The sequence below is a fragment of the Hyphomonadaceae bacterium BL14 genome, assembly GCA_027627705.1.
In the GTDB taxonomy this organism is placed as follows: domain Bacteria; phylum Pseudomonadota; class Alphaproteobacteria; order Caulobacterales; family Maricaulaceae; genus Oceanicaulis.
Window position 1 is genome coordinate 2,940,207 of record CP091242.1, and the last position, 56,636, is coordinate 2,996,842.

General features: G+C 63.3%; 52 protein-coding genes, 1 tRNA gene and 1 riboswitch (2 of these 54 cut by a window edge). Of the genes, 19 read left to right on the plus strand and 34 right to left on the minus strand.

Translation table 11 applies throughout. The features are described 5' to 3' along the window. From L2D00_14245 to L2D00_14255, 3 genes are all read right to left on the minus strand, one after another. Positions 1–397, minus strand: the 5' end (the start) of a protein-coding gene (locus L2D00_14245; protein WBQ12993.1) for an OmpA family protein. 701 nt of this gene lie to the left of the window's left edge; the window shows 397 of its 1,098 coding nt (coding positions 1–397); its start codon is at positions 395–397; its stop codon lies beyond the left edge, outside the window. A gap of 140 nt (positions 398–537) precedes the next feature. Continuing rightward, entirely contained in the window at positions 538–690 is a 153-nt protein-coding gene (locus tag L2D00_14250) for a hypothetical protein (protein ID WBQ12994.1), read from the minus strand. A gap of 146 nt (positions 691–836) precedes the next feature. Next, complete coding sequence (locus tag L2D00_14255) at positions 837–1,421, minus strand: hypothetical protein (protein ID WBQ12995.1); 585 nt, start codon at positions 1,419–1,421, stop codon at positions 837–839. Between the two features lie 162 nt (positions 1,422–1,583). Between L2D00_14255 and L2D00_14260 the strand changes: the two genes are divergently transcribed. Beyond that, positions 1,584–2,936: an MFS transporter gene (locus L2D00_14260; GenBank protein WBQ12996.1), complete on the plus strand. Its 1,353-nt coding sequence runs from the start codon at positions 1,584–1,586 to the stop codon at positions 2,934–2,936. Between the two features lie 66 nt (positions 2,937–3,002). Here the strand turns inward: L2D00_14260 and L2D00_14265 are convergent, their stop codons facing one another. Genes L2D00_14265 through L2D00_14285 form a run of 5 tightly spaced genes read right to left on the minus strand, consistent with a single transcriptional unit; the run spans position 3,003 to position 6,326 of the window. Next, a complete protein-coding gene (locus L2D00_14265; GenBank protein WBQ12997.1) occupies positions 3,003–3,590 on the minus strand; it encodes a VOC family protein in 588 nt (195 codons plus the stop codon). A 21-nt stretch (positions 3,591–3,611) separates the two neighbouring features. Beyond that, complete coding sequence (locus L2D00_14270) at positions 3,612–4,253, minus strand: chromophore lyase CpcT/CpeT (protein WBQ12998.1); 642 nt, start codon at positions 4,251–4,253, stop codon at positions 3,612–3,614. A 13-nt stretch (positions 4,254–4,266) separates the two neighbouring features. After that, positions 4,267–5,163, minus strand: coding sequence for a polysaccharide deacetylase family protein (locus tag L2D00_14275; GenBank protein WBQ12999.1), 897 nt, complete (start codon positions 5,161–5,163; stop codon positions 4,267–4,269). Further along, positions 5,163–5,999, minus strand: a complete 837-nt coding sequence (locus tag L2D00_14280) for an SDR family oxidoreductase (GenBank protein WBQ13000.1) — start codon at positions 5,997–5,999, stop codon at positions 5,163–5,165. The genes L2D00_14275 and L2D00_14280 overlap by 1 nt, the downstream gene beginning before the upstream one ends. Before the next feature lie 12 nt (positions 6,000–6,011). Beyond that, entirely contained in the window at positions 6,012–6,326 is a 315-nt protein-coding gene (locus L2D00_14285; GenBank protein WBQ13001.1) for an REDY-like protein HapK, read from the minus strand. 176 nt (positions 6,327–6,502) lie between these two features. Between L2D00_14285 and L2D00_14290 the strand changes: the two genes are divergently transcribed. Together L2D00_14290 and L2D00_14295 are read left to right on the plus strand one after the other, a co-directional pair. Beyond that, complete coding sequence (locus tag L2D00_14290; GenBank protein ID WBQ13002.1) at positions 6,503–7,738, plus strand: class I SAM-dependent methyltransferase; 1,236 nt, start codon at positions 6,503–6,505, stop codon at positions 7,736–7,738. Then, entirely contained in the window at positions 7,738–8,094 is a 357-nt protein-coding gene (locus tag L2D00_14295) for a hypothetical protein (protein WBQ13003.1), read from the plus strand. The genes L2D00_14290 and L2D00_14295 overlap by 1 nt, the downstream gene beginning before the upstream one ends. Positions 8,095–8,421: 327 nt before the next feature. Here the strand turns inward: L2D00_14295 and L2D00_14300 are convergent, their stop codons facing one another. Next, on the minus strand, positions 8,422–9,543 hold the full coding sequence (locus L2D00_14300; GenBank protein ID WBQ13004.1) for a hypothetical protein: 1,122 nt from the start codon (positions 9,541–9,543) through the stop codon (positions 8,422–8,424). Positions 9,544–9,627: 84 nt separating this feature from the next. Here L2D00_14300 and L2D00_14305 point away from each other — a divergent pair, with 84 nt between their 5' ends. Next, on the plus strand, positions 9,628–10,095 hold the full coding sequence (locus L2D00_14305; protein WBQ13005.1) for a cupin domain-containing protein: 468 nt from the start codon (positions 9,628–9,630) through the stop codon (positions 10,093–10,095). Between the two features lie 3 nt (positions 10,096–10,098). Here the strand turns inward: L2D00_14305 and L2D00_14310 are convergent, their stop codons facing one another. Together L2D00_14310 and phbB are read right to left on the minus strand one after the other, a co-directional pair. Continuing rightward, on the minus strand, positions 10,099–10,830 hold the full coding sequence (locus L2D00_14310) for a DUF4908 domain-containing protein (protein WBQ13006.1): 732 nt from the start codon (positions 10,828–10,830) through the stop codon (positions 10,099–10,101). Between the two features lie 61 nt (positions 10,831–10,891). After that, the gene (gene phbB, locus L2D00_14315) at positions 10,892–11,617 is read right to left on the minus strand and encodes an acetoacetyl-CoA reductase (protein WBQ13007.1); all 726 of its coding nucleotides are present in this window, start codon (positions 11,615–11,617) and stop codon (positions 10,892–10,894) included. A gap of 208 nt (positions 11,618–11,825) precedes the next feature. Between phbB and phaR the strand changes: the two genes are divergently transcribed. Together phaR and L2D00_14325 are read left to right on the plus strand one after the other, a co-directional pair. Then, positions 11,826–12,404, plus strand: coding sequence for a polyhydroxyalkanoate synthesis repressor PhaR (gene phaR / locus L2D00_14320; GenBank protein ID WBQ13008.1), 579 nt, complete (start codon positions 11,826–11,828; stop codon positions 12,402–12,404). Between the two features lie 106 nt (positions 12,405–12,510). Next, positions 12,511–12,831, plus strand: a complete 321-nt coding sequence (locus L2D00_14325; protein ID WBQ13009.1) for a hypothetical protein — start codon at positions 12,511–12,513, stop codon at positions 12,829–12,831. Positions 12,832–12,968: 137 nt separating this feature from the next. Here L2D00_14325 and L2D00_14330 read toward each other — a convergent pair whose 3' ends face one another. Then, the gene (locus tag L2D00_14330; protein ID WBQ13010.1) at positions 12,969–13,547 is read right to left on the minus strand and encodes a hypothetical protein; all 579 of its coding nucleotides are present in this window, start codon (positions 13,545–13,547) and stop codon (positions 12,969–12,971) included. 57 nt (positions 13,548–13,604) lie between these two features. After that, on the minus strand, positions 13,605–14,339 hold the full coding sequence (locus L2D00_14335) for a glycosyltransferase family 2 protein (GenBank protein ID WBQ13011.1): 735 nt from the start codon (positions 14,337–14,339) through the stop codon (positions 13,605–13,607). A gap of 114 nt (positions 14,340–14,453) precedes the next feature. Here L2D00_14335 and L2D00_14340 point away from each other — a divergent pair, with 114 nt between their 5' ends. Together L2D00_14340 and L2D00_14345 are read left to right on the plus strand one after the other, a co-directional pair. Next, entirely contained in the window at positions 14,454–16,223 is a 1,770-nt protein-coding gene (locus L2D00_14340) for a glycosyltransferase family 39 protein (GenBank protein ID WBQ13012.1), read from the plus strand. A 10-nt stretch (positions 16,224–16,233) separates the two neighbouring features. After that, positions 16,234–17,193, plus strand: coding sequence for a hydroxymethylglutaryl-CoA lyase (locus L2D00_14345; GenBank protein ID WBQ13013.1), 960 nt, complete (start codon positions 16,234–16,236; stop codon positions 17,191–17,193). Between the two features lie 4 nt (positions 17,194–17,197). Here the strand turns inward: L2D00_14345 and L2D00_14350 are convergent, their stop codons facing one another. The 4 genes from L2D00_14350 to cysS form a co-directional block, all read right to left on the minus strand. Further along, positions 17,198–18,223, minus strand: coding sequence for a glycosyltransferase family 2 protein (locus L2D00_14350; protein WBQ13014.1), 1,026 nt, complete (start codon positions 18,221–18,223; stop codon positions 17,198–17,200). Next, positions 18,220–18,684 carry a membrane protein insertion efficiency factor YidD gene (gene yidD, locus L2D00_14355; GenBank protein WBQ14516.1) on the minus strand — a complete coding sequence of 155 codons (465 nt, stop codon included), beginning with the start codon at positions 18,682–18,684 and terminating at the stop codon, positions 18,220–18,222. The genes L2D00_14350 and yidD overlap by 4 nt, the downstream gene beginning before the upstream one ends. Next, positions 18,614–19,048, minus strand: coding sequence for an iron-sulfur cluster assembly scaffold protein (locus L2D00_14360; GenBank protein WBQ13015.1), 435 nt, complete (start codon positions 19,046–19,048; stop codon positions 18,614–18,616). The genes yidD and L2D00_14360 overlap by 71 nt, the downstream gene beginning before the upstream one ends. Before the next feature lie 100 nt (positions 19,049–19,148). Further along, the gene (gene cysS / locus L2D00_14365; protein ID WBQ13016.1) at positions 19,149–20,537 is read right to left on the minus strand and encodes a cysteine--tRNA ligase; all 1,389 of its coding nucleotides are present in this window, start codon (positions 20,535–20,537) and stop codon (positions 19,149–19,151) included. A gap of 289 nt (positions 20,538–20,826) precedes the next feature. Here cysS and folE point away from each other — a divergent pair, with 289 nt between their 5' ends. Next, on the plus strand, positions 20,827–21,453 hold the full coding sequence (gene folE / locus L2D00_14370) for a GTP cyclohydrolase I FolE (protein ID WBQ13017.1): 627 nt from the start codon (positions 20,827–20,829) through the stop codon (positions 21,451–21,453). Between the two features lie 76 nt (positions 21,454–21,529). On the opposite strand, the gene L2D00_14375 is transcribed toward folE, so the two are convergent. Continuing rightward, positions 21,530–22,750 carry a substrate-binding domain-containing protein gene (locus tag L2D00_14375; protein WBQ13018.1) on the minus strand — a complete coding sequence of 407 codons (1,221 nt, stop codon included), beginning with the start codon at positions 22,748–22,750 and terminating at the stop codon, positions 21,530–21,532. Positions 22,751–23,047: 297 nt separating this feature from the next. Here L2D00_14375 and L2D00_14380 point away from each other — a divergent pair, with 297 nt between their 5' ends. Further along, the gene (locus tag L2D00_14380) at positions 23,048–24,319 is read left to right on the plus strand and encodes a type III PLP-dependent enzyme (GenBank protein ID WBQ13019.1); all 1,272 of its coding nucleotides are present in this window, start codon (positions 23,048–23,050) and stop codon (positions 24,317–24,319) included. Next, positions 24,319–25,365: a deoxyhypusine synthase gene (locus tag L2D00_14385; protein ID WBQ13020.1), complete on the plus strand. Its 1,047-nt coding sequence runs from the start codon at positions 24,319–24,321 to the stop codon at positions 25,363–25,365. Before L2D00_14380 ends, L2D00_14385 begins: the two co-directional genes overlap by 1 nt. Before the next feature lie 93 nt (positions 25,366–25,458). On the opposite strand, the gene L2D00_14390 is transcribed toward L2D00_14385, so the two are convergent. Beyond that, positions 25,459–26,964, minus strand: a complete 1,506-nt coding sequence (locus L2D00_14390; protein ID WBQ13021.1) for a L,D-transpeptidase family protein — start codon at positions 26,962–26,964, stop codon at positions 25,459–25,461. 78 nt (positions 26,965–27,042) lie between these two features. Next, positions 27,043–28,035 (minus strand): hypothetical protein, encoded by a 993-nt coding sequence (locus L2D00_14395; protein ID WBQ13022.1) that lies wholly within the window; start codon positions 28,033–28,035, stop codon positions 27,043–27,045. A gap of 145 nt (positions 28,036–28,180) precedes the next feature. Between L2D00_14395 and L2D00_14400 the strand changes: the two genes are divergently transcribed. From L2D00_14400 to L2D00_14410, 3 genes are all read left to right on the plus strand, one after another. Beyond that, positions 28,181–30,295, plus strand: coding sequence for a TonB-dependent hemoglobin/transferrin/lactoferrin family receptor (locus L2D00_14400; GenBank protein WBQ13023.1), 2,115 nt, complete (start codon positions 28,181–28,183; stop codon positions 30,293–30,295). A gap of 150 nt (positions 30,296–30,445) precedes the next feature. Beyond that, entirely contained in the window at positions 30,446–31,459 is a 1,014-nt protein-coding gene (locus L2D00_14405) for a lipid A deacylase LpxR family protein (protein ID WBQ13024.1), read from the plus strand. Between the two features lie 155 nt (positions 31,460–31,614). Further along, positions 31,615–32,661, plus strand: coding sequence for a ribonucleotide-diphosphate reductase subunit beta (locus L2D00_14410; GenBank protein ID WBQ13025.1), 1,047 nt, complete (start codon positions 31,615–31,617; stop codon positions 32,659–32,661). A gap of 85 nt (positions 32,662–32,746) precedes the next feature. On the opposite strand, the gene nth is transcribed toward L2D00_14410, so the two are convergent. From nth to ileS, 3 genes are all read right to left on the minus strand, one after another. Next, positions 32,747–33,439, minus strand: coding sequence for an endonuclease III (gene nth / locus L2D00_14415; GenBank protein WBQ13026.1), 693 nt, complete (start codon positions 33,437–33,439; stop codon positions 32,747–32,749). Beyond that, positions 33,436–36,129 carry a leucine--tRNA ligase gene (leuS, locus tag L2D00_14420; protein ID WBQ13027.1) on the minus strand — a complete coding sequence of 898 codons (2,694 nt, stop codon included), beginning with the start codon at positions 36,127–36,129 and terminating at the stop codon, positions 33,436–33,438. The genes nth and leuS overlap by 4 nt, the downstream gene beginning before the upstream one ends. 71 nt (positions 36,130–36,200) lie before the next feature. Beyond that, a complete protein-coding gene (gene ileS / locus L2D00_14425; GenBank protein WBQ13028.1) occupies positions 36,201–39,350 on the minus strand; it encodes an isoleucine--tRNA ligase in 3,150 nt (1,049 codons plus the stop codon). 208 nt (positions 39,351–39,558) lie between these two features. Here ileS and L2D00_14430 point away from each other — a divergent pair, with 208 nt between their 5' ends. After that, the gene (locus L2D00_14430; GenBank protein WBQ13029.1) at positions 39,559–40,383 is read left to right on the plus strand and encodes an alpha/beta fold hydrolase; all 825 of its coding nucleotides are present in this window, start codon (positions 39,559–39,561) and stop codon (positions 40,381–40,383) included. On the opposite strand, the gene L2D00_14435 is transcribed toward L2D00_14430, so the two are convergent. Further along, complete coding sequence (locus L2D00_14435; protein WBQ13030.1) at positions 40,380–41,480, minus strand: FAD-binding oxidoreductase; 1,101 nt, start codon at positions 41,478–41,480, stop codon at positions 40,380–40,382. The genes L2D00_14430 and L2D00_14435 overlap by 4 nt on opposite strands. A gap of 156 nt (positions 41,481–41,636) precedes the next feature. Here L2D00_14435 and L2D00_14440 point away from each other — a divergent pair, with 156 nt between their 5' ends. After that, positions 41,637–42,524, plus strand: coding sequence for a bile acid:sodium symporter family protein (locus L2D00_14440; GenBank protein ID WBQ13031.1), 888 nt, complete (start codon positions 41,637–41,639; stop codon positions 42,522–42,524). A gap of 3 nt (positions 42,525–42,527) precedes the next feature. On the opposite strand, the gene L2D00_14445 is transcribed toward L2D00_14440, so the two are convergent. After that, a complete protein-coding gene (locus L2D00_14445; GenBank protein WBQ13032.1) occupies positions 42,528–43,205 on the minus strand; it encodes a haloacid dehalogenase-like hydrolase in 678 nt (225 codons plus the stop codon). An 8-nt stretch (positions 43,206–43,213) separates the two neighbouring features. After that, on the minus strand, positions 43,214–43,882 hold the full coding sequence (gene msrA / locus L2D00_14450) for a peptide-methionine (S)-S-oxide reductase MsrA (GenBank protein ID WBQ13033.1): 669 nt from the start codon (positions 43,880–43,882) through the stop codon (positions 43,214–43,216). A 188-nt stretch (positions 43,883–44,070) separates the two neighbouring features. Here msrA and L2D00_14455 point away from each other — a divergent pair. Beyond that, positions 44,071–44,160, plus strand: a tRNA-Ser gene (locus tag L2D00_14455). A 253-nt stretch (positions 44,161–44,413) separates the two neighbouring features. Here L2D00_14455 and L2D00_14460 read toward each other — a convergent pair. From L2D00_14460 to L2D00_14470, 3 genes are all read right to left on the minus strand, one after another. After that, positions 44,414–44,908 (minus strand): hypothetical protein, encoded by a 495-nt coding sequence (locus L2D00_14460; GenBank protein ID WBQ13034.1) that lies wholly within the window; start codon positions 44,906–44,908, stop codon positions 44,414–44,416. A 98-nt stretch (positions 44,909–45,006) separates the two neighbouring features. Next, on the minus strand, positions 45,007–46,161 hold the full coding sequence (gene metK, locus L2D00_14465) for a methionine adenosyltransferase (GenBank protein ID WBQ13035.1): 1,155 nt from the start codon (positions 46,159–46,161) through the stop codon (positions 45,007–45,009). A gap of 104 nt (positions 46,162–46,265) precedes the next feature. Next, positions 46,266–46,694, minus strand: coding sequence for a DUF3293 domain-containing protein (locus tag L2D00_14470; GenBank protein WBQ13036.1), 429 nt, complete (start codon positions 46,692–46,694; stop codon positions 46,266–46,268). Between the two features lie 29 nt (positions 46,695–46,723). Next, positions 46,724–46,830, minus strand: a riboswitch (SAM riboswitch). Between the two features lie 300 nt (positions 46,831–47,130). Between L2D00_14470 and L2D00_14475 the strand changes: the two genes are divergently transcribed. Next, positions 47,131–47,349, plus strand: a complete 219-nt coding sequence (locus tag L2D00_14475; GenBank protein WBQ13037.1) for a hypothetical protein — start codon at positions 47,131–47,133, stop codon at positions 47,347–47,349. A gap of 173 nt (positions 47,350–47,522) precedes the next feature. Here the strand turns inward: L2D00_14475 and L2D00_14480 are convergent, their stop codons facing one another. The 4 genes from L2D00_14480 to L2D00_14495 are packed head-to-tail and all read right to left on the minus strand — an operon-like array spanning position 47,523 to position 54,819. Further along, positions 47,523–49,610: an AIPR family protein gene (locus L2D00_14480; protein WBQ13038.1), complete on the minus strand. Its 2,088-nt coding sequence runs from the start codon at positions 49,608–49,610 to the stop codon at positions 47,523–47,525. Beyond that, on the minus strand, positions 49,603–50,589 hold the full coding sequence (locus tag L2D00_14485; protein ID WBQ13039.1) for a PD-(D/E)XK motif protein: 987 nt from the start codon (positions 50,587–50,589) through the stop codon (positions 49,603–49,605). Before L2D00_14485 ends, L2D00_14480 begins: the two co-directional genes overlap by 8 nt. Beyond that, on the minus strand, positions 50,573–53,350 hold the full coding sequence (locus tag L2D00_14490) for a Z1 domain-containing protein (protein WBQ13040.1): 2,778 nt from the start codon (positions 53,348–53,350) through the stop codon (positions 50,573–50,575). The genes L2D00_14485 and L2D00_14490 overlap by 17 nt, the downstream gene beginning before the upstream one ends. Further along, a complete protein-coding gene (locus L2D00_14495) occupies positions 53,347–54,819 on the minus strand; it encodes an ATP-binding protein (protein WBQ13041.1) in 1,473 nt (490 codons plus the stop codon). The genes L2D00_14490 and L2D00_14495 overlap by 4 nt, the downstream gene beginning before the upstream one ends. A 466-nt stretch (positions 54,820–55,285) precedes the next feature. Between L2D00_14495 and L2D00_14500 the strand changes: the two genes are divergently transcribed. Beyond that, entirely contained in the window at positions 55,286–56,635 is a 1,350-nt protein-coding gene (locus tag L2D00_14500) for an MvaI/BcnI restriction endonuclease family protein (GenBank protein ID WBQ13042.1), read from the plus strand. Here the strand turns inward: L2D00_14500 and L2D00_14505 are convergent. Beyond that, on the minus strand, positions 56,618–56,636 hold the 3' end of the coding sequence (locus L2D00_14505; GenBank protein WBQ13043.1) for a very short patch repair endonuclease. Its footprint extends 446 nt past the window's final position; only the last 19 of its 465 coding nucleotides appear in the window; its start codon lies beyond the right edge, outside the window; the stop codon is at positions 56,618–56,620. The genes L2D00_14500 and L2D00_14505 overlap by 18 nt on opposite strands.

Sequence of the window (56,636 nt, forward strand, 5' to 3'; positions counted from 1 at the left end):
GCGCGAAGCCGATGCCCACGCCCAGATAGGGGCGGAAGCTGGGGGCGATGTCGAAGTCATAAAGGATGTTCGCCATGGCGGTCCAGGCATGGAACGAGGAGCGGCTGTCCTCATGATTGCCGACCGAACCGGTATTGTTGTAGCGGTGGGCGAGCTCGCCCTCGACCCGCCAGTTGCCGGCGGTGGCGTAGCCGAGCGACAGCTTCTGACGCCAGTCACTTTCGCCGCGGATCGTCCCGCCATTCGGACCGCCGCCCAGGGCGCCGGTCACTTCGGTGTCTTCCGGCGTGCCATAGCCAATGGTGCCGCCCAGATACCAGCCCTCATCAGCCGACGCCATTGACGGCGCGCCGAGAACCAGTCCGAGAGCCGCAGCAGACAGCAAAATCGTCTTCATGCGTCAGTTCCTCTTCAAAGTTAGATTTGAGCCGCCTTATTTGACCACGATTGTGACAGGATTAGGAGTACGGCACCCGTTGGCCGACAACTTTGATGGCGTGTGGCCTTCTGGCAACATAGGTGTTTTCCGGTGCTTGTTCAGCCCTCGGTTTCGATCCGGAGCGTCTCGTCCCCGATATTCATTTCGAACGTCTCGGTCTGGCTGTCGCGCCAGATGGCGTACCCGACTGCGCCAATGACAACGAGCGCGACCGCGAGGATCACATACGTGGCCGATTTTGAGAGTTTCATGCATGCCCCTTTCCGTATTTCTTCGCCAAAATCCGAAGTCTTATGGCCCCTGCCACGTAGCGAATCGTGTCCGGGACTTGGCCCCGCTGCCCAAGCGGGTTCACTCGGGCAAACGCACGCCCTGGCCCGCGCGTCGCAAACCAGCTTCAATCTGTCCAACCCCAAGGGGCGGGTGGTGGTTCCACGGTGGCAGTCAAATTAAATTCGACGTGGAAGGCGCGCTCCGTGCCCACGCGGCGCACATGGTAGACAAAGCGCTCTCCGGGATGGACCTCCATCAGCCAGACATTCTGCCAGCTGGTGGGCAGGCGCGCCGTGGTCACATGGTCGCCGGGGAAGATCTGGCCGAAGTCCGAGCCGGGGCTGACCGTCGCGCCGCCATATTGCGTGGCGTCTTCTTCGGTTCCGTCCGGGTGGCGGTGGTCGTGACGCAGTTCGATGGTGCCGTTCTCATGGCGCGTCAGCACCCAGGTGCGCGACAAATCCTCCCCGGCGATGAAGGGGATGCGGATACGGTCCGGTTCGCAACTGCGCACATGCATGACAAGGCGTTGGTCTGACAGGCTGTCATCTCCGTCCGGCGCGCGCATGAGTCGACCTTCAAAAGCCTGTCCGCACAGGACTTCCAAACGCTCCCACCAAGAGTCTGCCGGGCTGGTCTCAGCGATGGCGGCCGGCGCGGCGAGAATGACTGCGCCCAACGCAGCGGCAAGGCGGGGGAACCGGATCATGGACGTCTCCTTTGTCTGTTTCGTGGCTGCAGCCTGCCCGGCGCGGTCAGAAACTTCAAACACGCCGACGAAAAATGGTTCCCTCCGGGCGTGCGTGCACTAACCTCATATTCTGGTGACCGGCCCTTCAAGAGGCTGGCCTGACATGGGGAGGACTTGTCCGTGACGGCTGAAACATCCGCGCCGGCCAGCGCGCCTGCGCCGCTGGCCAAACCCGCCCGCGCCTATGCGCTGGGCGTCTTGCTGGTCATCTATATCTTCAATTTTCTCGACCGCCAGATCGTCAATATCCTGGCCGAGCCCATCAAGAATGATCTGGGCCTCGCCGACTGGCAGCTCGGGGTGATGGCCGGTTTCGTCTTTGCGATCTTCTACACGGTGCTGGGCATTCCCATCGCGCGCTATGCCGAGCGGGCGGACCGGGTGAAAATCATCTCGGCGGCCGTGGCGCTGTGGAGCGCCTTCACCATACTGTGCGGGCTGGCGGGCAATTTCGTCCAGCTGCTGGCTGCGCGCATCGGTGTGGGCGTGGGCGAGGCGGGCTGCACGCCGCCGGCCCACTCGCTGATCTGCGACTATACGCCTAAAGAGAAACGCGCCTCGGCGCTGGCGCTGTACTCCATGGGTATTCCGCTGGGATCACTGGCGGGCATGGTGGTGGGCGGGCTGATCGCCGACGCCTATGGCTGGCGCGTGGCATTTTTCGTCGCCGGCGCGCCGGGCATCGCGCTGGCGCTGATCGCATGGTTGACTCTGCCGGAGCCCCGCCGCAAGGGCATGCGCAGCATGACTGCGACGGCGGCGGCCAACTCGCCCAGTATTTCCAACGCTATGACCGAGCTGCGCTCAAAGGCGTCCTTCTGGTGGATCTCCGCTGGTGCCGCGCTGGCAGCCATGATCGGCTATGGCCACATCACGTTCTACGGTTCGTTCTATCTGCGAAATCATGGCGAGGGCCTGACCGCGATGGCCGCTCAGGTCAATGAGGTGCTGGGTGTCAGCTTTGGCCCAATCGGATTTCTCGGAACGACACTCGGCTTGCTGATCGGGATTTGCGGGGCGGCGGGCACATATCTGGGCGGCATTCTGGCGGACCGTTCTGCCCGCCTCAATCCGGCGGGCTACGCCATCGTGCCGGCGATTGCCACCGCGCTCACCGTGCCGCCCTTCGTGGCGGCGATGCTGGTCCTGGATGCCGGACAGTCGCTGATGCTGCTGGCGGTCCCGGTCTTTCTGGGCGCCATCTGGTATGGACCGGTGTTCGCCAGCGCCCAGAGCCTGGTGGCACCCCATACCCGCGCCACGGCGGCGGCGGTTCTGCTGTTCATCATCAATCTGGTGGGCCTAGGGCTGGGTCCGGTCAGTGTGGGACTGGTCAGCGATATGCTCGCGGCCTCCATGGGCGAAGCCGAAGGCCTGCGCTGGTCCATGGTGATTTTCGGCCTGGTCGCTCTGGCTTCCGCGGGTGCTTTCTTCATGGCAGCGCGCACGCTGAAGGACGAGATCGTCAGCTGAGGCCGGAGCCGAGACGGAGACGGGCGGGGCTGAAACGCTCCGCCCGTCCGGTATGTCAGATGTGCCTCAGTCCCAGTCCAGCGGCGGATAAACGCGCCGGTTGAGCTCCACGATATGGCCGTCGGGATCGCGCAGCATGGACACCATGACCTGATAGGTCACGCCGTCGCCGGGATATTCGCGCATGGTGGGCTCGCTCATGACCCGTACGCCGGGGACTTCGGCCGCGGCGGGGAAGACCGTGTCCAGCTCGCTTGTATTGAACAACAGCACGATATCGCCGGTCTCAAAGCCCTGCTCCGGTACGTCGGGCGGCGGCGCGTCACCAGCATCGGCCAGCTGCCACAGGCCCAGCATGCCGATCTGGTCGTCATTGGCTTTCAGGAGCACCAGGCGGGACTGGCTGGACCCGTCCCGGCTGGTGATCATCTGGTCATAGGTGACGGTCATGCCCATGGCGTCGCGATAAAGCGCCAGCGAGGCGTCCAGATCGCGCACCAGCAACGTGGTGCGCCGCAAGTCCAGTGGATTACGCTCCTCGCTGGCGGCTGCAGGCCCCGGGGTCCCGGCAGCGCCGGCGGGTGGAGCGGCTTGATTGCAGGCGGCGAGCGACAGGGCCGCCAGTCCTGTTGTGATCAGGGCAAACGTTTTCATGCAAACCTCCTTGGCGTGGCGTCAGTCCACGCGGTCAAACACATAGCCGCCGCGCGCCGGGCCCCAGATCAACGTGCCCTCGGCGTCAAAGCCGCGGTCCCAGTTGGCGTGGCCCTGGGGTGTGTGGATGGAGCGCGAGACCGTGCGCACCGCGCCACGCAGGCCCGACGGGCAGGTGTCGAAATTCGACTGCCAATAGCCGTGCGCGATGCGGTGCACTTCGCCCGAACAGCTCACCGTGCCCAGCTGGTCCCCGGCGATGCGCGCCGGATCGGCATAGGCACCCACCACGCTGGCCGGATCGTTCAGGGTGTAGATGGTGCGCAGGACCAGGCGGTTGTTCAGCTCCCAGATGCGGATGATGCGCTGGAAATAGGGGCGCTGCTTGATAGCCGGATCAAAATCCTCCGGGCTGGAGCCCAGGAAAGCGTTTTCCTGATAGAGCCAGATGCCGTCCTCACGATCGGGCCAGATGCGCACCGTCTCGCTTTCCACATAACCCCAGCCTTCAATGCGGGACTGCTCGAGCGTTGAGAAAGACCCGATCAGCAGGCCCGCCAGCTCATGGGCGCCAGGATAGCCCGGCTCATCCTCCGGCATGGCGGCGGAGGCAGACCAGGGCGTGGCGAGGCAAAGGCACAGAGCGGCGATCAGCATACGCATGGCGTGTCTCCTGTCAGGCTTCGGGTGCCGGCACAGCGGCGGCGAACGCTTTGGCGATGTCTTCGCGGGTGGCGATCCAGACGCCGGTTTTGGAGGTCACGTAATCCAGGAAAGCCTGGAACGCGCCGATCCGGCCCGGGCGGCCGATAATGCGCAAATGCAGGCCCAGGCTCATCATGCGCGCGTCCTCCTCGGCAGACTCTTTGAGGAGCCAGTCGAACGTGTCGCAGGCATAGGTCAGCCAGTCCCTGGCGGTCAGGGACGGGTCGAGCCAGAACTTCATGTCATTGGTGTCGAGCGCATAGGGCAGGACGATGATCGGCTTGGCACCCGCCCCGCCGGGCAGATCCACGACGTCCCAGAAGGGAAAATCGTCCGAGTAATCGTCCATATGATAGAGATAACCAGCCTGCGCCAGCAGGCCGCGCGTGATGTCCGTATGCAGATAGCGCGACAGCCAGCCCGCCGGGCGCCGGCCGCAGGTCTCTTCGATGGAGGTGCCGGCGCGTTCGATGAAGGCGCGCTCATTCTCCTCGTTCATGAAGGCCTGGAACTGCCAGCGCCAGCCATGGCTGCACGGCTCGTCGCCGCGCGCCATCAGGGCCTTGGCGATCCAGGGCGCGCGCTCCAGCGCCTGGGCGCACACGGTCCAGGTCGCCGGGACCTTGAAGGCATCGAGCTGTTTGATTACGCGGGCCGCGCCGCGATTGATCCCGTACTGATAATTGGTCTCGTTGCCATGCACCCGGATCGGCGCTTTCAGCGTCACGCCCAGCTCGTCCACCGGTTCGGGCACCTTGTCTCCGTCACGGATATTACGCTCGGCCCCTTCCTCGACATTCACAACGATCGACAGGGCGAGCTTCGCGCCATTGGGCCAAGTGAAGCCGGGGGGAGGGGTGCGGGTCATCAATGTGGCTCCTCGCCGCCGGACACATTCATGCTTTCCGCCGTGATGTATTCGGCTTCGTCCGAGCACAGAAAAGCGACGGCCTTGGCTGTATCTTCGGGTTTGCCGGGGCGTTTGAGCGGGATGCGGTCGGCCATGGCTTTCAGGTAATCCTCAACGCTGGCCGCGCCGACCACCTTGGAGAAATACTCGTTCTGCCAGGCGCCCAGCCCCGTGGTGACGTGGTTGGGGCAGACATTATTGACGGTGATCTGGTGGGGGCCGAGCTCGATGGCGGCAGAGCGCACCAGGCCGACCAGGCCGTGCTTGGAGCTGGTATAGGCCTGGGCATGGGGGAAGCCGGATTTGGCCGCCTGGCTGGCGATATTGATGATGCGCCCGCCCTTGCCCTGTTCGACCATCACTTCGGCGGCGGCCTTGATGCCGAAAAAGCACCCCGTCAGATTCACATCGATCACCGCGCGCCAGTCATCGGCGGTGACGTCCAGCAGCGGCTTCATGATATAGCCGATGCCGGCATTGTTCACCCAGATGTCCAGCGAGCCGTGGGTGTCGCGGGCGTGCCTGGCGAGCGCGCGCATCTGGTCGAGATCACGCACATCGCACACGCACGTCGAGGCGTCCCCGCCGCCTTTGCGGATATCGGCAGCAATAGCCTCCATCTCGTCCGTCGCGCCGATATGTTCAGCCGGCGTCGCCGGATCGGCGGGCTCACCAATGTCTGAAATCACCACCGCCGCGCCTTCCGACGCCAGGCGCAGGGCGATGGCCTCGCCCAGCCCCTTGCGGCGGCCCGAGCCGGTGACGACAGCGGTCTTGCCGGTAAAGCGTCCCATGATGCGCCTGCCTCAGCCCAGCTTGTCGGTCAGGATGAAGGAGAGATCGTCGGCCATGGCCTGAAACTCGCCGGCGATCTTTTGCATAGCGTCGGTTCCGACCTCGCCGCCGAAAATCTCCATGTCGTTGACATCGATGATCTCGATATAGGCGTAGGGCGGTTTTGCGTCGGAGCCGAGCAGGCCGGCCGATTTGAACACCTCGAACTTGTCCACTGATTTGAGGCCGTTCACCGTGGGCAGGTCCCTGGCCCTGGCCCAGGCTTCGTAATCTGCAGCGCTGACGCCGGGTTTCAGGTTGAACAGGGCGATGATGCGTGTGGTCATGACAAGGGTCTCCTCCCCGAATGGTCCGGCCAGCTTGCGGCAAAGCGGCGCATGAAGCGCACAGCGCGTTGGCGGGCGTCGGTCATAAATGGTATATCATTTGAAATTGACGGCTTTGCCAAGCCAATATGCTAAAGAATTTCATTGCCGTCAGCGTACAGGGAGGCGCATTCACCATGCCAGACGACCGTTCCAAACCCATTCTGCCTGATGCGCCTGCTTATGACGGACCGCCTGACTACCGCCTGGTCGGCCGTCACGGCATGTTCCCCCATACCAGTCATGACGAAACCGAGCGCTTCAATTTCCTCGCCCACATGAACCGCCATCTGGCCAGCCGCGTGCTGCCCGGCGTGAAGGATGCGTTCGAGGCGCGGGTCGAGCCGGCGCGTGCGCGCAAGGATGGCCCGTTCAGGAATCGCCACGAAGTGCGCAAGGCCCTGATGGCCGATCCGGCCTTCCAGATGTGGTCCGCCCTGCGCCGCGCCACCATGGAACAGCGCCAGCAGGCCGGGCGCTGGGTCACGCTGCGCCAGGGCGAGGCGCTCAACGCCCGCGCCGCCGAGCTGACCGATGGCGATGACCGGCTCGAGCTGGACCCGGCCTTCGAGACACCGCGCTATCTGGCGGCGGTGGACCATCACTGCATGCCCGGCAGCTATCACACTGAAATCGTACCCGGTGATATCACGGGTGCCGCCAATTACGATTGCGGTCTGTTCGCCACCACGGGCGGTGCGCTGGGCCGGTATAATGATGGCGGCGGGCAGGCGGTCGCGGCCTGGGTGAAAAAGAACCTGCCGGACTTCAAACCGAAGCGCATTCTCGATCTGGGCTGCGGGCTTGGCCATAACGTGCTGCCGCTGGCGCAGGCCTTCCCGGAGGCTGAAGTCATCGGCGTGGATTCCGGTGCGCCCATGCTGCGCTACGGGCTGGCGCGCGCCAAGGCGATGGGGGTGGAGAATGTCCGCTTCATCCAGGCCGACGCCGAGGATTTGTCGCGCTTTGGCGATGACAGCTTTGACTGGGTGCAGACCACCATGTTCCTGCACGAGACCAGCAAGAGCGCCATGGAGCGCATTTTCGCCGAGACGCGCCGGGTGCTCAAACCCGGCGGGATCGTTCTCCATGTCGAGCAGCCGCAATACAGCGCCGACATGCCGCTCTACGAGCAGGCGATCCGCGACTGGGACGCGTTCTACAATAACGAGCCGTTCTGGACGACCATGCACGAGATTGATCTGGATGATCTGATGATCAAGGCCGGCTTCAAGGATGACAGCGTGCTGCATGGCGGTGTGGCCGCGGTGGTGGACGCCAAGCTGTTCCCGTCATCGGGCGAAGACGCCGTGGAGGACTACGGACGCAAGGCGGCCTGGCACGTGATCGGCGCCAAGAAGGAAGCAGCGTGATGGCCTTTGATCCCCTCGCTCAGGCCGGTGCCAAAGCACGCGGCAAGCGGCCCTGGTTCCTGGAAAATCAGGACGCCGAGCGCGTCATGAACATTGTCATGGCGCTGGCCCAGGAAGTGTCGGTCATGCGTCAGCGTCTCGATACGGTCGAGCGGCTTCTGGAGACGCGCGCCGTGATCACACGTGCCGATATAGAGGCTTTCACCCCGACAAAAGCCGAAGCCGACGCGCGCGGTGCCTGGAACCAGGAATTCATCGCCCGCATCCTGCGCATCGTGCAGCAGGAGAATGAGGCGATCACCCGGCCGGATGAAGTGAGCTCGGAAGACGCGGCGCGCGAGTTTCAGGACAATTAGGCGCTGCCGGCTTCAAACGTGATGTACACCGCGAGGCCGTTGCCGATTTTCGCGCCGGCCATCCGCTCAGGTTTGAAGGCTCCGGCATCGCCGCACCGTCTTCCAGCAGCCCTTCGACGTGACACGCCAAGGCCTCCTGCGCCATGGCCCGGGCCTCATCAAGCGTCGCGCCAGCCGCAATGCAGCCTGGAAAGTCCGGGAAGGACACGCCGAGATCGCTGTCGTCGCCCTTGTTGATGAGGGCGATGTACCCGGCCATGCGGCCACAATATCCGCGCATCGTCGATCTGAAATGCGGCCATTGGCCGGGCAGACATGCCCACCCGCCTAAGCCTCGGTCTCCAGATCGGTGACCATCAGCGCGGCCTCGAAATCAGGCAGGAGGTCGAAGGCCTCCACGGCCGTCATCACATTATGACGCCGCCCGCGGGTCCAGAAGCGCCAGTAGGACGAGACGTGCTGGATGCGGCCAATGTCTTCGCCCATCTCGACGAAAAGCTGCGGGGCGCGGCTCATGAAGGCTTTGAGCGCCGCCGGGTCGCCGCGCTCCACAAAGCGGGTGAACTCCTCATTGTATTCGCCCAGGCGCGATTTCAGGCGCGCCCAGCGCCGGGCGGACAGCTGTGTGATGGACTCGATCACGCCCTGCAGCTCGGCCCGGTCCGCTCCGGACAGGCCAGGTATCCGCACCGCCTTGATATCCTTGATGAAGGTCGCGAGGTCCGCATAGCACTCGCCCGCGCGCCAGCTGTAGTAGAGCGTGCCCTTCCAGCCGAAAACCCCTTCACCATACTCGCTCGCGGTCATGCGCAGCGCATCACGCAGCACCGTCAGCTGGGGCGAATCCTCGTCTTCGAACAGGACTTTGGCAAGGCGGCGCGACTTGTCGAGCGAGTCCAGTGAAGCCGTGCCCATGGCTTTGCGCACCAGAAGATCGATCTGGCTGGCAACAAACTCGGTAATCTGGCGCAGCTCGTCGTCCGAGATCGCAAAATAGCAAACCGCTACCGACTCCCCATTGCGCCGGAAATACTCGTGCAGGAGATAGGGGTCAAAGGACGGCAGGAGCGCAAGCGCGCGCAGGCGCGCAACATCACTGGCGAAAGCGGCCTCGCCCGGACTGACGCCCAGATGCTGGGCAAGCTGGGTCTCGAAGCGCGGGTGTTCGACGAAGATCGAATGCCCGCCCATATCCAGATCGTGGTCGCTGATCGGCACGATGACCTTGGTGGCCGATGTACGTGATCCGCCCAGTTCCTCACGCTCCCAGGCGCGCAGGGTGTGCTTGACGACGAAAGCCCGGTTGAGCCGCGCTTTGCGGAACATCGGGTATTTTGCCCAGTCCGGCTCGTGGCTATGGCGCTCCCGGATCGATACCAGATCGATCACGCGGCTCGTCGAGCCACCGCGCTTGAGCAAACTCAATTTGCCATAGCCGTCTTTCGCCATGTGACCGGGGCCGCTAGAACCATTGAAGTGAGGATGTCGTATCAAGCCCGAGTGATCACAGGGTTAACCGGGGAGAGAATGTGAATGACCGTGATCAGTGGCGATCTGGGCGTCCAGGAAATCGTGCGCATGCTCGGGCTGAAGCCCCACCCCGAAGGTGGATGGTATGGCGAGACCTTCCGGGCTGAGCCCGGGCCCGGAAACGCGCGTGAGGCCGCCACCGCCATTTATTTCCTGCTGGCCGCCGACCAGGTGTCGGCGTGGCATGTGGTGGACGCGGTCGAGGTATGGCTGTGGCACGCCGGGGCCCCGCTGGTGCTGACGGTCAGCGAGGACGGCGTCAGCGCCCGCGCCATGCGTCTGGGGCCTGATTTGCGTGGCGGTGAGCGGCCTCAGGCCGTCGTGCCGGCCGGTGCCTGGCAGGCTGCCGAGTCGCTCGGTGCGTGGACGCTGGTCAGTTGTGTGGTGGCTCCCGGCTTCCGGTTTGACGGATTCGAACTGGCGCCGGCGCACTGGCGGCCGGGTCCTGACGGGCCACCAAAGCGAGCCTGAGTTTCAGCCGCCACCCTGTTCCAGCGTGCGGCGGATACGCGCGGCACTGGGCCGGCCGCCATAGCCCATCGCTGTGTTCACCGAAATGTCCAGCGTGCGCCCATCAAACTCGGCGCGCGGTGTTTCCCCCACCCCGATTCGCACGGTGTCCAGATCGCGCAAGGAGCGGCGCGAGGCCTGTTCAGCGGCCAGCGTGACCATCACCATCGTGTCAATGATATAGGCGTTCTGATCGGGTGCAGGCGCGGCAAGTTCGGCGCGTACATTCTGGCGCGACAGCCGGGCCAGCCGGTCGGCCATGTCGCGCGCGGCACCTTGCAGCTGGGCGCTGCTGGCGGGCGCGGCCACCAGCGTGTGGGCGCGGCCCATCGGTTCCACAGCTACGCCATCGGGTCTGTCATCGGGGAAGTACGTCCAGCCACCAATGCGCGAGACGCGCAGCAGAACCTTCTCGGTATCCGTGATCCAGACATCGCCGCCGCCTGACGCGCTGGTACGCTGGACGGCAAACACCTCCTGGGCACCCTCCACCCAGATCAGGGCCGGTTCTGCTGACCGGTCGAACACGAACCGGCCGCGCCCGTCTGCGCGGTCATACCATAAAGACGGTTCCGCACGCCCGGTCTGTGACGAAACCAGGCGGTCAAACGGATTCGATTGAGCGGCCCCGTCCGCTGTGAAAAGCGCCCAAGCCCCGGCGCTGACAGCGAACAGGAAGATCATTCCCCTGAACATGGGGGCAAACTGCAAGCGCATATGGGCGATTTTCAGGCAGATACTGCAAGGCGGGTTCGCGCTAGCCCGCCATGTACTGCCCGCCATTGGCAGACAACGTTGTGCCGGTGATGAAACCGGCTTCGTCGCTCACCAGGAAGTTCACACAGCGCGCGATCTCTTCAGCGCCGCCCAGGCGTCCCACTGGGATCGAGCCCACAATCTGCTCACGCACCGCCTCGGGCACCGCCATGACCATGTCTGTCGCAATATAGCCGGGGCAGATCGCGTTGACGGTGATATTGCGCCGCGCCCCTTCCTGGGCCAGTGCCCGGGTGAAGCCCAGATCCCCCGCCTTGGCGGCGGAATAGTTGGCCTGGGCGAACTGGCCTTTCTGCCCGTTGATCGACGAGATGGTGACGATCCGGCCGAAGCCGCGGTCGCGCATGCCGGTCCACACATTATGCGTCATGTTGAAGACGCCGGTCAGATTGGTGTCGATCACCTCGCTCCATTGCTGCGGGGTCATCTTGTGAAATGGCGCGTCACGCGTGATGCCGGCATTGTTCACCAGAATGTCGATGCTGCCATGGGCGGCCTCGACCGCGCCCACGCCCTCGCGGCATGAATCGTAGTCGCTCACCGACCATTTATAGGCCTTGATGCCGGTCTCTGCGGTAAAGGCCTGTGCCGCTTCGTCATTGCCGGCGTAATTGGCCGCGACTTCATATCCGGCGGCCTTCAGCGCCATGCTGATGGCCTTGCCGATCCCGCGCGTTCCCCCGGTCACGAGCGCCGTTCTCGCCATAAAGAAATACTCCCTGTCCCTGACTGCGAAGTGTGATTATGCTGCGCAGCAATCAACACCCGCACCTGCAGCATCCCAGGCAGCATAGCGGGGACAGGGGCTGATACCAGCGCTTTGTTTGAACGTGAAAGTTAACTGCGCCGTGCGGGGATTGGAAGTCACAACCCCGCCGGCGCGCCGCCCCAGGGCGGTCAGGAAGGAGCCTGTCGTGACGCAATCTGAAAACAACGACACGATCATCATCAAAAAGTACGCAAACCGGCGCCTCTACGACACCTCGGCGAGCCGGTATGTCACCCTTGATCACCTGCGCGAGCTGGTCAAACAGGGCAAGAATTTCAAGGTCCAGGACGCCAAGAGCGGGGAAGACCTGACCCGCGGCGTGCTGGCGCAAATCATCTTTGAAGAGGAATCCAAGGGCGAAACGCTTCTGCCGGTTGAGTTTTTGCGCCAGCTCATCTCCTTCTACGGCGATTCCATGCAGACCATGGTGCCGGGCTATCTGCGCCTGAGCATGGACAATTTTTCCAGCCAGCAGGCCGAGCTGCGCGACAAAATGGCCAATGCCATCGGGTCACCTGCCGCCTCCATGGCACTGATCGAGGAGCAGACCCGGCGCAATATGGCAATGTTCGAACAGGCGATGAAAATGTTCACGCCCGGTCTGACGGCCACGCCCGGACGCGCGGACCAGCCGTCCGACCTGTCCAAGGGCGATGTGGACGCCTTGCGCGCCGAGCTGGACGCCATGCGTCAACGCCTCGACCGCCTCGCCGGCGACAGCTGATCTGTGCCGGAATGATCCATCGTGCCGGGATGTCTGACCGTTAACGGGTCATCAACAGGTGTAAACAAGGTGTAAAGACTGGCCCGGGATTTGCGGGACGGGACCCATGAGCGGTCTCGTTCCCATCCCCGCGCGCCCGTCCGGCGCTCTTGTCCCGACCGGCCGGACGGCGCGCGTCGAGCCCGCTCCTCATGTCCGCGATGTGCGCGAGGAACCGCGCGGCCGCGCAGACGCACAGCGCCGATCCGGTGCCCGTCCGCAGACCGCTGCACCGCTCAGCCCTGAGGGCGTCGCCTGCCTGCAGACCGGTCCGGTCCGCCGAGGCCTGCGCGCCGATGCCTGCGAGCGCCACCGTTATCATGCTGCCTACACCGCCGCGATGCACCTGGGCCCGTCCGCGCGCCCGCGCCAGGAGCGTGCGGCATGAGTCAGGGTCATTTGCACCGCATGTCGCTGGCCGACGGCGCCTGGCTACTGGCACTCTATTTCATCATCCTGTGACAACGAAAAAAGCCCCGGAGCATGGCTCCGGGGCTTGTCTTTGGCCGTGGTTTGTCTGCGGGCTTAGCCCTGCAGGTCGCGGCGTGCGGCGATCGCCGTGATGGTGAAGCCGGCCACCACATTGACCAGGCTCATCATGGTGATGAGAAAAAAGGTCGAGGTGCCGAACAGCGGCGTCAGAAGGAAAAGCAGCATCGACACCAGGAAGGTGGCCATGGACAGGCCGTGATTGATGAGCGAGCTGGTGCCCGAACCGGCCGCCTTGATCATCTCCATGAACAGCATGATCAGCGCGAACATCAACAACAGGTCGGCGGTGGTGATGACCCAGTCGCCTGACGGCAGGGTCATCGACAAAAGTTTCGAATTCAACGTGCCGACATAGCACGCCCCGGCGTCCGCAGCGGCGCTCGCCATACCCGCACACTGACCAGCCTGGAACCTGTCAAGCGTACCCACAAAGCTGCTGGCACCGTCACTGGATGTGAGCGCAACAAACAGAGCGATCGCGGCGTAAATCAGAACCGCGAGGGCCATTTTCGGAAAAATTGTAAACATTGACAGCCGCTCCTGGCCTCCGCCTTCACCGTTGCGTCCAGCTGCGTAACCTTTGGCTACACCTGCTCCCATTGCCCCTGGCATCGTCCCACTCCCTTGCGCTTGGGCCTGTAAACGCGACTGCCCCCTCGGAAGCCACGTTCAGGCCTCGTCCCAACCGCCAGACTGACGCGCCCGGCTGTTGAGCCACATGATCCCTAGCATATCGCTCAAAGAGGCGAAAAGGCGGCCAAGATTGGTATACTTCGATTTTCCCGCGATGCGTGGCCTGTGGCCCACGTCGACGAACTCCATGATGAAGCCCTCGCGCTTCATCAGCGCGGGAATGAAGCGGTGCTGGTGATCGAAGTAGGGCAGGAGGAGATAGGCGTCGCGGCGGAATGCTTTAAGTCCGCAGCCGGTATCGTCCGCCTCGTCCTTCAAGAGCCGCTTGCGCACGCCATTGGCCAGACGTGAGGCGAACTTCTTCCAACCGCTGTCCTGGCGCTTGATGCGCCGCCCGCCCACCAGGCCCAGCGCCGCCGGCGCGCCCAGGCGTGTGAGGGTGTCAACCAACGCCGGAATGTCGGCAGGCGGGTTCTGCCCGTCGCCATCCAGGGTGCAGATCACCGGCGCGCGCGCCGCCAATACGCCGGTGCGCAAGGCCCGTGACTGTCCGGCGTTTTGCCGGTGCGACAGGATGCGCAATTGGGCAATGTCGGCCTTGAGCGCGGTCAACTCTTCCAGGGTGGTGTCCGTGCTGGCGTCATTCACGCAAATGATCTCGAACCGCCGCCCGTCCAGAGCCGCGTGAATCTCGCGCACCAGTGAGGCGGCGTTGCCCGCCTCATTGTGCATCGGGGTGACTATGGACAGGTCTGGCGGCGTGGTGGTCATGTGCATCCTCCGAAGCGAGAGCCCGGCTTGCGGTTTGCGGCGCGCCGTTACATACCGGGTTCCGCACGCGGGCGCCCGAGGAAATTTCGGCTGCTCGAGCGGATCAGGCAGAAAATGCAGATTCTGGACAAATTTTCAGAGGGCTGGCGCGCGGCATTCGCCGCCGCTCTGGTCGCAGCTCTGGCCGGTTTGCTCGGCGTCTTTTCCCTGCCGGTCCTGGATCGCGACGAAGCGCGCTACGCTCAGGCAACTGCCCAGATGGTGCAGACCGGCGATTTCGTGCGCATCAACTTCCTCGACGAGGAGCGCAACAAGAAGCCCGTGGGCATTCACTGGCTGCAAAGCGCCACGGTAGCGGCGACCACCGGCGAGGCCGCTCGCGCCATATGGAGCTACCGCCTTCCATCCGTGCTCGGGGCCATGCTGGCGGCCTTTGCCGCGGCGTTGATGGCGGGCCGGTTGCTCGGTGCGCGCGCCGGGCTTTACGCCGGGGCGTTGATTGGGGCCAGCGTGCTCATGGGCGCGGAAGCCGGTATCGCCAAGACCGACGCCATGCTGGCGGGCGTGACCTCCCTCGCGCTCTATGCACTTCTGCGCCTGCGCCTCACCGGGCCCTCCGACCGGTGCGCGCACCGGTTGTGGGCGGTGCTGGTCTGGGCGCTTGTCGGGCTGGGTGTGCTGATCAAGGGACCCGTGACGCCGCTGGCGCTGGCCTTGAGCGCAGGGGCGCTGGTGATGCTGGATGCATGGGCATTGCGCGCCGGCGGCGGACTGGCCACCGCATTCAGGCGGTCCATGGTCTGGCTCAAGCCGCTCGCCTTCTGGCCGGGACCGGTGCTGGCTATCCTGCTCGTCCTGCCCTGGCTGATCTCGGTGCAGATCGCGACCGACGGGGCGTTCCTGCGCGAGGCACTGGGTGATGATTTGGGTCCCAAGCTGGTCAGCGGCGATGAAGGCCACGGCGGCCTGCCGGGCTATCACATCCTCCTGCTGCCCTTGACCCTGTTTCCTGCAACGCTCTTCCTGCCCGCCGGTCTCGCGGCCGCGCGTCGGGCGCTGCGGACCCAGGGCAGTGCTGCGCTGGCCGCCCGGGTGCTCATCGCGTTCTCCCTGCCGGTCTGGATACTGTTTGAATTGCTGCCCACCAAGCTGCCCCATTATGTGCTGCCAGCCTTTCCCGCCATTATGGGGCTGTGCGCCTGGGGCGTTACCGAATGGGATCGCACTCGCACCGTCTGGCGGGGGCTGGGTGTGGCACTCAGCGTGACCGGCGTTCTGGTCTGGGGTGCGGCCTTTGGCTGGCTGACCTTCGCCCATCAGGGCTCGGTGCCTGTGCTGATCGCCGTGCTGCTTATCATTGCAGCCCTGTGCACGATCAAAATCAGCGCCGCCCTGCGGGGCCAGGCCGCTTGGGCGATCATGGCTACCGTGGCGCTGGGGCTCGCCTGGCACGTAGGGGGACGCGGGCTGATTGGTCCGGGCACAGACGCCTTCCCGGCACGCGATGCGGCGCGGCTTGTTGCGGCCGGTGATTTGCGCCCGGCTGGCGCGCCTCTTATCTCCACCTACACAGAGCCATCGCTGGTGTTCAGCCTTGGCGGCGCAGTGCGGCTGGCCGACATCGCCGATCTGGCAGATGCCTGGCTGGTGCCGGCGGGCGATGCCGGATTCGCGTTGTCGCCGCAATTCCAGACCCAAGGCCCGGCGCTGGTGGTCATCGATCACAGCCGGCTGCCCCGGGAGGGTGAGGCCGGGGTGCGGGCGCACGCGCTTGCCGCGCAGCTGCAGGCCTCGGCCTGCCGAACGGCGACAGTGGAAGGTTACAACTATTCGCGCGGGCGTCCTGTGCGCCTGACCCTGCATCGCACCGGCCCCTGCGCCTGAGGAGAGTGACATGACTGCGCCATCGGAGTTTCCCGGCACGTCCACCGGGCCCGACTTAGCCGCCTGGCACGCCGTGGAGATCGTCGAGGTCGGGCCGCGGGACGGACTGCAGAATGATCCGACCCTGATCGATACAGGTGTGAAGCTGGAATTCATCGCGCGCCTGATCGAGGCTGGCGTCCGCCGTCTGGAGGCAGCCAGCTTCGTCAACCCGAAACTGGTTCCTGCCATGGCTGATGGCGACGCCGTAATGGCCCGCGTGCCGCGCGGGCAGGGCATTACCTATATCGGTCTGGCGCTCAACGAGCGGGGCCTGCGCCGCGCCATTGATGCAGGCTGTGACGAGATCAACTTCGTGATGGTCGCCTCAGACGGGTTCGGCAGAGCCAATCAGAACGCGACGCCTGAGGAGACAGCCGATCTGCTGGAACGCATCGCGGTTCTGGCCCATGACGCGAACATCCCGCTGGCGGCAACGATTTCAGTGGCGTTCGGCGATCCGTTCGATGGCGAGGTCGATGTGGCGCGCGTCGCTGCCCTGGCACGCCGGGCAGCGGCAGCGGGCGTCATGGAAATCGCGCTGGGCGACACGATCGGCGTCGCCAGCCCCTGGGATGTGCGCGTCATGGTGGCCGCAGTGCGCGAGGCCGCACCGGGACCGCGCCTGCGCCTGCATTTTCACAATACCCGCAACACCGCGCTGGCCAATGTCTATGCTGCGCTCGAGGCGGGCGTGCGAGTCATCGACGCGTCGGCGGGCGGCATTGGCGGCTGTCCCTTTGCGCCGCGGGCCACGGGCAACGTGGCGACCGAAGACGTGGTCTACATGTTGCAGCGCGGCGGCTTCGAAACCGGCATTGACCTGGAAAAAATGATCGAGACCACGCGTTGGCTGGAGACGGTCGCGCTGCGCCATCCGGTTGCGTCCATGGTGGCCAAGGCTGGCGGTTTTCCAGGGCCGCGTGGCTGAGGGATCAGTGATTGCGGCGCCGGCGCATCAGGCGGCGCCAGGCGGCCAGACGGCGCAGCTTGTCGCCAACCTGCTGACGCACCCGCACCAGCACGGCGCGCGACATCAAGGCGAGCCACAGAGCGGGTCCGAGAGCCGGAGCGATCAGGCGTCCCAGCAGCCCGCAATGGATGCGGAAATAGCGCGTCAGCCCGCGCGCTTTCCAGGTTTCCACCGCAAACAGGCTGGCCTTGCTGGTTGAGCCATAGTGCAGCACCACCGCGCGCGGCTCGAACATCACCGAGCCGCCCGCCGTGCGGGCGCGCTGGCAGATGTCGATATCCTCGACATGAAGAAAATAGCCTTCATCAAACCCGCCCAGTGTCTCGAACCCGGTGCGGGTCATCATCATCGCCGCCCCGGACACCACTGGCGACGGATCTGCATCATCGGGCAGGGCCTCGTTCTCCCGGTGGACATCGCGCAGGAAGGGCAGAAAGCGCGCCAGTCCCAGGAAGCCGGACAGCGCCGAGCCTATGGTCAGTTCCCCGCGGCGTGCCCCGCGCTGCTCGCGTCCGGTAGGGTCCATCAATCTGGCACCGACAATTCCCGGTTCGGGCATGTCGCGCAGGGTCGCCATCATCTGTGCCGCGGCACCCTGAGCCAGGACCGCATCTGGATTGAGAAACAAGAACACATCACCGCGCGCGTGCCTGGCACCCAGATTGCAGCCGCGCGCAAATCCCAGATTGCCGCCGGAATGAATCAGCCGCAGTTTGGGGCGGGTGCGCGCCAGGGCGTCGAGGCGCAACACGGTCTCGCGCGGATTGTCGTGATTGACCAGCACCAGTTCGGCCACCTCGTGCGCGGTCATTACGGCATCGATCGCCAGGAACAGGGATGGGCCGGTGCGGTAGCTGACCATGATCACCGATAGCGGGCGGGTCAGCGCGCGCATTTCGGCCGGGCCGGGGCGCACAGCAGGTGGCTCGGGTGCTGGATGGTGACCGATGTTCGGCATCACCGCGAACGGTTCGTTTGGCGCCGTCACGATATCCCCTCATGACCCCTGTACGGCGTGCGAAACGCCCAGACCTGCCACCATGGCGCGCTGTTGCGCTCCAATGGGGCCAGATCCACCCCCCAGCTGCCGCCCGGGCGGCATCTCAAAATCCGGCCGAGAGCCAGCCAGCTCCCTCGCCATAGACCCTGCGCCCGGATCGCGTCGGCGGCGTAAGACGAGCATGTCGGCTCGTGCCGGCACCGCGCTCCCAAGGCATAAAAAACCGGCGACGCTATCACCTTGTACGCTGCAATAACCAACAACCCGCCGCGTGCCGGCCAAGTCTTCAAAGATGAGTCGTCCCCACCATATCGGGTTAGTGTCGCCCGCTGCGGGCTGGCTTGTCCACCCACACAGTGCAGGTCCTGTGGCTCTGACTTACGGGGTGCGCACACTCGCCGCCTCCATGGCTTCGGCAGCGGCGTCAAACACCAGCAGGATGGAGCCATGGCGCTGGCGGTAGGCACGTGCGCCCTCCAACACCGCCAAGCCGGCGAATCGTCCCGGAGGCGGGGCGGCGTCCGACTGGAGCATGGCTTTGAGCCCTTCACGCGCCTGGAGGATCTCTTCAGGCGTAGCCCCGAGCGCGGCCCGTGCAAACACCGAGGCGCTGGCCTGACCGAGCGCGCAAGCGCGCACTTCCAAGCCAAGCGCGCTGACTCGCCCGTCCTCCAGACACAGGTCGAGATCCAGTTCCGACCCGCAAATGCGCGACACTTTGCGTGCGCTCCCGTGCGGCGCTTCCAGGCGGCCGATATGGGGAATGTCGGCGGCCAGCGCGATCAGGTCGGGGGTGTACGGGTCTGCGGTCATGGAGCGTGAACGCCGCAATGAACGGTTCGGTTCAAAACATTAGGAACCCGTCCGGAATGCCGCTGGCAGGCGGCTGGCAGGCTGTCGGTCCCCGGCACCATCATGGCGTGACCCGCCAGACCGACCCCTCGGGTCCGTCATCGACCATTACGCCAAGGGCATCGAGCTCTGTCCGCAATGCGTCGGCGCGGGCGAAATCCTTGCCCGCCCGGGCAAGCGCCCGTGCGTCGATCAACGTATCAATCTGAGCGCGGCGCTCCGCGCTCAGGGCGTCAATGCCAAACCAGGCGTCAGGATCGCTCTGGAACAGACCCAGAAGGGTGCCAGCCGCGATGAGCTCGCCCTTGGCCTGCGCGCGTTCAGCGTCCATCTCGGCCTTGTTGGCGCGCCCGGCGATCTCGAACAGGGCGGCCAGCGCCCTGGGCGTATTGAGATCGTCCATAAGTGCGTCAAGTACTGCAGCGGGCGGCTCGGTCTGAGCGGCCTCCACCGCGTTCAGCCGCCGCAGCACGCCATAGAGCCGGTCCAGGCTCTTGCGCGCCTGCTCGATGAGCTTGCTTGTCCAGTCCAGTGGCGCGCGGTAATGGCCAGACAGGAGCCCGTAGCGGATCACCTCTCCGCGCAAGCCGTCAGCCAGCATTGTGTGGACGGTCACAACATTGCCCTGCGACTTGCTCATCTTCTCCGCTTGCATGGAGAGAAAGCCATTGTGCAGCCAGTAATTGGCCAGCGGCCTGCCGCCATGGGCGCAGACCGACTGGGCGATTTCGTTCTCATGGTGGGGAAACACCAGATCAACCCCGCCGCCATGGATGTCGATGGTCTCGCCCAGCGACGTCTCGATCATCGCGGAGCATTCGATGTGCCAGCCCGGCCGCCCGCGTCCCCACGGGCTGTCCCAGCCCGGATCTTCCGGCCTGGCGGGTTTCCACAGGACGAAGTCGCCAGGGTCCTTTTTATAAGGTGCCACCTCCACCCGTGCGCCGGCGAGCATGTCGTCGAGCGAGCGGCGGGAAAAATCGCCATAGGCTTGGTAGGCCGTGACAGAGAACAGTACGTGACCCTGTTCGGCATAGGCGTGACCGCCGCCGACAAGGCGTTCGATGAAGGCGATGATTTCAGGCATAGCGCCGGTGGCGGTCGGCTCGAAGGTCTTGGGCAGAACATTCAGCGCGGCGGCGTCCTCATGATAAATTTTGGTGTACCTTTGGGTGATCGCTGAAATATCGACGCCTTCCTCGGCGGCCTTGGCGTTGATCTTGTCGTCCACGTCGGTGAAATTGCGCGAGAACAGCACCGCGTCTTCGCCGTACAGATGGCGCAGCAGACGGAAGAGCACGTCAAAGACCACTTCGGGCCGGAAATTGCCCACATGGGCGGGCGCGTAGACCGTGGGCCCACACACATACATCGTCACCCGCCCGGGATCCTGCGGGACAAAGTCCCGCTTGCGGCGTGCGGCGGTGTCGTAAAGGCGCAAGGCGGTCATGACAGCTCTTTGGTGATGCAGATTGAACGGGCCGCTGGCCCGCTGGCGCAGTGCTCTCAAGGGGTCTACACTGACCCTTGTGTACAAAAAAGGGGGAAGGCCGCATTGGATTCCCCAATCGGACGCCTACTTTACCGCCGGGCGCAATGGGGATAGCCACGCGCTCCGGATATAAACCAATGACCCGGCGCAAGCCCAGCGGATCTGTTCGCTGCCTTCGCTGGATCCGGAAACCGGTACTTCGGGCAGGGTCGACCTGTCCGCCCGTCAACGAAAGGATCCGCGTTCCATGGACGCCATGACTGACAAGACGAACCTGGACGCTGCGCCAGCCGATCTCGCCCGCCCGACCCGCGCAGAGGCTGAAGAAGCCGTACGCACACTCATCCGCTGGGCCGGAGATGATCCGCGTCGTGAAGGTCTGCTGGAAACGCCCAAGCGCGTGGCCAAGGCCTATGAGGAATGGTTCCGCGGCTATGGCGAGAACCCGGTCGAAATTCTCGGCAAGCGGTTCGAGGACGTGCAGGGGTATGACGACATGGTCATGCTCACCCATATCGACGTGGAATCGCACTGCGAGCACCACATTGCGCCGATCATCGGCACGGCCTGCGTGGCTTACCTGCCTGACCGCGCTGTAGTAGGCATCTCCAAAATCGCCAAGGTGGTCGAGGCCTTCTCCAAGCGTCTGCAGACCCAGGAGACCATGACCGCCCAGATCGCTGATGCGATCACCGAAGCGATGAATCCGCGCGGCGTGGCGATCTTTGTCGACGCCAAGCACCAGTGCATGACCACGCGCGGTGTGCATCATCCGAATGTGTCGACTATCACGACTACTTTCACCGGTGAGTTCAAGGCCAACCCCGAACTGCGCGAGCGCTTCATGCGCCTGTGCGAGCGCTCGGCTCGATAAGGTCTGAGCCAATCTGAAGAAATAAGCCCCGGCGCACTGTGCCGGGGCTTTTTCATTGCCGATTGAAGTACCAGGACTATTCCGGCGAGCCCATCGGGGTCAGGGCGCGGGCGCGCTCGGCCTCGCTGGTGCGGCGCTCTTCGGGCAGAGCGATCAGGCCGCGATCGCCGAGATAGCCGAACGGCCCCCACGCCTCGTCATCGGTAAGCTCCTCGATGAACGCGCGCAGGCCCGGCACGATGCCGTCATGCTGGTTCTTCACATAGACATACATGGAGCGCGAGATCGGATACTCGCCCGACGAGATCATGTCATAGGCAGGGGCCACGCCGTCAATCTGCGCGCCCTGTACCCGGTCAGCATTCTGTTCCAGATACGAGTATCCAAAGACACCGAACATGCCCGGCGTATTGTTGACAGTGCGTACGATCACATTGTCGTCCTCGCCGCCATCAATCCAGGCCCCGTCCTCGCGCAGCCGGCTGGCCAGCGTGTTGAACCGCACCCGGTCGCTGGCGCGCAACGCGTCCATGCAGGCGATCTTGCGGGCACCGGCATTGATGCCGAGCTCGATCCAGGCGTCGCGCGTACCGGACGTGGGCGGCGGGCCGAACACCTCGATGCGTTCCGCCGGCAGGTTGGAATCGACCTCTGACCAGCGTTGGTAGGGGTTGGCGATGAACGTCGCGCAATCATGTCCGGCCACGTCGGCATGGCTGACCCCCTCGCGCAGCACGCCGTTCGCCGTGAACATCGCTTCGCCATCACCGGTCACCGGCATCGGGATTTCTGCAGCCAGGGCCAGATAAATGTCCTCCAGATCAAAATCGACCGCGTCGGCATTGGTGGAGTTGGCCAGCACGATGCCGTCAAACCCGATGCGGATCTCGGTGATCGCGGTCACGCCGTTATCACGGCAAAGCTGGAACTCGGTGGCCAGCATGCGGCGCGAGGCGCCGGTCATGTCGGGGTAGTCCAGCCCGACACCGGCGCAGAACAGGCTCATGCCTCCGCCCGTCCCGACCGATTCCACAACCGGGGTGGGAAACTCGGTCTTGGCCCCGAAATTCTCCGCCACAGCTGTAGTGAACGGGAACACGGTGGAGGAGCCCACAATGCGCAGGCCCTGGCGGCCTCCGCCGCGCCGGGCGGTGCCGTCCGTATTCGGAGCGGCTTCGCCCTGATCGGTGGTTTCGGTGGTTTCTTCGCCCAGCGTGATGACCTCGCGCGGCTCACCGCACGCAGCCAGAAGCGCCAGCGCGGCGGCGCCGGCGGACAGGTGGAAAAGACGGGTCATGATGTGTGTCATCCCTGCATTCGCATGGAGCGCGCGGCGCGCGCCCGGATGTCTCAAGGGTATGCCTGCGTGAGCCCCTTGCTGGCAAGGCGAACCGGGCACCGCGCGCATGAAGTTTTTGCGACTGCATGGGCGCTGGATGGCCGGCCGCCTTTACGTGCGCTGTACCATGTGAAAGATTTCACTGATGCCGCATGCAATTTTCCTTTACATGGTCACGCAATGCGCATATCTCGCGCATCCCGGCGGAGGTGACGATGCCGGATTGGGTTAACTGCAATCAGGGGGTCACGTGCGTTGGCACAATACCATACTCCCCTGGACCTGGTCCGCTCTCGGCCTGTTGAAGGCCCGGTCGCCTGCGCGCGTCCGGACCGGCTGACAGCCGCAGCTTCCTGGTTCCAGGACAATTTTCCCGGCGAGGTTCTCTACGCCGTCAAGGCCAACCCGTCCGCGTGGGTGATCGACACCCTGTACGCGGCCGGAATCCGCTGGTTTGACGTCGCCTCTCTGCCGGAAGTCGAACTGATCGCCGCCCGTTGCCCGGGCGCGACCATGGCGTTCATGCACCCGGTCAAAAGCCGCCATGCCATCCGCACGGCGTATTTCGATCATGGCGTGAAGATTTTCGTGCTCGACTGCGAAGCCGAGCTTGAGAAAGTTCTCGCCGAGACCGGGCACGCGTCCGACCTGACGCTGGTTGTGCGTCTGGCGGTGTCCAATGACGGTGCCACTTTGCCGCTGGCCGGCAAGTTCGGCGCCGGCGAGGCCGAAGCGCCCGACCTGATCCGCCGCGCCCGAGCCCATGCGGCCGAGCTGGGCGTCAGCTTCCATGTCGGCAGCCAGTGCATGGCACCCAGCGCCTATCGCTCGGCGATGATGGAGGCCTCGCGCCTGATCGTGAAAGCGGGCGTGACGGTGGACATCGTGGATGTGGGCGGGGGCTTCCCTGCCATCTATCCCGGCATGACGCCGCCGCCGATGAGCGAATTCGTCGGCGCGATCCGCAGCGCGTTCGAGGACATGATGGTCCTGTCCAACGCCGACCTGTGGTGCGAGCCGGGCCGGGCGTTGATCGCCGAGGCCGTGTCGATCCTGACCCGCGTCGAGCTGGTCAAGGGCGACGCCGTGTACATGAATGACGGCTCCTATGGCTGCCTGTTCGACATTGTGCACGCCAAATGGCCGTTCCCGATCCGGGTGCACCGCCGTCACGGAACGCCATCCGAAGAGGCTGGGCTGTACAAGCTGTACGGGCCAACCTGTGATTCCATCGATTCCATGCCGGGGCCGTACGCCCTGCCGGCGGATCTGATGGAAGGCGATGTCATCGAGTTCGGTATGCTCGGTGCCTATGGCACGGCCATGGCGACGCGCTTTAACGGCTTCGGGGATGTGGAGACTGTCGAGGTCGCCGACTTCCCTTGGCGGTCCATGTATGATGAAACCGAAACCTCCGAGGCCGCTCCGGCCACGGGCGATGAGGGCGGGCGCGTCGTGCCGTTTGCACGCGGACTGCGCCGCAGACGCCATCGCCTGATGAAAAACCGAATGATGAAGAGGCGCTGATGACCGAAAATTCCCAACGCAAGGCCGAGCTGCTCGCCAGCCCGGTCGAGCATATCGACATCGCCTCCTTCGACGGGCGCGTGATCATTGATGCGTGGGAGAAGATGAGCTTCTCCTCGCGCGATGCCGCGCGCGCTGCGCGCATCCTCGGCGCGGCCGTGGCCGACCCGGATTGCTCGGTGATCCTGACGCTGGCCGGTTCGACCTCGGCGGGCGGCTGCATGCATGTCTGGCGCGACATGATCCGCCACAACATGGTGGACGCCATCGTGGCCACCGGCGCGTCCATCGTGGACATGGATTTCTTCGAGGCGCTGGGCTTCAAGCACTATCAGGCCCATGAAGTGCCGGACGACCGTGTGCTGCGCGAGCTCTATATTGACCGCATCTACGACACCTATATCGACGAGGAAGAGCTGCAGACCACCGATCACACGATCGGCGATATCGCCAATTCCCTGCCGGCCAAACCGATCTCCAGCCGTGGCTTCATCAAGGCGATGGGCAAGTGGCTGGCTGACGGCAACGCCAAGAAGGAAGGCTCTCTGATTGAAGAGTGCTACAAGCACGGCGTGCCTATCTTCGTGCCGGCGTTTGCCGACTGCTCGGCGGGCTTTGGCCTCGTGAAGCACCAGGTCGAGCGGATGAAGGCGGGCAAGCCTTATCTCTCCATCGACGCAGTGGCCGATTTCCGTGAGCTGACGGATATCAAGATCAAGGCAGGCAAGACCGGCCTGTTCATGGTTGGTGGCGGCGTGCCGAAAAACTTCGCCCAGGACACGGTCGTATGCGCCGAAATCCTCGGTCACGAGGTGCCGATGCACGAATACGCCGTGCAGATCACGGTGGCCGACGTGCGCGACGGTGCCTGTTCGTCCTCGACGCTGAAAGAAGCCTGCTCGTGGGGCAAGGTGGACGTGACGCTGGAGCAGATGGTGTTTGCCGAAGCTACCACTGTGGCACCGGTGATCGTGTCGGACGTGTTCCATCGCGGTGCCTGGAAAACCCGGCCGCGCCGCCGCTTTGCGGATATGTTCGAGGACTGATCCGGATACGGATTGCGTCGACGCTTGAATCAAACCCTTCGCCCCCTCTCTCAAGGGGGGCGAAGGGCTTTCGTGACATGGCGGCAAAGCCCCTCAGTCCACCTGAGCGTTCTCGTCGATCTCGACCGGCACAGACGGCGCAGCAGGCAAAGGCGGCAGATCGCCGTTCAGGGCGCGGATCAGCGCCGCATCCCGGCGATAGACATCGTGGACATAGCGCACCTGACCGAACCGGTCGGACACCGCGGTGAAATACAGGATGTGCACCGGGATGCGGTTCTGCAGCCGCACCCGCCGCGTCTGGCGCGAGTCGAAAGCCGCGCGCACCTCGGCCGGGCTCCAGCCCTCGGCCCCCAGCACCCAGATCGCCAGCTCGACGGGATCGCGCACGCGCACGCAACCGGCTGAGTCGTCGCGCTGGGTGTTCAGAAAGCGGTTCTGGTGGGGCGTGTCGTGGATGTACACATTGTGCACATTGGGAAACAGGAATTTGACCTGACCCATGGCGTTGTTCGGGCCGGGCCGCTGGATCACGCGGTAGCGCCGGTTGGCCCAGTCGGCATCGGCAGCGTTCACGCGCTGGCCGGTGTCGAGGTCCACCAGCTGATATCCATTGGCATAGGCCGATGCCGGATTGGTGCGAAACCGGCGCAGCCAGGTCTGGCCCAGGCTCATCGGCGTGTACCACCACGGATTAATCTCGACGATCCGCATGTCTTCGGAGAAGACCGGCGTCGACGTCCAGCGCGCGCCGATCTGGGCCTGGTGCACCCGCTCCACCGCGCCATTCGCCCATGCTTCCAGGCGGTAGTCGGCAATATTCACGCGGATATGGCGCGCTCCCAGGTCATCCGGCAGCCAACGCCAGCGCTCCAGATTGGCGCGCAACTGGTCGACGCGCTGGCCGTTTCCGGTGTTGAGCTCGCGCACGGTATCGGTACCCAGCACCCCATCTGCGGCGAGATTGTGCCGGGCCTGAAACCGCATCAGCGCCGTTTCCAGCCGGGCGTCGAACGCGTCTCCGATCGCCCCGGAGTGCTCAAGCAATCCCAGTTGGTACAAGCGTGCGCGCAGCGCGTCCACGCGCGCGCCGCTATCGCCCCGGCGCAGGCGCTCGCCTTCGGGCACCAGCACCGGCGCGGTGGGGGAGACGGTGCGCCGGATCAGCTCGCGGCGCAGCGCCTGATAATCGGCATGGGCCGGTGCCAGGGCCTCCAGCGCGGCGGCGATGGCCCCGCGCTCGCGTGCCTGGGCGTATTCGGTGAGCAGGTCGGCCGCGCGGTGCGGCGCGCTCCAGTCCGGGTTGAGGCGGCGCGGGTCGACCTGACCATAGAGCAGATCCCCGGCGAGCTGGAACCAGGCGGCGCGCGCCAGAAGATCGCGGTCAGGGCCGGGTGCCAAGGCGCGCAAGTGGTCAGGATCGGGGTAGCGCGCGGGGTCCAGCCCGTGGGTCCAGGTTTCTGACAGAACACCGGCGAGCTCGGCGATTTCCCCGTCGCGCCAGGGTGTGTTCCAGGATTGGGCCAGAGCGCTGGTGGCCAGTGTGGCGCATATCGCCAGTGCGGACAGCGCGCCGCCCAAAGCCCTTACCCAACCCATGCGATTTGCTCCCCCCGGAGGCCGACACCGTTAGCCGAACGTTAACAAATCCGGTCCCCGGGGGGTAGTCAAAGTCGATCAGGAATCAGTCAGGCCCGGCAGTTGCGGCGTCGCGCCATTCACGCGAACCTGGGCCGCCATCACCGACGCAGCGGCGCGATAGGCTTCCTGGGTATTTGCCGTTCCATCGACGATGTCCTGGCCCGCCGACAGCAGGGGGGTGTAGACACGCGTGCCATCGGCGTCGTCATCCACGGTGAACTCGCCCGCCGCGTGGAAAACGCTGTCCCAGGCCGCGCGGATGAGCGCCCAGTAGTCCGCAGTTTGCGCCCAGTACTGCTCGGCCGCCTGAACGCCAGCCAGCTCAGTGCGGCGGTAGGTGTTGATGCCGTGCTCACGCACCAGGGCGCGCTGCTCGCCATCGCGCAGCACCAGCTTGGTGTTGTCCTGTTCATGGGTCCAGCCCCAGGCGGTGACGGTGTGGCGGTTAACCGCTTCGATCACATCATAGTCGTCGCGCGTGGTGCCATCGCGCCGGGGCAGGGGCCGCCAGCTGACCTCCGGCTCCCAGGTCGATGCGTTCACGCCATGGGTCCAGCGCGCGAGCCCGGCATAGCGTGGGCTGTCATCAACCTGATAAACGGTTTGCGACCAGGCTCCGGCGGCCTGGTCCGCGGACAGATCGGCGAAGTCCCAAGTATTGAAACCGCGATAGCGCATCAGCCGCGCCGGCTCATAGGCCCAGTCCTGGCGCCAGTGCTTGATCACGATGGGCGCGTCGGGCGGACCCACCAGAAGCAGGTGCTGGAGCGAAATGAAATCGCTCTCGTCCGCGATCACATAGACCACTTCGCGCGCTGGCGTGACTTCCGCGTCATGCAGTTCGTAAGCCGCCTCTATGGGCAGGTGCTCGCGAAAATCGAAGGTGACGTCATATTCGCCGGCCATTGCCAGGATGGCTGTGCGATCCTGCTCCAGACGTGTTTGCGGCGTATCGGCCAGAGCCGCTGCCGCAGACATCACCACCGCCAGTCCGGCCGCGGTGATTCCACTCCATACATTCCGTCTCATCCATCTGTCTCCCGGGTGCGGGCGGCGGTGCGCCACCTCAGTCGTCATCCACCGACTGCATATTGCGAACGAGTCTGACTTGCAAACGCAAATCATCTGAGCCATCAAACAGCGACTGAGAATGATTTGCAAGAGGAGGCTGCTCATGTCATTCACGAGATCGATGCGCGTCTGGCTGGCGGCGAGCGCCGCCGCTGCACCGTTGGCGCTTGGGGCACCGGCCTTGGCCGAGGCAGAGGCTGACGCCTCGCCCGGCGCGGAGGCCAGTGATGTGATCGTGGTCACCACCACGCGCACCCAATTGTCCAATTTCGACTATCCAGGCATGGCCAGTGCGCTGACGCTGGAGACGCTGGAGCAGGTCCGGCCCATCGATCTGGCCGAGCTGTTGCGCGACACGCCGGGCGTGGAGGTGGCGGGCGGGCCGCGCCGCACCGGCCAGACGATACGCCTGCGCGGGTTCGGGCGGGAGAATGTGACCTTGCTGGTGGACGGGGCCCGCCAGAATTTCAGTTCCGCCCATGACGGCGTGCTGTTTCTCGATCCCGGCTTGCTTCGCCGGGTGGAGACGCTGCGCGGTAGTGCCTCTGCGCTCTACGGGTCAGGCGCGTCTGGCGGTGTGATCGCGTTCGAGACGCTGCGCGCCGATGACATCCTGCCCGATGGCCGCGACCTGGGCGCGCGTGCCTCGGCAGGCTATCGCACGGGCAATGAGGAAACGCGCGGGTCTGCCGCGCTGTTCGGGCGCTCGGGCGTGTTTGACGGCATGGCGGCGATCAGCTTGCGGGAGTCCGGCGATATCGCACTGGGCTCGGGGCAGGACCTGCCGGCGGATGACGACACCGTCTCGGGCCTGGTATCCGGCGGCGCGGATCTGGGCGGTGGCCTGCGGCTGGAGGCCGGCTGGCTGGGCTTCCGCAACAGCGCCGTGGAGCCCAATAACGGTCAGGACCTGTCCGTTGTGAATTCTCTCAACCCGCTTGTGGACAAGGATATCACCGCCGACTCATGGCGCGCGCGCGCCCTGTTCGACCCGGAGACTGCGCTGATTGCGATGGACGTCACGCTTTATCGCAACGAAGCGTCGGTGGACGAGACCGAGCAGGTCAGCGGCCGGGTGGTAGGCCGCGATCTCACCACCACCGGCGTGCGCGCCGAGAACCGCGCAGCGTTCAGTCTGGGCGCGGCAGAGCTGGCGCTGGTGACCGGGGCGGAATGGTATCGCGACCGCCAGACCGGGTTTGATTCAAACACGCCGGACAACGCGCGCGGCGGTGTGCCGACCGGCGAGGCGGAGTTTGCCGGCGCATGGGCGCAGCTGGAGACCACGCTGGACCTGGGCGGTGCCGGAGCGCTGACGCTTTTGCCGGGCGTGCGCTATGACCGGTTCGAAACTGAAACCGTCGGTGCCCCGTCCACATCAGACGAAGAGGTGTCGTCGCGGCTCGCCGCCAGCTGGGCACCCGTGCCATCGGTGCGCCTGTTCGCCAGCTGGTCGCAGAGCTTCCGCGCGCCCTCGCTCAACGAGCTTTATCTGACCGGCACGCACTTCTCCCTGCCGCATCCGGTCCTGGGGCCGCGCGTCTTCATCACCAACGCCTTCATCCCCAATCCGGATCTGCGGCCGGAAACCAGCACCACGGCGGAGATTGGTGCGGCCTTCACCCGTCAGGGCCTGATCACGCCCGATGACCGGCTGGAGTTGAAAGGTGCCTGGTTCCGGACCCGGGCCGATGACCTGATCAATCTCGGCGTCGATTTCGCCTTTTCGCCCACCTGCTTTGCGCCGCCCTTTTTCCAGCCTTGTTCGGCGGGCACGTCGTTCTCGGAGAACGTCGCCGACGCCGAGCTGACCGGGTTCGAGATCGCGGCGGCGTACAGTAGCGGACCCTTCAGCCTGTCCGGCTCTGTCTCCAATGTGGACGGCGAGGACCGCGCCACCGGCGCGCCGCTGGGCGCGCTGCAGCCGGTCAACGGCCAAGTCAGCGCCCGCTACCGGTTCGAAGCCTGGGGGCTGGACGCGGGCGCACGGCTGCGCTTCGCGGGCGAGTTTGATCAGGGTGCCAGCCCGGCCGAAGATCGCGGCGGCTATGGCGTGCTCGATTTGTCTGCCGGCTGGCAGCCGGGATTTGCGCGCGATGTGCGCGTGAATGTGGGCGTGGAGAACGTCTTTGACCGCGATTATGAGCGCGTCTTCGCCGGCGTGTCCGAGCCGGGCCGCACGCTCCGGGTCGACCTGACCTGGACCGGCGCCTGGTAGANNNGGGGCCCCGCCCGCCTCCTCCCCGGCGGGCGGGGCCAATTTATGCAGCAACAGGCCTGCAACCGAACGTGAAACCGGGCGCAGCTTTCGTTTGACAGGCAGTGCCTCGCCAAACGACGTTGTCAGGGCGCGTTGCAGGGGGCCGAAATGCTGGCATTGGTGTTTTCGACAGTGCTGGCCGCCGTCCAAGTGGATTCAGACAGAGTCTCTGGTGCCTCTGAGCCGCGCCATTCCGGAGGCGGTGTATACACGCTGGTTTTGGAGAACGACCTGTTTGCCGGCAGTGATCGTCAGTATACAAATGGAATACGCATTGAATCTATGGCCCCTGCCGGCGCGCCATTCGAGTTCATTTCCAATGCGGCCAGAACTGTTCCGTTTTCCGGGATCGGGCCCGGCGCCACGTACAGGCGCGGATGGTCGCTATCGCACCTGCTTTATACCGCAAGCGACATTTCCCTGGAGAACCCGCCTGAAGATGATCACCCCTATGCGGGATATCTGGCGCTGAGTGTTTTCTCCACGGCCATCCAGGACAATAGCGAGAATACCCTCAGCTTCGAACTCGGCCTGATCGGCCCGTCGGCCCAGGGCGAGTTTGTTCAGCGCAATTGGCATCAACATGTCTTGCATGAAGCAATTGATCCGGCGGGCTGGTCGACCCAGCTTCATGACGAGGTGGTGTTCGCCGTAGCCGTGCAAAGGCTGCGGCGCTGGGACGTCCTGAGCTCGCAGCGATGGAACACCGATGCCTATACCCATGTTGGCGCGACATTGGGGACGGTCAGAACAGACGTGTCGGCCGGATTTTTCACCCGGTGGTGGCTGGGCGACATACCGGCAGGGGTCGCCGCCCCGCCTCGCATCCGGCCGGCGATCAGCGCCTCAAGCTATGTGGCAAGAATTGACGGATGGAACGCCTACGTGTTTGGCGGATTTGCATCGACCTGGGTGGGGCGGGACATTTTTCTCGATGGAAACACATTCCGGGCGTCGCGCTCCGTCGACAAGCGCGACGTGGTCTGGTCCGCCCAGGCTGGCATAGCCTTGCAATGGGAGCATGTGCGGGTCAGCTACACCCATATCGTGAGGTCTGACCAGTTCACAACCCAACGCGAACAACATCGTTTCGGTTCATTGGCGGTGTCGTTCGTCCGTTAGCCACGCCGTTATTTCCTGTGGACGGGCTGTGGGAAAACGCCGCAGTGCGCACACAAGGGGTGGACGTTAAGCGCTCCTTCACCACAATATATTGCTATCGTGATTGCGCCATTCTGCGCGAGTCACCCCCGTCGATGAAGGACGCCTGAGACGCCATGACCCTCCTGACAGCATCCACTGACCGCCCGGGTCTGCTCACCTCGAGCCATTCCTACAAGCCCTTCCGCTATCCGTGGGCCTATGATTTCTGGAAAATCCAGCAGCAGGTCCACTGGCTGCCCGAGGAAGTGCCGTTGGGCGAGGACTGCAAGGATTGGGCGACGCGTCTGGATGACCGCGAGCGCAATCTTCTCACCCAGATTTTCCGCTTCTTCACCCAGTCGGATGTGGAGGTGGGTGCCAACTACATGGAAAACTACATGCCGCTCTTCAAACCGGTTGAAGTGCGCATGATGCTGGCGTCCTTCTCCAACATGGAGACGGTGCATATCGCCGCCTACGCCCTGCTGCTGGAAACCATCGGCATGCCCGATTCCGAGTTCTCCGCCTTCATGGAGTACAAGGAAATGGCGGCCAAGCACGACTATCTGGGCAAGTTCGGCGTGGAGACCGAGAAGGACATTCTCACCTCCATGGCGGTGTTCGGCGGCTTTACCGAAGGCCTGCAGCTGTTCGCCAGCTTCGCCATGCTGATGAACTTCCCGCGCTTCAACAAGATGAAGGGGATGGGCCAGATCGTGTCCTGGTCGGTGCGCGACGAGTCGCTGCACTGCGAGGGCATGATGAAGCTGTTCCACACCTTTGCCGAGGAAACCGGCGCACTGATGGCTTCGGTGAAGGACGACATTGCCGATTGCTGCAAGACCGTGGTGGCGCTGGAAGACAAGTTCATCGAGCTGGCCTTCGAGGCCGGCGAGGTGGAGGGCATGACGCCGCACGATATCAAGCAATACATCCGCTATATCGCCGACTGGCGCATGGGCCAGCTGAAGCTGAAGCCCATCTATGGCGTCAAGGAGCACCCGATCCCGTGGCTGAGCGAGATCCTCAACGGGGTCGAGCACGCCAACTTCTTCGAAGCGCGCGCCACCGAATACTCCAAGGGAGCCACCAAGGGGGCCTGGCACGGCGACGATGGTGTGTGGGGCCTGTTCGACAAGCGTCTGAATCAGGACGCCGCCAACCAGCTGCCGGCGGAATAGGGCGTTCAAGCGCCCGTACTTCACGGTCTGGCTCTATGGTCTGGAACTCAATCCGAAAACCGGTTCCCACTTTTCGGATTGAGTTCTAGGGCGCGGGCGTCTTGTCCTTGAAGCGGCAGATATCAGCGATGGCGCAGCGCCAGCATTCGGGCTTGCGCGCCTTGCAGACATAGCGCCCGTGCAGGATCAGCCAGTGATGGGCGCCCTTGAGATAGGCCGCCGGCGTGATGGCCTCGAGCCGCACCTCCACCGCGTCGGGGTCTTTGCCCGGTCCGAGCCCGGTACGGTTGGCGACCCGGAAGATATGGGTGTCGACCGCGATGGTCGGCTCGCCGAACGCCTCGTTCAGCACCACATTGGCGGTCTTGCGTCCCACGCCCGGCAGTCGCATCAGATCCTCGCGGGTACGCGGCACCTCGCCGCCGAACTCCTCGATAATCAGGCGCGACAGGGCGATGACGTTTTTCGCCTTGTTGCGGAACAGGCCGATGGTCTTGATGTGCTCGCGCACCCCGTCTTCGCCCAGCGCCAGCATGGCGTGAGGGTTGTCCGCCACGGCGAACAGGCCGCGTGTCGCCTTGTTCACGCCCACATCGGTGGCCTGGGCTGACAGCGCCACCGCCACCACCAGCGTGTACGGATTGACATAGTCCAGCTCGGTGCGCGGCTCCGGGCGGATCTCGGCCAGGCGCGCATAGACCTCCTCGGCCTGCTCGCGGGTCAGGCCGGGGGCGCGGCGCTTGACGGGCCGCTTCTTGCCGGACGCCGGTGTCTTCATTCGCCGAGCTTGGGAATATTGATCAGGCGCGGATGGCCGGTCTTCTTGTCGCGCACGATGATGACTTTGGACAAATCCGCCCCGTCCGTCTCCTTGCCCATCTCGCGCAGGCGGGCGAAGGCGGTTTCGCGGATCGTCTCGTCATCGGCACCCGGAGCGACCGGGATAGAGGCGCGGCGCTTGCCGCCTTCCTGCACCACCAGCTCCACCGTCTCGATGGCGGCGCTGAGCATGGCGGCATCGGCCTTCGGCCAGCTGGCCTGGAACACGCTTGGCTGCCCGCCCGCGATCTCCCACAGCTCCTCGGCCATGAAGGGCGCAAACGGTGCCAGCACCCGGATCACCGTTTGCAGGGTCTCGCGCGTGACGGGCTCACCTTCAGCGGCGTTGAGATATTTCATCAGCTCGGCGATGGCGGTGTTGAGGCGGAGATTCTCCAGGTCCTCGGTGACCGCCATGACGAGCTTCGCCGCCGCCAGCGTCACGGCCTTGGGCTCCTCACTGGCATGCGCCGCGAGGGCACCGGTGGCGTAGCGCCACATCCGGCGCAGAAATTTCAGGGCGGCGGCCACAGCGTCGGTATCCCACTGGCGCATCGCCTCTACGGGACCCATGAACATCATATGCACACGGAAGGCATCGGCCCCGAAGCGCTCCACCACATGGTCAGGCGTGACCACGTTGCGCAGGGATTTTGACATTTTCGCGCCCACACGCTCCACCGGGTCGCCGGTCGGGGCGTGGACGAAGGACCCGTCCTCGCGCGCCTCGACCTCGTCCACCGGCAGAACGATGCCGCGGGCGTTCTTGAAGGCGTGGCTGGTCAGCAGGCCTTGGTTGACCAGCTTCTGGAACGGCTCTTTCGTGGCCGCCAGCCCCAGATCGAACAGCACTTTGTGCCAGAAGCGCGCGTACAGAAGATGCAAGGTGGCGTGCTCGGCACCGCCGACATACAGGTCCACCGATCCCCAGGCGCGCTCGACCTGCGGGTCGACCAGCGCGTCATCGTTCCGGGGGTCCTTGAAGCGCAGATAATACCAGCACGAGCCGGCCCATTGCGGCATGGTGGAGGTTTCGCGCCGGCCTTTCAGACCGGTCTTCGGGTCGGTCACCTCCAGCCAGTTGCCGGCGCGCGCCAGCGGGCTTTCGGCCTGACCCGTGGGCTTGTAGCTCTCGATATGGGGCAGGGTGAGGGGAAGCTCGCTGACGTCCAGCGTGGTGCGCGTGCCGTCCTCCCAGTGCACGATGGGAATCGGCTCGCCCCAATAGCGCTGGCGGGCGAAGGTCCAGTCGCGCAGATTATAGCTGACCACACGCTGGCCCAGACCGCGCGCTTCGAGCACATCGGCGACCTGCTCGCGCGCATCGCGCCAGCGCACGCCGGCCTGATACAGCCCGCTATCATCGGGCGCGGCCAGCATCACGCCGTCCTCGGTCCAGCAGGCCTCGCCCGCCAGCACGGCGGCACGCGCCGGGTTGTCTGCACCCGGATCGATCACCGGCACGATATCGAGGCCATAGCTTCTGGCAAAGGCAAAGTCGCGCTCGTCATGGGCGGGCACGCCCATGACAGCGCCGGTGCCGTAATCGGGCAGCACATAGTCCGCCACGAAAATCGGCACTTTACGGCCTGTGACGGGGTTGATCGCCTCGGCGCCCGTGAGCACACCGGTCTTCTCCGCGTCCACTGTCCGGTCGAGATCGGATTTACGCGCCGCCGCTTCCACATAGGCGGTCACCGCCGCACGCATATCTGTTGTGGTGATCTCATTGACCAGCGGATGCTCGGGTGCCAGCGCCAGGAAGGTGACGCCGCCCAGCGTATCGACGCGGGTGGTGAAGGTGTCGACCCCGGCCTCGTGGCCATCGACGCGGAAGCGCAGCGATACGCCCTGAGACCGGCCGATCCAGTTGCGCTGGGAGTCCTTGATGCCTTCGGGCCAGTCGAGGCCGTCGAGATCGGCCAGCAGGCGTTCCGCATACGTGGTAATGCGCATCTTCACCTGGCGCAGCGGGATGCGCACGACCTCATGGCCCTGCTCGGACTTGCCGTCATAGACCTCTTCATTGGCCAGGATCGTGCCCAGCTCCGGGCACCAGTTGACCGGCGCGGTGTCGAAATAGACCAGACGGCGGGTGTCCTGGAACGCCTGTACTGCCAGCTTGCCTGCAGCGCGTACGTCATCCGGTATGGGCAGTTCCTCGATCGGGCGCGCACGGCCAGCCTGCGCGTCATACCAGGCGTTGTAGAGCCGGGTGAAGATGTACTGGGTCCATTTGTAATAGTCCGGGCTGGAGGTGGCGATTTCGCGCTCCCAGTCATAGCCCAGGCCCAGAAGTGCCATCTGGCGCTTGTAGTTGGCGATATTCTCGGCCGTTGAGACAGCCGGGTGCACGCCGGTGCGCACGGCGTATTGCTCGGCGGGCAGGCCGAAACTGTCCCAGCCCATGGGATGCAGCACGGTGAAGCCCTGCATCTTCTTGTAGCGGGCCACGATATCGGTCGCGAGATAGCCCACCGGGTGACCCACATGCAGGCCCGCCCCGGACGGGTAGGGAAACATGTCCAGCACGTAGAAGGTCTTGTCGCCGGGCTTGGGATTGGGCGTGCGATTGACGCCCAGCGTGTCCCAGACCTGGCGCCATTTGGCTTCCAGGGCAGTGAAGTCATAGGCGGTCTGGTCGGTCATGGGTCAATTTCCGTGAGGGGCCCGGGCTGCGCCTTGAGCGCGCGGCGCGGCCCGGGCGATTGTCGTCTGGTCTAGCCGGCTTTGGCCACGCTGATGCGCACCGTGTCGCCGAGAATGTCCGCTTCACTGACCGCGCTGGCGGGCACGTCGGCGGAGGTGAGCGACAGGGCCAGCGTTTCGGCCTTGATGAAATCGCCATGGGCTTCCATGGCCGCAGCGATGTCCGGCCCGCCAGCGATGCCCAGCGCGATGCGGTCAGACACGTCCAGCCCAGCCTCCTTGCGCGCCGATTGCACCGCCCGCACGAGGTCACGGGCGAGGCCCTCGCGTTCCTGATCCGCGTCCACAGAGATGTCCAGCACCACCGCGCCGGTGCCCGCGAAGGGTTCGGCCGCGCTGCCCTCGGCAGCGACCATGCGCAGGGTGAACTCGTCCGGGGCCAGCGTTTCACCCGCCACCTCGGCCGATCCCTCCGGCGTGAGGGTGAAGGCGTTGGCGCGCGCAGCGGCCATGACCTCTTTCATCTTCCCGCCCAGCCGCTTGCCGATCTGCGGGTTCACCTTCAGTTCCACCGACCCGAAGGCGTCGAGCTCGGTGGACAGCGCCACGTCCCGCACATTCAGCTCCTCGGCGATCAGGCCGGTATAGGGTGCCAGCGACGGGGCGTCGGCATGGACGATGGTGAGGGATTTGAGCGGCAGGCGCACGCGCAGCCGGTGGCGTTCGCGCACGGACAGCGCCGCAGAGCACGCTTCACGCACCAGATCCATGGCGCGGGCCAGATCATGCTCGTGTGCAAACTCGTCCGATGTCGGCCAGAGCGTAAGGTGGACCGAGCGTTCCCCGGTGAGCGACTTGAACAGCTTCTCCGTCACGATGGGCAGGAGCGGCGCGAGCACGCGGCACACCTGGGTAAGCACCGTATACAGCGTATCAAACGCCGCATCACGTGCCGCCGCGTCGCTGGAGCCCCAGAAGCGGGCACGAGAGCGCCGGATATACCAGTTGGTCAGGGCGTCGAAATAGGCCGTCGCCGCCTTGCAGGCGCGCGGAATGTCGAACCCGTCCAGCGCCGTCTCCACCGCCGCCGCCAGCTCGCCGGTCTTGGTCAGGATATAGCGGTCCAGCGGATCGGACGCGTCGCGGATGATCTGCGGCGCACGGGTTTCCAGATTGGCGTAGAGCGAAAAGAAAGCATAGGCGTTCATCAGCGGCGCGATGGCTTCGCGCTGGACCGCAGCGATGTCGCGCGCCTCCTTGGGCACCAGCAAATCGCCCCCTGTAAGCACCGGCGAGGCGATCAGGAACCAGCGCATCACGTCCGATCCAGCTTTGTCGAAGAACTCCAGCGGATCAGGATAATTACGCAGGCGCTTGGAGAGTTTCTGGCGGTTCTCGTCTAGCACGACACCGTGACAGATCGCGTTGAGGAAGGGCGGCTGGTCGAACAGCATCGTGCCCAGCACCATCAGCGTGTAGAACCAGCCGCGCGTCTGGGCGACATATTCCACGATGAAGTCGGCCGGGAAATTGGCCTCGAACCAGTCCTTGTTCTCGAACGGATAGTGGACGCTCGCGAACGGCATGGAGCCGGAATCAAACCAGACATCGAACACATCCTCTACCCGGACCATTTTCGATCTGCCCGTCGGATCGTCCGGGTTGGGCCGTGTCAGATCGTCGATGAAGGGCCGGTGCAGATCGGTGACCGTGACCCCGAAAGCCGCTTCCAGCTCGGCGATGGAGCCGTAGACCTCGGTGCGCGGATAATCGGGATCATCGCTGATCCAGACCGGTATGGGTGTGCCCCAGAAGCGTGAGCGGGAGATATTCCAGTCCTGCGCTCCGGCCAGCCAGTTGCCGAAAATCCCGTCTTTCACATGGGCAGGGGCCCAGTTGATCTGCTGGTTCAGCTCCACCATGCGCTCGCGGAAGTCCGAGACGCGCAGATACCAGCTGTCCACCGCCTTGTAGATCAGCGGTTCGTCCGTGCGCCAGCAATGGGGATAATTGTGGTCATAGGTGTCGTGGCGGAAGAGCTTGCCTTCCTCCTTCAGGCGCTGGGTGATCGGCTTGTTGGCGTCAAACACCAGCATGCCTTCATAGTCGGCGATCTCCCGGGTATAGCGCCCGGCCTGATCGACCGGCACCACCACGGCGATGCCCGCGCGGCGGCAGGCCTTCAAATCGTCCTCGCCAAAGCCCGGGGCCATATGCACCACGCCCGTGCCGTCCTCATCGGTGACGAAGTCCTCGATCAGGATACGAAAGGCATTCTCATGGCCTTCGAAATAATCAAATGGCGGGTGATAAGTGAGGTTCTCGAGCGCCGCACCCTTCACGGTGGCGATGCGCTCGGCACCCTCGAGCTGTTTCTTGTATTTTTCCAGGGCGTTGGCCGAAAGAATATAGCGCTCGCCATCCTTGGCCATCACGGCGTAGTCGATGTCCGCGCCGGCAGCGGCCGCCAGGTTGGACGGCAGGGTCCAGGGTGTGGTGGTCCAGATCAGAAGCTGTGCGCCGGACAGATCGCCCTGACCGTCACGGATGCGGAAGCCCACCGTGACCGCCGGATCAGTCCGGTTGCGGTAGGAATTGTCCAGCCGTGTCTCGAAATTCGACAGCGGGCTTTCCACGGCCCAGGAGTAGGGCACCACGCGGTAATCGCGATACACCAGCCCCTTGTCCCAGAGCTGCTTGAACGCCCAGAGGCAGCTTTCCATGAAGCCGATATCGAGAGTCTTGTAGTCCTTTTCGAAATCGACCCAGCGCGCCTGGCGGGTGACGTATTCCTCCCACTCGCCGGCATATTTCATCACTTCTGAGCGGGCGGCCGCGTTGAACGTATCGATGCCCAGTTCCATGACCGCCTTGCGCCCGGAAATGCCCAGCGCTTTCTCCGCCGCGAGTTCAGCCGGCAGGCCGTGCGTGTCCCAGCCGAAGCGGCGCTCCACCCGTCGGCCCTTCATCGTCTGGAAGCGGGGGATCACGTCCTTTGCAAAACCGGTCAGCAAATGCCCGTAATGGGGCAGTCCGTTGGCGAAGGGCGGGCCGTCAAAGAAGACGAACTGATTGTCTTCAGGGCGTTGGTCGATAGAGGCCTGGAACGTAGAGTCAGCCTTCCAGAACGCCAGGATCTCCTGGTCCACCTGCGGCAGGTCCGCCGGGCTGCGCGCTTCGGGAAACCGGCGGTCCGCCGCCTTCGCTCTGGTCTCGGCCATGATCGTCCTCATTGCGGCGTGTCTTCGCGCCATTCACCGTTAAGGGACGGGGCGAAGAGAGGGGAAGCGCGCGTGCGCGCGCAACATGCGGCGGTAGCGCTCCGGCGCCATCCGGTCAAGGCGTGTTCAGGCATTCGCCTGTGCGCTCTGGCTCATTTGTCCGGACAGGCTATGTTGAGCGGGGACAACACACGGCTCAGGAGGCGTCATGACCGGACTGACCCGCCGTTCGCTCGCAACCGGAACGGCCGTGCTGGCGGCCGTCAGCGCTGCAGCCCCGGCCTATTCGCGCTCACGTGACCGAAGAAGCTTCTGCCTCGTTCATGGCACCTGGCATGGCGGCTGGTGCTGGACCCATGTGGCCGCCCGGCTGCGCGCGGCCGGTCATCGCGTGATCACGCCGACGCTGACGGGCTGTGGTGAGCGCGCACATCTGATCAGCCCTGAGACCGGGCTCGACACCCACATCACCGATATCGTCAACGCCATCGAGGCCGAAGAGCTCGAAGACGTAATTTTGATCGGCCATTCCTTCTCCGGCATCGCCATCACCGGGGCCGCCGACCGCCTGCCCGGGCGCATCGCGCATATCGCCTATTTCGACGCCCTGATCCCCACCGAAACCCGCCGGGCCGGGGTGATGCGCGATTCCGAGACGGGTGCCTATCCGGACTGGTGGACCGCGCGCACCGCCGATTTCCGCGACGGTTACAAGATGGTGTTCTGGGATCACTACCCGGCCAGAATGCTGGTGCCGGAGGATGATGCGGCCAATATCGCCTGGCTGGAGCGCCGCCTCACCTGGCATCCGATGAAGACCTGGCTGGATGAGCTGACGCTGGACAATGGCGGCTGGGTGCCGCTGGCGCGCACCTGCGTCCACGCGGCGGGTCAGGTTTATTCGCCCAGCTCGGAGGCCATGATCGGGCCGGGCTGGGGGCCGGGCTGGAATTTCATCGCGCTCGACGTCGCCCGCAACGGTTTCATGACCGACCCGGAGGTTGTCGCGGCCTGTTTCGAGACCCTGACCTAAATCTCTCCCGCCATCCGCCCTGCCAGCTCGGCATGGCCCCGCAGTATGCGGTCCTGCTCGGCGGGGTCGATATCAGTGGACCAGTCCCCGCGGCCGTGCGACCCGCCCAGCACGATCGCCCCGCGGCGGGGAAACATGTAGAGCGACCCGCCCTCGAAACTGGTGGTGTAGGCGTAGTCGATACCCGGCTGGGGCAGGAGGATCGTAAGCTGGCCGCGTACCGGCTCCAGCGCCTCATCGCCGAACAGGGCACGTGCGCCCAGCCCGGTGCAGTTGACGATCACCCGCTCACGCAGGCGCGACAGGTCGCGCTCGGTCTCAATCCGCGCCATTCGGATGCGTCCGCCTGCCCGCTCAAAATCGGCCATCAGCGCGCGCAGATAAATGTCCGGATCGATCATCAGCTGGTGGAATTGATCGATGCCCTGATAGCCCCACCACGCATCCGCGCCGGCGCGCCGCCGGAAGCCGGGATAAAGCCAGGGCATGTCCGGCGTCCCCGCAGTGTCGCCAGGCGGCCGGTGGAACAGATCGAACGCGCGCACCCAGTACACGCCGTAGCGCGGATCATTGGCCAGATGCTGAAAGGCCCGGTGGGAGCGCAGCGCCGCGGCGCTCATGCGTTCCATGAAGGGGGCGTCCACATCGGTGCGCCGGTACAATCCGGCAATACCCCAGTAGGCGCCCGCAATGTTGGAGGTGGTGTAGGGGGGCAGGGCATCGGCATAGATGGTCACCTCATGACCGCGCCGCACCAGCTCCAGCCCGGTGGTCAGGCCGATCACCCCGCTGCCGATCACCGCGCAACTGCGTTCGGGCGTCGCCCGCTCCAGTGCCTCGACGGCCTCTGCCGCCGTTCCCCAGCTCATGGTGACGCCCGCGCCCCCGTGGCCATAGTGATGAACCATGGTCTGGCGTCGGCTGAAGCGTTCAGCGCGCACCACATAGCCTGTGGCGCGGAACGGCCTCAGCCCCGCCACCGTGCGGATGATGCGCGAGGGATCAGTGTTCAGGCGTTCCAGAACCGGCGGTCCGGACCGCGCCCATGCAGAAGGGGGCAGGGCAAGTGTGGCGCCGCCGGCGGCCGCGAGGGTCAAGAAGGCGCGCCGATGCATGTCCATCCCCGGATCTGTGATGGGCGTCACTCCGCCCCAGAGGCGTTCATGGGTCAAGGACGCAGCGCCGCATTTTTCCCGCCATCGCAGGTGCCCGCAGTTGCCGCATCGGTCGAATCCCTGACCTGATCGGGCATCATGGATTCAGTTTTTGCCCAGATACTCCTGCCGCTTGCGCTGGCCTTCATCATGCTGGCGCTGGGCGTCGGGCTGACGCCGGCCGATTTCCGCCGCATCGCCGCTCAGCCAAAGGCCTTCCTGACCGGCGCGGTGCTGCAGTTCATCACCCTGCCAGTGCTCGCCATCGCCATTGTGGCACTGATCCCGGCACCGCCCGCGCTGAAAGTGGGGATCGTGCTGCTGGCCGCGTGTCCAGGCGGGACGACCTCGAACCTGCTCACCCACATGGCGCGCGGGGATGTGGCGCTGTCGATCTCGCTGACGGCGTTGACCAGCTTGTTGTCTGTGGTGACCGTGCCGCTGGTCTTGATGATTGCGCTGGCGCTGTTCATGGGTCCGGACGCGCCTGATGTGGGGCTGGTGACCACGGGGCTCGCCATCTTCGCCCTCACCGTTGTCCCGGTGGCCATCGGCATGGGCATTCGCCGCCTGGCACCAAAACTGGCGGGCGGAATCGAAAAGCGCTCGCGGTTTTTGTCGGGCGCCGTGTTCATCGCTGTGGTGGCCGCCACGGTCATGGCCGAAGGCATCGCCGTCACGATCCAGCGTTTCGCCGAAGCCGGGCTGGTCTCGCTGGCGCTCAACCTGGCTGCCATGGGACTGGCTTTCGTAGTGACCAGCGTGCTGGCCCTGCGTATGCGCCAGCGCATCGCCCTGACGCTGGAGTGCGGATTGCAGAACGCGACGCTCGCCATTGTGGTGTCTGTGTCGCTGCTGGGCGATCTCGCCTATGCCGTGCCCGCCGCCGTCTATGGATTGCTGATGTTCGTCACGGCGGGTGCCTTCATCCTTTGGGCAAGGCGCTGGTCACGCGCCGCACGCCGCGCCCGGCGCATCGGTACCTGAGCGTCAAACGCCCAGACGGCGCGCCAGCGTGTCCATGTCGTCAGCCCAGGCCGGGGCTTTCGCGCGCACCGGCGCACGCTGGGTCACGCCGCCAAACCCGATGAAGGCGTCGGCGGCACCCGCAGCATAGGCTTCGTAATCGGTCATGCCGTCGCCTACCATGATGACTTCTGCCGCGCCGCTTTGGTCTTTTACGGCGCGCACCACCACCCCCTTGCCGCCCGAGCACGACAGGGGATTGTCGCGGTCAAAGCCGTTGACACACGCCTCCGGCCCGGTGCCCCCGAAGTGGAATTGATTGGCGTGGATGTCGCCCGGCGCGAACCCCAGATCGGTGAGCGCCGGTGCAATCAGGTCGACAAACCCGCCCGACACCGCCACCACGTGCGCGTCCTTGCGCAGGCGCTCTAGCAGGCCGGCCATGCCCGGCGTGAGTTCCGCGCGCAGCGCCTCACGCGCCTCTTCCACCGCGCCCCGCGTCAGGCCAGCAATGGCGATGCGCTGCTCCAGCGAGGCGCGAAAATCCAGCGTGCCGGCCATGCCCTGATCGGTGATCGCCGACAGGCGCGCTGCGCGCGCCGCCCCGTCCGGTGCCCCGGCCAGTGCGCGCGCGACGGCGAAATCCAGGCTTTCCACCGCCAGCAGCGTGGAATCCACGTCGAAGACAACAAGCCGGGTCACGCCCCGCCTCAACCCGCCGCGCTGATCCCCGTCCCGATGGGACAGGTCACGCCGGTGCCGCCAATGCCGCAATACCCGTCCGGGTTCTTGGCCAGATATTGCTGGTGATAGGCTTCGGCATAGTAGAACGGGCCCGCCTCGCGAATCTCGGTGGTGATGGCACCGCGCCCTGCCGCGCGCAGTGCGTCGCCATAGACCGCCGCGCTCGTTTCGACGGCCTCGCGCTGGGCCTCGCTGGTCCAGTAGATGGCGGAGCGGTACTGGGTGCCCACATCATTACCCTGGCGCATGCCCTGGGTAGGGTCATGACCTTCCCAGAAGGCTTTGAGGACCTCATCAAGGCTGATCTGCGCGGGGTCGAACACCACCCGAACCACTTCGGTATGGCCGGTGCGCCCGGAACACACTTCCTCATAGGTGGGATTGGGCGTGATGCCGCCGGCATAGCCCGCGGCGGTGCTGATCACACCGGGCAGGCGCCAGAACACACGCTCCACGCCCCAGAAGCAGCCCATGGCCAGGATGATCTCGTCCGCGCCGGCCGGGACTTCGGCTTTCAGCGCGCCGCCCAGGGTGAAATGGGTTTCGGCGGTGGGCACGGACTGGAACCGGCCCGGCAGGGCCTGATCGGCGGGCACAAGCGTCGTCTTGAATTCACTGTCGCTGCGCAGGCGCATGGACGGTCTCCAAAGCTCGGGTCAAGGCGCGTGACTGCGCCGTTGAGGGCAAGATAGGCACGCCACCGTCCCGCGTCACGGGTGCCGGGCTGCGCAAGGGCACCGGACCCCGCCTGAAACCTTTGCATCAGGCCATGGCGCACACGCTTGACCGGCCCGCCAGATCGGCTAGGTTCCGCGCCCTTATTGGTGAGGTGGCCGAGTGGTCGATGGCGCACGCTTGGAAAGCGTGTAGGCGGGAAACTGTCTCGTGGGTTCGAATCCCACCCTCACCGCCACAGCCCTTGGGGAATCGTGTCTCCCCATCCGGCTGCGACCGGATTTTCCCGTTGTTTTCGAGGGTTATGCGTCAGGGCTGTTCACCGGCCCCAGTGCATCACGGCCGAAAATCACTCTCTCATCGCCGATATTCTCTGCACCTGTTGACTGCCCGGGCGCGGTTCGTTTGGCCATAAGCCGCTGTTTTCAATCAATATCGTTTTCTGAAAACCTGTTCACTACGATGTCAGGCCCGACAGCCCGAAAAGACGCTTAAATCAAACCTTCGCCGGAGCTCAAGGAGAGCTCATCGGAAAGTCCTTGAAGTGCCACGGCGACCACCTTGGGGGGCTCTTCCGCAAACAGCAGCGACATCGAGGACGTCATGCCCGGCCCTCCAGGGTCGATCAGTGATCCTGGCGGCTGTTGTGCGCCGGCCCCCTCCAGCAGCTCGATCAGAAGCCTCTGGAAGATGTATCCATCAAGGTCCACGAAATCTTCATCTGGTTCACTGTTCCGCCTTGCGCCCTCCCACAGCGCGTCGATCGTCGCATTATTGAAGCTTGGTTCTCCGCCATTACGTAGATGCGTCAGGAAGGCCTCTTCGATGGTAGAACTGAAATCACTCAGATGATCATGGGCTTCTCCACCATAGCAGTCGCAGAAACTTTGATCAAAACTTGCAACAAGATGCCCGCAATTCCAGTAATCGTCCGCATCGCAAATCAGGCACGTCACCTTTTCACGGCTGTCTTCATAAATAGTCACGACGCTCTCCCTATAAATTACAAATACAAATTACATCTGACTTCAAATTTGATGACGGTCGGCGAATAACTGGCATCAGGTGATTTTCGGCACGTAGTTTAGGCGTGTCGAATGGCCTCCCATGGCAAATCAAGATCGTCCCGGCCAAAGTGACCATAGGCTGCTGTTGGGTAGTACATCGGTCTCTGGAGATCGAGGCACCGGATGATCCCAGCCGGGGTGAGATCAAACTCCTGGCGCAGCGCATCGACTATCTCGGCGCTGCGCGCACCTGTCATGCCCTCGCCTTCGATCAGGAAGCTCATTGGTTCGGCCACGCCGATAGCGTAAGCGAGCTGGACCAGCGCTCGGTTCGACCACCCTCTCGCGACCACCTGCTTGGCCAGGAAGCGCGCCATGTAGGCTGCTGACCTGTCCACTTTCGAGGGGTCCTTGCCCGAGAACGCGCCCCCGCCGTGGGGCGCAGCCCCTCCGTACGTGTCGACAATGATCTTTCGACCAGTGAGCCCGGTATCTCCTTTCGGCCCGCCGGTGACGAAGCGGCCGGTCGGATTGATGAGCTCCCGGTAGTTCGCCGCACGCAGTTCGATCGGGATTACGGCGTCAATGATCTCGCGGCTCACGGCCGCGCGAAGCGTCTGGGTGTCTATGTCGGCCTCGTGCTGCGTCGATAGAACGACCGCCTCGATCGCCACCGGCTGGCCCTCCTCGTATCGGAAGGTCACCTGCGACTTGGCGTCTGGCCCTAGCCACGGAAGGACACCATTGTGCCGCAGCTTGGCCTGGCGGCGAACGAGCCGGTGTGCGAACACGATGGGCGCAGGCATCAGTTCTGGGGTGTCGGTGCAGGCGTAGCCGAACATCAGCCCTTGGTCGCCTGCGCCGATCACGCCGTCCGCACGGTCAACGCCCTGGTTGATGTCAGACGACTGACCGTTGAACCGGATCTGGATCTCGCAGCGCTCAGGATCAATGCCAGTAGCGCTGTCTCGATAGCCAGCGTCGCGCAGAACGTCTGAAACGATCTTGACCGCCATCTCACGGACAGCCCTGAAAGTGTCGGGGCTACGGGTCTTGAACTCTCCAGCGATCACGACACACTGATCAGCCAGCATCGTTTCGCAGGCAACTCGCGCCGATGGATCGTGACGCAGGAATTCGTCCAGAATTGCGTCTGAAATACGATCGGCCAACTTGTCTGGATGGCCCTCGGAGACGGATTCCGAGGAGAATAGACCATTGCGAACAGACATCACTAACTCCTGTTTAGCCGCTTTGACGAAATGTCGGGGGTGGCAAGCTGGATCAAATCCCCCCAGTCATGTTGCGCATAAGCGGGCAGACCATGCCCTTGGGGTCACCTCAACAAGATCAACTGCGGAACGGCATCGCGGCCGCTCCAGATAAAACCGTTCTGATCGTATTTCGACCCGAAAGATTTCGCCTCATCGAGAGCGAGGCCAAACACCAGAAAACTGTCCTCGCCGGGCCATCTGTTGGTTGGGTCCTGGCCGATACCTCGGACAAAGACTAAGCCCTGGCTGGAGAGTTCCTCAGCGAGCAGGGCCTGTCTGGCGGCATTGGCGGCAGCGTCAAATGGAGTGCTCAACGGATTGCACGCTGTCAGGAAGGCGCTGCAGTCAACGTTGTTGAGCCTGTGCGCGTCGTGCAAGTCTGAACTGGCCTGTCCCACCCTGAGCGTAAAAGCAGGACGCCCGTGAGCGCGGTACTCCGTCTCAAGATAGGCCTGAATGATGTTCGGATCGATTGCAGAAGATGGTAACAATGAACCCTCCATTTCACGCGAGGGCCGAAGCGCCGCCCGACATTTGCCCCCGATCAGGGCCGCATCCGCTTGTGCGATCCACCTTGCCCGGGCGGGCAGGTTGGCTGGAGCGAGCGCTCCCTTCTTGATGCCAGATTATTCGTGTTGGCTGAGGGACAAAATGTCAACCCCGCCGGATCCGCTGCATAATCCGGCGAGATTGTGAATCTGTACTGGAGCACCCCAGTCGCTGCGCCACATCCGCGAACTCGGGGTCTTCGGCGTACACCCGCTCGAACTCGCGGCGCGCCAGTGCCTTGGCCGATATCGCCTTCAGACGCTCCCCGACATCCCAAAACCCAGCCTGATGCGCCATGCCCGCTCTCTCCGGTCGCTTGCCACGACCGCATCATGATCTGCGCTGACGATCCAGAGGGAGTTTCCGGAGCTGTCCAGCTTGCTGATCGCCTGCGCGACGGGGACTTTTGAGCCGCGCTTCACGACCGCCTGCCCGCCGGTGGTGGAGTATAGCCGCGCGTTCCAGGCGCGCGCGGCCGATGAGCTCAGGTCTATGCCGGAGTGGTCAGCGATCGCCGAGATGCTCGCCGACTACAGCGTCATGCGGGGGCAGGTGCGGGCGTTCGGCGGCCTTACGAGGTGGCTCAAGGACGCATGAGCAGAATTGGAACTCGGATAAGGCCGCAAAGCAAGCGAACCCGCAAAACCGCTCCCGGTGTCACACCTCACTTCGCCAGGCGCGGCCGTCGTCTTTCCGACCTAGAGCCGGTTCGCCTTTTGGTGCATCGTTACGGGGGAAGTCGCGATCCGCCTCGTCATTCAAAAGCTTGGTCATTGTGAACGAAGCGCGTTTACATTTACTCCTCGATCCCCGAGATTCTTGAACAGCAACTTCAATGCGTTTGTCTCGCTTTTTGTGAAACCAATATTCCCCCGCGCCAGCTTGGAAAGAGCCTTGGCGGACAGGGGGGAAATCACTTTGTGCTTCCGTGCGAGCTGTTCGATCTTGAACGCGTTGTCCACCAGCCCGTAAAGCAGGCGCTCGAATTCTATCTCGAGATCTATCTTCTTCTCGTTCTTGCCCGCCTTTCGTGCGTCATCCGCATCCTCAAGGCTGATGGTCATGGAATCGATTGCGTCGCCGATCTCGAACCTGATCCCCTGGACGCTCGACCAGCATCCTTGTGTCTTTGCGTATTCGCTCACGTTCGTGAGGCCGGTCGGCGTGGATTTGACGGCTTTGGCCACGACTGGAGCGAGTTCCTCGAAAATGGCCTGCAGTTCCTCGGGAACTGCTTGACGCCTCCAGATCCCCTCGAGATCCAGTGCTTCCTTGCGCTTCTCTTCAAGGTAATCGACCAGCCATGCGACGGTGTAGGTGACGATGTTCGCCTTGTATCCACGGTCGATCTGATACCAGTCCGACTGCCCAATCATTCGGTCCACCCATCGGAACACGATCGCCTTGGCAACGCTCGCTCGAAAGAAGCGCTCATTGTAGTTGGCAGCGCCTTTGTCCCACTTCTTTCCGATCTCCTTTGCGAACTCGAGAAAGCATTTCTGGGCGCCGAGACTAACGACATGAGGCTGGGCCTTGAAGGTGAGATGGTACTTGGCGAAGTCGGTTTTATGTATGAGTTGGGCTCGCGGAAACTCTGCTTCGAACCGCCGCCTCTCTGCTGGCGTCCTCGATGACTGTTCGTTCCGGTACTGGCCCCGTGCCCGTTCGTAGAACCACCTTGTCCCTGCGAACGTGCCCTCGGCGGCCGGGGAGGTCAGGCGCCGCGAAATCTGTTGCATCTCGATGTGGAAGGGATGGCTGGAAAAGAAATCCGCTTCACTGATGCGGTTCTGCGTATTGGCGTATCGTGAAATTCTGGGAACGACGTCCTCGACCTTTTCCGCCCGCACCACGGAAAGTTTCATCTGCACGAAGACCCTTGAGAGGTCGGCCTTGTTCTTGTCCTTCGCGTAAAGAAGGGACGCGGTGGTCTGGCCACCATTTACGATCTGAAGGTCGTTCAGCCTAGAGAGCGCCAGCCCCTGATCGGTCTCCACAGTCGCAACCGAGGTTGCCGTCGCGGTGATGCCGTTGTTGAAGGCAAAGAACATCTCGGGCTCATCGCTGGCCGTAGCTATAATGCCTTTGTTGGCCTTAGTGCGGGCCTGAAGGAATGTTCGAACATTCTGTTCCATGAGCCGCGCGCCATACATCGCATAGATGCGCGCAAGAAGTTCGCCTGGAACAACGACCAGGTAGGACTCGTAATCGCTTCCTCCAACCGAGGCGCTGAGGCAGGGAAGGGGCTTATTGTCGTTGAGTTCCGCGACATCGAGCTCGATCGACTCGACGCCCCCTTGTGCCTTCTGGATGTCGAGGAAACGCAGGAAATCTATGACATTGAACGTGATCGGCACTCCGATCACCTCGTCAGAGTCGACGGACTTCTTGCGGGTAGCCAGGCGTGCATTCGAAAAGAGGACGCAGCGGATCCTCTTTATGTTCTGACGGTGCTGGTAGATCTGGGTGGCGACCTGAAAAGCTGCACTGGTTTCCTCGAGCGCGCGCACAGAGGCAGCATCCGTCGACAGCTCGCAGAAGCGCTTCACGCGCGAGAACAGCTTGTCCATTCGGTCCGCATTCAGCGGCTGGAGATCGCGCTCCGGGCGAAAATCGCAAACAGCCAGATGAAGTTCGCCCCGGTCGAGGTCGAGTGCAAAGCCGTCGACCTGGTACGGGCGGGTACCTTCCTTCCTGACCGGAGTGTAGATCAAGTCGCTGCAATCGCCGTTCTCCGCGGCGAGTTCTCCGTAGAGTTGGAAGAACGCTTCCTGTTGAGGTTCACCCGAAGAAGATGCTGCAAGCAGGAGATCGTCCCAGAATGCCCCAAAAGCGATCTCGTCTTCGTTTTCACTCATCAAACAGCCAGCCCTTCAGCCATTGGTTCGACCTTTCAAAAGGCATGCAGACATCCACCGGTATCTCGTAGCGGATCTTCCGGATGCCGGACGGAACATTGCCGGGAACAAGTCGAGGAAACGTTTGCTCGACCTCGAAGACGCGGGTTCTGACAGGTGCCCAAGCCTCCTGACTGTATTCTGGCCGATCCTCGTACCCTGCCGCCAGGAGGCCTCCCTCGAAGATGTCGAGCGCGACGGGGCTCTTGGTCTCGATCTTTCCGCGGATGGAGGCAACATGCTCGTTGAGCGTTCTGGCTCCAGAACTATTCGGAGACGTTGAGGCCAGCGTCTGATGCCAGACCACAATTTCTCCCGAAATTGTGTCGAGTTGCGCCTCAGACGAGACCTTTATGACCTGGTCTGCAGACGAGAGTTGGCTTTTGGTCTCAAGGATCCGATCCGCGACGGCAAAGTCCTGTTCGTCGCCATAGGGGCCTCGCCATGCCCTTATCGCCTCTTCGGCGGGACGTTCGGCCAGCATGACGTTCTCGAGAAACAGTAGCTCTCCCACCAGGCCAATTATCTTCTGCCGGCTTAGAAGGTTGTTTCGCCTTTTCCCCAGAAGCTGTTGCCAGCGTCTGATGCGGCCGATGACAATGATGGCGCCTTGGGTGTTCGCTTCCACGGGCAGTTGATGGGTTGCCTCCAGAAGATCCCTGCACAGGGCGCGGAACAAGGCTGCTTGTTCGCCGTCAACCAGTGTCAGAACAAGCTCGCTGCGATTTTCCGCTGCGGCCTTGCATTCAATGTCGATGCCGGAGATCTGCGGCAGCTCCGGCGTAGTTTCGGCGAGTGCGGTCAGTACCAATGCAAAGTTTCCGTCCGCATCGCGACCGCGGAAGAAGTCGAGGGGATGCTCAGGATCCCAGCGGCTGACGTTCCGCGTGCCGTCGCGGGGAACCGGAATCTGAGACCAGTCATCAATTATTTCCGTCATCGGTGATCGCCTCTTCGTCATCATCACGTGCCTCGTCAACGTCCGCGCCCATGGTTCTCACCCAGACCGGGTTGACATGATATCGCCTGGCACGGACGGGCGTGCCGGTACTCGGAAAGCAGAAGCTCAGAGACACCCCGATCTCACCGATCAGGAGCTTGTGCTGATCGCCGGGTTTCCACTCGGGGTGAACTTCATTGTTCCTGATACTGAACATGTGGATCAGGAGAAGGGGCTTTTTTCGCCTCAGGCAGAATGCCCTGTCACCGCGCAGGCCGCGTGAAAGTTTCTTTGCGTCGGCGGCCTCCCGCCGTTCTTCTTCCGTAAGCAGGATTGTCGCATCTCCAGGATCGGCAATTCGGTTCCTTTGCCCATAAGGCCGGTAGAGACCATCGATACGTGCATCTGAATTGGTGGGGTAGGGCCGGGTTCTGATGGCGCGTTTCGCTCCACAAATCTCAAGCCTTGCCTGCAAACTATCGTCGAGCCGCTTATCCTCAAGCAGCGGAATTACAATGTCCCACTCGGAGAGATCGGTTGTCAGCCGGTCATTTATGTAATCAAGAGCCAGTGATCGGCGACCGTCAATACGGCTGAGGACCGTCTGCCTTGCGGGAAAACTGAACGCCTCTAGCAGGTCACGCACTTTCCTTCCGGGCACATCCGACCAGACAAGGTGTTTTGCAATGTCGGCTGTAAGGGCCGCATCCCCTGCCAGTTCCGGCGTCAGCGGGTTCCCAAGACCGGCGATGAACCTCCTCGCCAGTTGCAGATGTTCGGCATTGAGTTCCCGATCGTCGTAGAGCGCGAAGCCCTCGACATGCTTGCCCGACAGATCGGCCGCTAGTTCTCTGTCCTCTGCAGCGCGCATCTTGTTGGCCGCGGTGACCGCGATGCCGGTCTCGCTCCTGCGGACTTTCAGACCGAACTGCTCCGGGGTCTCGTTGCGTTCCCGCATCCGCTTGATCTCGGCGCGGAGCTCCTCGATCGCCTCGGTGATGTAGGCATAGTGATCGGCAGCGACCTTGGGCAGATAGAGACGACAGAGATCCTCGTAGCCCGCGCGATAACCGAACCAGCGTGCCATCTGCATCAATGTGTCCGACGCGGCGGTATTACGAAGGATGTAGGAGACGCAGAGACCCTCAAGCGTGAGGCCGCGCGAGAGTGCGAGACCGCCAATTGCGATCACATGAAGCCCTGTCCCCTTGTAATGCGAGTAGTCCAGCGCGCCGCCTCGCATGTTGACTGTCCGGGTCTCGATGGTCCGAACAGCTTCATGAAATTCGGAAAGAATGTCTCCGAAGCCGAACTCCGTTTCCTTGAAATTCGCATCGAAGGTTGTCTTGAGGCACTGCATGTCGGGATCGGACAGGCCGCGTGATCCGAGGCCCGCGTTGACACGGATAGCGCTCTTCAAACGCTCCGCATAGGAATAGACGAGACCAAGAACCTGTTCCTGCATGTCATTGAAGCGGCTCACATTGATCATCATAGAGCAGTGCCTGTTGCCGTCCCCTCGCAGATGACGCAGCGCAACCACTAGAAAGAACACGCGCATGGCCTCGCACATCGATTCCGGTAGGGCCGCAAGAACGTGGCCGTTCTTGTGCTTGAGCGGCAAGAGATCGACGTAGTCGTCGATCACCTCAACCATCCGTTCTTTGAACGGTCCGGTCCGAAAGACCCGCTCCGCGCCAACGTAGTTGCTTGGAGGATCGAGCGCCTTGATGAAGTGCCGCGGAAAAAGGTCATCGGCATACATCTCTGTTTCCGTATCCGGGTCGATGAAGATGTTGGCAAAAGGGGTTGCGGTGTAGCCGACATAGGTTGACCGCGAGAACCTGTTCAGGATCGAGCGGATCGCACCATTGATGGCTGTAACTTTTTCGGGGTCCTTCTGGGTGTTGATGGATGCATTGTCGGCTTCGTCATCAACCAAGAGGAGTGGATGTGTGATCTGGCCACCCTGCATCTGGCTGTCCAGCCAGGTGGCGAGGTTCTCCAGTGTGGCCTTATTCTTCTTCATCACGAAGATGATGGGTTCCTTCAGGGCGGAGATGGTCACGCCGTAGTCAGAAATCTCCTTCTTGAAGTCGCGGTCACGTGAGGTGCCATATGCGGGAAACCTCTTCGGACCGTCACCGTATTCGGCGACCGTCAGCGTCTCATCGAATGCGGCCTGGAAAATCGACTTCTTGCCGATAAAGGCCTCGTCAATGCGCTCTTGTGTCTGGGCTCGCAGGGAATTGGTCAGGCCAGCCAGAAGAATGATTATCTTGTAGCCTGCATCCGCCGCCTTCGCGATCAGGGCCGAGTAGTTGGTGGTCTTCCCTGACTGAACGTGTCCCATGACCATTCCCCGCCGTCGCCATGAACCGGTCTGTGCGGGATTGCCAGAATAGTCGAGTATTTCATCGGAGACCTGATCCAGCACGGATACGACGTGCGGGGGAAGTGCTCCAGTGTCGAGGTAATACTCCTTCAGTCGATTCCAGTAGTAGAAATCGATGTCCCCCGATCGCTCGTGAAGCCAGGGCTCATGTTCTGCAAGAACGGCAGACCCTGCCCCCTGGGTGATGGCAAAGATGGACTGGAAGTGCCGGACGAATTTGATCCGTTCTTCGGCCGTAATTTCGAAGGGTGAGGTCTCAATGACAGCTTCAATAGCTCCCTCAGGAATCGATTGGATTTTCCGCAGACTGTCGGCGTGCCGGTTAAGTATCTCCGTTCGGAGGTAGGAGATGCGTGGGTCTTTCATTTGAACTTCCAGCCCCATTCTTTGAGTTTTAATTCGACAAAATCCTGATGAGCCTCAAACGGTTCGGTATTCAGAATCATCTCTAGGCATTTGCGGAAGTCGCCGCCGGAACGCGAGAGCATTCTAGGCGCTATGATGGCGAGCTGGTCCTCGAGTTCCTTAGGAGACAGGATCGACTGGCCGATGTCCTCGCCGCGCGTGAGCGAGTCGTCTGCGAAGGCCGTTACAGGGAAGTTCTGTTCGATCTGGCGCAGGGCCGCCATGACCAGCAGCCGGGTGTCCTGGTCGGTAGATTGCAGCAGCTCCTCGAGTACCGGGTGTTCGCGATTGAGCTCGTATCTGATCTCGTTGTTGCGCGAATAGCGTTTCCAGACCGGCTTTGCGGTAGGGTGATCTATACGTCCGCCGCGTCGCCTGTAAGTTTGTCCCGACTTCTTTCTAAGTCCGGCGATAATCTGCCTCAGCCTCGCCTTCAATGCGGCAGGGAGCTGGGCGTCGCTCTTGTCGACCGTGATTTTCCAGAGATCGTCCAGCGAGTTTGGAATGTCGACACTTATGCGAACGAGTTGGGAGAGTTCCCCGAATTTTGCGAGGCGAAACCAGGTCCCGTAGATGATGAGCCGGTTGTTCCGATAGACATAGAACCCCTGGTTTCGAAGGAAGCCTTCTTCGCCTCCGAGGCGCTCGTGTTCGTGCGGCTTCAGTTTCGAGAAATGCGGCAGGACATAGGGCTGAATGAGGATCGTAGTGCCCTCCATCAACAGGGGTTCGATTTCGAGAACCTGCGTCGCCTCATGTTTTCGGTAGAAGGGGTCGTAGGCATCGAGCCGATTGCCATTCACTGAAATCGAGAGCCGGTTTCGACTTCCCGCAATGCCTTCGATGAAACGATGGAACACCAGAGCCAGCTGTTCGCTGGTCTGGGCGATCAGCTCATTGAATTCGGCATTGGAAAGTGATCCGCCCTCGGAGAGCCGATCCGTGTGTGTCCATATCACTGAGGTTCCGGAACTGTCCGGCGACAGGCCGTGATCAATGCCATAGATCTCGGACGGGTTGAGAACGCCCATCTTCCATTCATCGAGATCGTCAAGATCCCAGACGGCCCCTGACATCTCCGAATTCCTTGATGAGATCACCGTCAGTTTTTTACATTGTGAAAAAGACGCCGACTTCATGCCCCAACCGAAGCGGCCCAAATCGTCAGGGGATCGTTCCTTCGAGGGGTTGCTCGAAGCCGGGCGCATTGCATCCATAAGCTCACTTGGCGACATGCCTTCCCCATCATCCGTAATGGTGACAACGGGATCCCCGGCGTTGAAGAGGCAGCTGATCTCGATGAACGACGCGTGCGCCTTGATGCTGTTATCGATCAGGTCTGCAAGCGCCGCAGCGAGGTCATAATTTCCAAAGCTGCGGGCAGACATCATCAAAGATGATGCATCCGGCGGATTGCTTACATATTTCATTGGCTGACCGCGTCCCTTAGAGGTGGCTCGGTTGATCTGAACAGGGCCCGGGCGTTATCTAAGTGGTTTCCCGCTTCGTTTGCGCCGCTATCGCATCGGGTATCGGCTGGTTGAAGTAGGCCTGTTCGGGGGTTTTCCCGTCAAGTGTGAATCGGCTTCCAAATTTGACCCCTTTTGAATTCGTCGCAGGTAATTGAACCTAAATAAGAAAAACTTTGCTCGCATAGGTCATTCTCGGCAGCGGTCGTGCTCCCCACATTTTGCCACTGAAAATTGCAATGATTTCAGCCCATTAAGGTTGATTGTAAGAGGGTGATACTTCGATGCCGTTGCACATCAAGTGGCGATGAAGCAATGCAAGTCAGCTTGAGTTAGCTGAACTTCAGCTCACCTAGCAACACTAACTCCAGCGCTCCCACTTGTGCCCTGACACCCGCCCGCTCCATCCTGCTTGCGGAGGATGGGCATGGGAATCGCGACGATCCGTGAGTTGCAGGTGCTATTGCGTGGGCACGGTGTGACCACCGCGTATGTGAAGAAGCTCGCGACGAAACAGGACAACGACAAGAACCAGATATATCTGGGCGCCGGCCTCGACAGCGTCACCAACCTCTTTCCTGCGACGATATCGGTTCGCGCGCCCAGCGAAAGCACGGCCAAGCCTGGCTCGAGGGCTGGTCAGCCGAAAATGGAGGCTGCGCTGCGGTTCGCCTGGCTGGACCCGGGCGGCAATCGCCACGTTGCACCGGGCGCGCGCATCATCGACTATTTTCAGTACCCGGAGATCCGGTTCTCGGGATTTCTGAAGGGATGTGAAGGCGCGCCTGACGCTCTCCGCCGGCGGCTCCAGGCCGGTTTCGGGCAGCGCTGGCTCGTTATGGGAAATGCGCCTGACGGGACCGTTCTGGGCGTGGTGCTCACCGAGCGCGATGACCCACTGGCGTCGAACTTTCCCGAGCTGCCAGCCTTGGCTGGCTCAGGCGTTCTGCTTGTTCTGACTGTTGATGAGGAGGCGGGGCGAGAGCCGCGGGATCTGGTCAATGAGGAGATCGGCCGGATCGTTGCCGGGGGGTGGCATTCGTCCGTCATCATGAAGGCCACCGGTATCGTGCCGTTCCGCGGCGCACAGGGGGCCGGGTATACGCTTGAGGCCCTGCTGGGCGTCACGGCGAACGCGGAGAAGGCTCCCGACCGTCATGGTTTCGAGATCAAGTCCTACTCGGGCTCGCGCATCAGCCTGATGACGCCCACGCCCGACCGGGGTTATCAGGGGGAACGGACATTCCGCGAGTTCATGGAGCGATTTGGCCAGCCTGCGGTCAACGGGGATGGCTCGCGCCGCTTTGTCGGTCTGTTCCGGGCTGGTGGCCACAATGAGAAGCACGGACTTTCCATGCGGGTGGCCGGATATGATCAGGTTGCTGACCGGTTCTCTGGCCATGCCGGGGAGATCGCAGTGGAGCTGTTTGATCCGGTGACCGGGGACATCGCGGCAGGCTGGTCGCTGGAGCGCCTCGCCAATTCCTGGAACCGTAAACACGCCTCCGCACTCTACATCCGCGCGGAGAAGAACCCCGCGCCTGCAGGCGATGGACAGGACGAGTACCGCTATCTCACGCCGTGGCTGGTCGGAGAAGGCACCGATGTGTGGAGGCTGCTGAGGGCCATCGCGGCCGGCTACGTGTTCTATGACCCTGCTGACACCATCTACGCCGATGGCAGATCGAAGGTGCGCTCCCAGTGGCGGGTCAATTCAAGCACGCTGAAAAGCACGATGGACCGGCTTTACGCCCGCGTGTCAGAGACGGGCGGCTGAC

Bases quoted from the DNA above. Each gene is read 5' to 3' on its own strand.
- L2D00_14295 (WBQ13003.1), top strand. From the start codon at position 7,738: ATGGCCTTTGATCCCCTCGCTCAGGCCGGTGCCAAAGCACGCGGCAAG.
- L2D00_14275 (WBQ12999.1), bottom strand. From the start codon at position 5,163: ATGACCCGCACCCCTCCCCCCGGCTTCACTTGGCCCAATGGCGCGAAG.
- phbB (WBQ13007.1), bottom strand. From the start codon at position 11,617: ATGGCGAGAACGGCGCTCGTGACCGGGGGAACGCGCGGGATCGGCAAG.
- L2D00_14495 (WBQ13041.1), bottom strand. From the start codon at position 54,819: ATGAAATATGTAAGCAATCCGCCGGATGCATCATCTTTGATGATGTCT.
- yidD (WBQ14516.1), bottom strand. From the start codon at position 18,684: ATGGCTCCATCCTGCTGGTGTTTGACGCCGCTGCCGAAGCCATGGAGG.
- L2D00_14285 (WBQ13001.1), bottom strand. From the start codon at position 6,326: ATGACCACACGCATCATCGCCCTGTTCAACCTGAAACCCGGCGTCAGC.
- L2D00_14330 (WBQ13010.1), bottom strand. From the start codon at position 13,547: ATGCCAGGGGCAATGGGAGCAGGTGTAGCCAAAGGTTACGCAGCTGGA.
- L2D00_14410 (WBQ13025.1), top strand. From the start codon at position 31,615: ATGACCCTCCTGACAGCATCCACTGACCGCCCGGGTCTGCTCACCTCG.
- nth (WBQ13026.1), bottom strand. From the start codon at position 33,439: ATGAAGACACCGGCGTCCGGCAAGAAGCGGCCCGTCAAGCGCCGCGCC.
- L2D00_14280 (WBQ13000.1), bottom strand. From the start codon at position 5,999: ATGGGACGCTTTACCGGCAAGACCGCTGTCGTCACCGGCTCGGGCCGC.
- L2D00_14340 (WBQ13012.1), top strand. From the start codon at position 14,454: ATGCAGATTCTGGACAAATTTTCAGAGGGCTGGCGCGCGGCATTCGCC.
- L2D00_14500 (WBQ13042.1), top strand. From the start codon at position 55,286: ATGGGAATCGCGACGATCCGTGAGTTGCAGGTGCTATTGCGTGGGCAC.
- ileS (WBQ13028.1), bottom strand. From the start codon at position 39,350: ATGGCCGAGACCAGAGCGAAGGCGGCGGACCGCCGGTTTCCCGAAGCG.
- cysS (WBQ13016.1), bottom strand. From the start codon at position 20,537: ATGACCGCCTTGCGCCTTTACGACACCGCCGCACGCCGCAAGCGGGAC.
- L2D00_14325 (WBQ13009.1), top strand. From the start codon at position 12,511: ATGAGCGGTCTCGTTCCCATCCCCGCGCGCCCGTCCGGCGCTCTTGTC.
- msrA (WBQ13033.1), bottom strand. From the start codon at position 43,882: ATGCGCCTGCGCAGCGACAGTGAATTCAAGACGACGCTTGTGCCCGCC.
- L2D00_14250 (WBQ12994.1), bottom strand. From the start codon at position 690: ATGAAACTCTCAAAATCGGCCACGTATGTGATCCTCGCGGTCGCGCTC.
- L2D00_14290 (WBQ13002.1), top strand. From the start codon at position 6,503: ATGCCAGACGACCGTTCCAAACCCATTCTGCCTGATGCGCCTGCTTAT.
- L2D00_14480 (WBQ13038.1), bottom strand. From the start codon at position 49,610: ATGAGTGAAAACGAAGACGAGATCGCTTTTGGGGCATTCTGGGACGAT.
- L2D00_14440 (WBQ13031.1), top strand. From the start codon at position 41,637: ATGGATTCAGTTTTTGCCCAGATACTCCTGCCGCTTGCGCTGGCCTTC.
- L2D00_14335 (WBQ13011.1), bottom strand. From the start codon at position 14,339: ATGACCACCACGCCGCCAGACCTGTCCATAGTCACCCCGATGCACAAT.
- L2D00_14265 (WBQ12997.1), bottom strand. From the start codon at position 3,590: ATGAAAACGTTTGCCCTGATCACAACAGGACTGGCGGCCCTGTCGCTC.
- L2D00_14300 (WBQ13004.1), bottom strand. From the start codon at position 9,543: ATGGCGAAAGACGGCTATGGCAAATTGAGTTTGCTCAAGCGCGGTGGC.
- L2D00_14430 (WBQ13029.1), top strand. From the start codon at position 39,559: ATGACCGGACTGACCCGCCGTTCGCTCGCAACCGGAACGGCCGTGCTG.
- L2D00_14390 (WBQ13021.1), bottom strand. From the start codon at position 26,964: ATGGGTTGGGTAAGGGCTTTGGGCGGCGCGCTGTCCGCACTGGCGATA.
- L2D00_14375 (WBQ13018.1), bottom strand. From the start codon at position 22,750: ATGACCCGTCTTTTCCACCTGTCCGCCGGCGCCGCCGCGCTGGCGCTT.
- L2D00_14405 (WBQ13024.1), top strand. From the start codon at position 30,446: ATGCTGGCATTGGTGTTTTCGACAGTGCTGGCCGCCGTCCAAGTGGAT.
- L2D00_14270 (WBQ12998.1), bottom strand. From the start codon at position 4,253: ATGCGTATGCTGATCGCCGCTCTGTGCCTTTGCCTCGCCACGCCCTGG.
- leuS (WBQ13027.1), bottom strand. From the start codon at position 36,129: ATGACCGACCAGACCGCCTATGACTTCACTGCCCTGGAAGCCAAATGG.
- L2D00_14360 (WBQ13015.1), bottom strand. From the start codon at position 19,048: ATGACCGCAGACCCGTACACCCCCGACCTGATCGCGCTGGCCGCCGAC.
- L2D00_14485 (WBQ13039.1), bottom strand. From the start codon at position 50,589: ATGACGGAAATAATTGATGACTGGTCTCAGATTCCGGTTCCCCGCGAC.
- L2D00_14345 (WBQ13013.1), top strand. From the start codon at position 16,234: ATGACTGCGCCATCGGAGTTTCCCGGCACGTCCACCGGGCCCGACTTA.
- L2D00_14400 (WBQ13023.1), top strand. From the start codon at position 28,181: ATGTCATTCACGAGATCGATGCGCGTCTGGCTGGCGGCGAGCGCCGCC.
- L2D00_14255 (WBQ12995.1), bottom strand. From the start codon at position 1,421: ATGATCCGGTTCCCCCGCCTTGCCGCTGCGTTGGGCGCAGTCATTCTC.
- folE (WBQ13017.1), top strand. From the start codon at position 20,827: ATGGACGCCATGACTGACAAGACGAACCTGGACGCTGCGCCAGCCGAT.
- L2D00_14305 (WBQ13005.1), top strand. From the start codon at position 9,628: ATGACCGTGATCAGTGGCGATCTGGGCGTCCAGGAAATCGTGCGCATG.
- L2D00_14490 (WBQ13040.1), bottom strand. From the start codon at position 53,350: ATGAAAGACCCACGCATCTCCTACCTCCGAACGGAGATACTTAACCGG.
- metK (WBQ13035.1), bottom strand. From the start codon at position 46,161: ATGTCTGTTCGCAATGGTCTATTCTCCTCGGAATCCGTCTCCGAGGGC.
- L2D00_14395 (WBQ13022.1), bottom strand. From the start codon at position 28,035: ATGAGACGGAATGTATGGAGTGGAATCACCGCGGCCGGACTGGCGGTG.
- L2D00_14385 (WBQ13020.1), top strand. From the start codon at position 24,319: ATGACCGAAAATTCCCAACGCAAGGCCGAGCTGCTCGCCAGCCCGGTC.
- L2D00_14310 (WBQ13006.1), bottom strand. From the start codon at position 10,830: ATGTTCAGGGGAATGATCTTCCTGTTCGCTGTCAGCGCCGGGGCTTGG.